Origin of the sequence: Paenibacillus xylanilyticus (genome assembly GCF_013359935.1) — a bacterium.
Taxonomy (GTDB): Bacteria; Bacillota; Bacilli; order Paenibacillales; family Paenibacillaceae; genus Paenibacillus; species Paenibacillus xylanilyticus.
On sequence record NZ_JABMCB010000170.1, the window covers coordinates 57,672 to 115,342 of the forward strand.

The 57,671-nt window shown below is 47.4% G+C and carries 52 protein-coding genes and 1 pseudogene (2 of these 53 cut by a window edge); 43 read left to right on the plus strand and 10 right to left on the minus strand.

What is annotated here, in order from left to right; all coding sequences use genetic code 11:
• From HP552_RS09400 to HP552_RS09415, 4 genes are all read right to left on the minus strand, one after another.
• On the minus strand, positions 1–302 hold the 5' portion of the coding sequence (locus tag HP552_RS09400; protein WP_175395264.1) for a succinylglutamate desuccinylase/aspartoacylase family protein. 376 nt of this gene lie to the left of the window's left edge; 302 of the gene's 678 nt are visible here — the first part of the coding sequence; the start codon lies at positions 300–302; the stop codon falls past the left edge of the window.
• A gap of 94 nt (positions 303–396) precedes the next feature.
• Entirely contained in the window at positions 397–1,365 is a 969-nt protein-coding gene (locus HP552_RS09405; RefSeq protein ID WP_175395368.1) for an ABC transporter ATP-binding protein, read from the minus strand.
• 22 nt (positions 1,366–1,387) lie between these two features.
• A complete protein-coding gene (locus HP552_RS09410; RefSeq protein ID WP_175395265.1) occupies positions 1,388–2,188 on the minus strand; it encodes an ABC transporter permease in 801 nt (266 codons plus the stop codon).
• Positions 2,185–2,961, minus strand: a complete 777-nt coding sequence (locus tag HP552_RS09415; RefSeq protein ID WP_175395266.1) for an ABC transporter permease — start codon at positions 2,959–2,961, stop codon at positions 2,185–2,187. The genes HP552_RS09410 and HP552_RS09415 overlap by 4 nt, the downstream gene beginning before the upstream one ends.
• Positions 2,962–3,266: 305 nt before the next feature.
• On the opposite strand from HP552_RS09415, the gene HP552_RS09420 reads away from it, so the two are divergent.
• The 10 genes from HP552_RS09420 (at position 3,267) to HP552_RS09465 (ending at position 12,330) form a co-directional block, all read left to right on the plus strand.
• The gene (locus tag HP552_RS09420; RefSeq protein WP_175395267.1) at positions 3,267–4,109 is read left to right on the plus strand and encodes a fatty acid kinase binding subunit FakB; all 843 of its coding nucleotides are present in this window, start codon (positions 3,267–3,269) and stop codon (positions 4,107–4,109) included.
• Positions 4,110–4,281: 172 nt separating this feature from the next.
• Positions 4,282–5,001 carry a response regulator transcription factor gene (locus tag HP552_RS09425; RefSeq protein WP_312884258.1) on the plus strand — a complete coding sequence of 240 codons (720 nt, stop codon included), beginning with the start codon at positions 4,282–4,284 and terminating at the stop codon, positions 4,999–5,001.
• Between the two features lie 5 nt (positions 5,002–5,006).
• Positions 5,007–5,930 (plus strand): sensor histidine kinase, encoded by a 924-nt coding sequence (locus tag HP552_RS09430; RefSeq protein WP_175395370.1) that lies wholly within the window; start codon positions 5,007–5,009, stop codon positions 5,928–5,930.
• 127 nt (positions 5,931–6,057) lie between these two features.
• Positions 6,058–6,981 carry an ABC transporter ATP-binding protein gene (locus tag HP552_RS09435; RefSeq protein ID WP_175395268.1) on the plus strand — a complete coding sequence of 308 codons (924 nt, stop codon included), beginning with the start codon at positions 6,058–6,060 and terminating at the stop codon, positions 6,979–6,981.
• Positions 6,974–7,672: an ABC transporter permease gene (locus HP552_RS09440; RefSeq protein ID WP_175395269.1), complete on the plus strand. Its 699-nt coding sequence runs from the start codon at positions 6,974–6,976 to the stop codon at positions 7,670–7,672. The genes HP552_RS09435 and HP552_RS09440 overlap by 8 nt, the downstream gene beginning before the upstream one ends.
• A 105-nt stretch (positions 7,673–7,777) precedes the next feature.
• Entirely contained in the window at positions 7,778–8,590 is an 813-nt protein-coding gene (gene thiD, locus HP552_RS09445; RefSeq protein ID WP_175395270.1) for a bifunctional hydroxymethylpyrimidine kinase/phosphomethylpyrimidine kinase, read from the plus strand.
• A gap of 238 nt (positions 8,591–8,828) precedes the next feature.
• Positions 8,829–9,509 (plus strand): response regulator transcription factor, encoded by a 681-nt coding sequence (locus HP552_RS09450; protein ID WP_175395271.1) that lies wholly within the window; start codon positions 8,829–8,831, stop codon positions 9,507–9,509.
• Positions 9,506–11,263: a sensor histidine kinase gene (locus HP552_RS09455; RefSeq protein WP_175395272.1), complete on the plus strand. Its 1,758-nt coding sequence runs from the start codon at positions 9,506–9,508 to the stop codon at positions 11,261–11,263. The genes HP552_RS09450 and HP552_RS09455 overlap by 4 nt, the downstream gene beginning before the upstream one ends.
• Before the next feature lie 21 nt (positions 11,264–11,284).
• Positions 11,285–11,830, plus strand: a complete 546-nt coding sequence (gene pssA / locus HP552_RS09460; RefSeq protein WP_175395273.1) for a CDP-diacylglycerol--serine O-phosphatidyltransferase — start codon at positions 11,285–11,287, stop codon at positions 11,828–11,830.
• A 14-nt stretch (positions 11,831–11,844) separates the two neighbouring features.
• Positions 11,845–12,330, plus strand: a complete 486-nt coding sequence (locus HP552_RS09465) for a DedA family protein (RefSeq protein ID WP_175395274.1) — start codon at positions 11,845–11,847, stop codon at positions 12,328–12,330.
• A 252-nt stretch (positions 12,331–12,582) separates the two neighbouring features.
• Here HP552_RS09465 and HP552_RS09470 read toward each other — a convergent pair.
• Both HP552_RS09470 and HP552_RS09475 read right to left on the minus strand, forming a co-directional pair.
• Positions 12,583–13,234 (minus strand): annotated as a pseudogene (locus HP552_RS09470) (transcriptional regulator).
• Positions 13,235–13,431: 197 nt separating this feature from the next.
• On the minus strand, positions 13,432–14,622 hold the full coding sequence (locus HP552_RS09475; RefSeq protein WP_175395275.1) for a cation:proton antiporter: 1,191 nt from the start codon (positions 14,620–14,622) through the stop codon (positions 13,432–13,434).
• Positions 14,623–15,001: 379 nt separating this feature from the next.
• Here HP552_RS09475 and HP552_RS09480 point away from each other — a divergent pair, with 379 nt between their 5' ends.
• From HP552_RS09480 to HP552_RS09500, 5 genes are all read left to right on the plus strand, one after another.
• Positions 15,002–15,586, plus strand: a complete 585-nt coding sequence (locus HP552_RS09480; protein WP_175395276.1) for a DUF420 domain-containing protein — start codon at positions 15,002–15,004, stop codon at positions 15,584–15,586.
• Between the two features lie 72 nt (positions 15,587–15,658).
• Positions 15,659–16,402 (plus strand): 2,3-diphosphoglycerate-dependent phosphoglycerate mutase, encoded by a 744-nt coding sequence (gpmA, locus tag HP552_RS09485; RefSeq protein ID WP_175395277.1) that lies wholly within the window; start codon positions 15,659–15,661, stop codon positions 16,400–16,402.
• Between the two features lie 193 nt (positions 16,403–16,595).
• Positions 16,596–16,763 carry a hypothetical protein gene (locus HP552_RS09490; protein ID WP_175395278.1) on the plus strand — a complete coding sequence of 56 codons (168 nt, stop codon included), beginning with the start codon at positions 16,596–16,598 and terminating at the stop codon, positions 16,761–16,763.
• A gap of 150 nt (positions 16,764–16,913) precedes the next feature.
• Complete coding sequence (locus tag HP552_RS09495) at positions 16,914–17,822, plus strand: aldo/keto reductase (RefSeq protein WP_175395279.1); 909 nt, start codon at positions 16,914–16,916, stop codon at positions 17,820–17,822.
• Positions 17,823–17,906: 84 nt separating this feature from the next.
• Complete coding sequence (locus HP552_RS09500; RefSeq protein ID WP_175395280.1) at positions 17,907–18,233, plus strand: thioredoxin family protein; 327 nt, start codon at positions 17,907–17,909, stop codon at positions 18,231–18,233.
• 70 nt (positions 18,234–18,303) lie between these two features.
• Here the strand turns inward: HP552_RS09500 and bacA are convergent, their stop codons facing one another.
• Positions 18,304–19,092, minus strand: a complete 789-nt coding sequence (bacA, locus tag HP552_RS09505) for an undecaprenyl-diphosphate phosphatase (RefSeq protein ID WP_246310831.1) — start codon at positions 19,090–19,092, stop codon at positions 18,304–18,306.
• 242 nt (positions 19,093–19,334) lie between these two features.
• Here bacA and HP552_RS09510 point away from each other — a divergent pair, with 242 nt between their 5' ends.
• The 26 genes from HP552_RS09510 to HP552_RS09635 all read left to right on the plus strand — a co-directional run bounded on the left by HP552_RS09510 (position 19,335) and on the right by HP552_RS09635 (position 53,952).
• Positions 19,335–19,967: a TetR/AcrR family transcriptional regulator gene (locus tag HP552_RS09510; RefSeq protein WP_175395282.1), complete on the plus strand. Its 633-nt coding sequence runs from the start codon at positions 19,335–19,337 to the stop codon at positions 19,965–19,967.
• Positions 19,968–20,099: 132 nt separating this feature from the next.
• On the plus strand, positions 20,100–20,927 hold the full coding sequence (locus HP552_RS09515) for a substrate-binding periplasmic protein (protein ID WP_376768952.1): 828 nt from the start codon (positions 20,100–20,102) through the stop codon (positions 20,925–20,927).
• A gap of 31 nt (positions 20,928–20,958) precedes the next feature.
• Entirely contained in the window at positions 20,959–21,603 is a 645-nt protein-coding gene (locus HP552_RS09520) for an amino acid ABC transporter permease (RefSeq protein ID WP_175395284.1), read from the plus strand.
• Positions 21,604–21,619: 16 nt separating this feature from the next.
• Positions 21,620–22,366, plus strand: a complete 747-nt coding sequence (locus HP552_RS09525) for an amino acid ABC transporter ATP-binding protein (protein ID WP_175395285.1) — start codon at positions 21,620–21,622, stop codon at positions 22,364–22,366.
• A gap of 17 nt (positions 22,367–22,383) precedes the next feature.
• A complete protein-coding gene (locus HP552_RS09530; RefSeq protein WP_076311998.1) occupies positions 22,384–22,806 on the plus strand; it encodes an OsmC family protein in 423 nt (140 codons plus the stop codon).
• Positions 22,807–23,127: 321 nt separating this feature from the next.
• Complete coding sequence (locus HP552_RS09535) at positions 23,128–24,918, plus strand: cache domain-containing sensor histidine kinase (protein WP_175395286.1); 1,791 nt, start codon at positions 23,128–23,130, stop codon at positions 24,916–24,918.
• Positions 24,911–26,500: a response regulator transcription factor gene (locus tag HP552_RS09540; RefSeq protein WP_175395287.1), complete on the plus strand. Its 1,590-nt coding sequence runs from the start codon at positions 24,911–24,913 to the stop codon at positions 26,498–26,500. Before HP552_RS09535 ends, HP552_RS09540 begins: the two co-directional genes overlap by 8 nt.
• 190 nt (positions 26,501–26,690) lie before the next feature.
• On the plus strand, positions 26,691–29,573 hold the full coding sequence (locus HP552_RS09545; RefSeq protein WP_175395288.1) for a glycoside hydrolase family 2 protein: 2,883 nt from the start codon (positions 26,691–26,693) through the stop codon (positions 29,571–29,573).
• Between the two features lie 279 nt (positions 29,574–29,852).
• On the plus strand, positions 29,853–30,836 hold the full coding sequence (locus HP552_RS09550) for an ABC transporter permease (RefSeq protein WP_175395289.1): 984 nt from the start codon (positions 29,853–29,855) through the stop codon (positions 30,834–30,836).
• A 15-nt stretch (positions 30,837–30,851) separates the two neighbouring features.
• Positions 30,852–31,754, plus strand: a complete 903-nt coding sequence (locus HP552_RS09555) for a carbohydrate ABC transporter permease (RefSeq protein WP_175395290.1) — start codon at positions 30,852–30,854, stop codon at positions 31,752–31,754.
• A 183-nt stretch (positions 31,755–31,937) separates the two neighbouring features.
• Positions 31,938–33,629 (plus strand): ABC transporter substrate-binding protein, encoded by a 1,692-nt coding sequence (locus tag HP552_RS09560; RefSeq protein ID WP_175395291.1) that lies wholly within the window; start codon positions 31,938–31,940, stop codon positions 33,627–33,629.
• A 371-nt stretch (positions 33,630–34,000) separates the two neighbouring features.
• Positions 34,001–35,698, plus strand: coding sequence for an ABC transporter substrate-binding protein (locus HP552_RS09565; protein WP_175395292.1), 1,698 nt, complete (start codon positions 34,001–34,003; stop codon positions 35,696–35,698).
• 338 nt (positions 35,699–36,036) lie between these two features.
• Positions 36,037–37,740 (plus strand): ABC transporter substrate-binding protein, encoded by a 1,704-nt coding sequence (locus tag HP552_RS09570; protein ID WP_376768951.1) that lies wholly within the window; start codon positions 36,037–36,039, stop codon positions 37,738–37,740.
• A gap of 279 nt (positions 37,741–38,019) precedes the next feature.
• Positions 38,020–40,398, plus strand: a complete 2,379-nt coding sequence (locus tag HP552_RS09575; protein WP_175395293.1) for a glycoside hydrolase family 95 protein — start codon at positions 38,020–38,022, stop codon at positions 40,396–40,398.
• A 19-nt stretch (positions 40,399–40,417) separates the two neighbouring features.
• Positions 40,418–41,764, plus strand: a complete 1,347-nt coding sequence (locus tag HP552_RS09580) for a GH1 family beta-glucosidase (protein ID WP_175395294.1) — start codon at positions 40,418–40,420, stop codon at positions 41,762–41,764.
• Positions 41,765–42,096: 332 nt separating this feature from the next.
• On the plus strand, positions 42,097–42,360 hold the full coding sequence (locus tag HP552_RS09585; RefSeq protein ID WP_024631414.1) for a hypothetical protein: 264 nt from the start codon (positions 42,097–42,099) through the stop codon (positions 42,358–42,360).
• A 318-nt stretch (positions 42,361–42,678) separates the two neighbouring features.
• Positions 42,679–43,638 (plus strand): ubiquinol oxidase subunit II, encoded by a 960-nt coding sequence (gene cyoA / locus HP552_RS09590; protein WP_175395295.1) that lies wholly within the window; start codon positions 42,679–42,681, stop codon positions 43,636–43,638.
• Positions 43,639–43,659: 21 nt separating this feature from the next.
• Positions 43,660–45,630: a cbb3-type cytochrome c oxidase subunit I gene (locus HP552_RS09595; protein ID WP_175395296.1), complete on the plus strand. Its 1,971-nt coding sequence runs from the start codon at positions 43,660–43,662 to the stop codon at positions 45,628–45,630.
• Positions 45,630–46,244 carry a cytochrome o ubiquinol oxidase subunit III gene (cyoC, locus tag HP552_RS09600; RefSeq protein ID WP_095292385.1) on the plus strand — a complete coding sequence of 205 codons (615 nt, stop codon included), beginning with the start codon at positions 45,630–45,632 and terminating at the stop codon, positions 46,242–46,244. The genes HP552_RS09595 and cyoC overlap by 1 nt, the downstream gene beginning before the upstream one ends.
• Positions 46,245–46,574 (plus strand): cytochrome o ubiquinol oxidase subunit IV, encoded by a 330-nt coding sequence (gene cyoD, locus HP552_RS09605; protein ID WP_175395297.1) that lies wholly within the window; start codon positions 46,245–46,247, stop codon positions 46,572–46,574.
• A gap of 217 nt (positions 46,575–46,791) precedes the next feature.
• Positions 46,792–47,631, plus strand: coding sequence for a 5-dehydro-4-deoxy-D-glucuronate isomerase (gene kduI, locus HP552_RS09610; protein WP_175395372.1), 840 nt, complete (start codon positions 46,792–46,794; stop codon positions 47,629–47,631).
• Between the two features lie 35 nt (positions 47,632–47,666).
• Complete coding sequence (locus HP552_RS09615; protein WP_175395298.1) at positions 47,667–48,425, plus strand: DeoR/GlpR family DNA-binding transcription regulator; 759 nt, start codon at positions 47,667–47,669, stop codon at positions 48,423–48,425.
• Between the two features lie 102 nt (positions 48,426–48,527).
• Positions 48,528–49,280 (plus strand): 2-dehydro-3-deoxy-D-gluconate 5-dehydrogenase KduD, encoded by a 753-nt coding sequence (gene kduD, locus HP552_RS09620; protein WP_175395299.1) that lies wholly within the window; start codon positions 48,528–48,530, stop codon positions 49,278–49,280.
• Between the two features lie 35 nt (positions 49,281–49,315).
• The gene (locus tag HP552_RS09625) at positions 49,316–50,161 is read left to right on the plus strand and encodes a sugar phosphate isomerase/epimerase family protein (protein ID WP_175395300.1); all 846 of its coding nucleotides are present in this window, start codon (positions 49,316–49,318) and stop codon (positions 50,159–50,161) included.
• A gap of 235 nt (positions 50,162–50,396) precedes the next feature.
• The gene (locus HP552_RS09630; RefSeq protein WP_175395301.1) at positions 50,397–51,704 is read left to right on the plus strand and encodes a homocysteine synthase; all 1,308 of its coding nucleotides are present in this window, start codon (positions 50,397–50,399) and stop codon (positions 51,702–51,704) included.
• 298 nt (positions 51,705–52,002) lie between these two features.
• Positions 52,003–53,952, plus strand: a complete 1,950-nt coding sequence (locus HP552_RS09635) for a heavy metal translocating P-type ATPase (protein WP_175395302.1) — start codon at positions 52,003–52,005, stop codon at positions 53,950–53,952.
• A gap of 124 nt (positions 53,953–54,076) precedes the next feature.
• On the opposite strand, the gene HP552_RS09640 is transcribed toward HP552_RS09635, so the two are convergent.
• On the minus strand, positions 54,077–54,808 hold the full coding sequence (locus HP552_RS09640; protein WP_175395303.1) for a ZIP family metal transporter: 732 nt from the start codon (positions 54,806–54,808) through the stop codon (positions 54,077–54,079).
• A 254-nt stretch (positions 54,809–55,062) separates the two neighbouring features.
• Here HP552_RS09640 and trxB point away from each other — a divergent pair, with 254 nt between their 5' ends.
• Together trxB and HP552_RS09650 are read left to right on the plus strand one after the other, a co-directional pair.
• The gene (gene trxB / locus HP552_RS09645) at positions 55,063–56,004 is read left to right on the plus strand and encodes a thioredoxin-disulfide reductase (protein WP_175395304.1); all 942 of its coding nucleotides are present in this window, start codon (positions 55,063–55,065) and stop codon (positions 56,002–56,004) included.
• Between the two features lie 65 nt (positions 56,005–56,069).
• On the plus strand, positions 56,070–56,300 hold the full coding sequence (locus HP552_RS09650; protein ID WP_095361761.1) for a glutaredoxin family protein: 231 nt from the start codon (positions 56,070–56,072) through the stop codon (positions 56,298–56,300).
• A gap of 271 nt (positions 56,301–56,571) precedes the next feature.
• On the opposite strand, the gene HP552_RS09655 is transcribed toward HP552_RS09650, so the two are convergent.
• Together HP552_RS09655 and HP552_RS09660 are read right to left on the minus strand one after the other, a co-directional pair.
• Positions 56,572–56,769: a hypothetical protein gene (locus tag HP552_RS09655; protein ID WP_053779005.1), complete on the minus strand. Its 198-nt coding sequence runs from the start codon at positions 56,767–56,769 to the stop codon at positions 56,572–56,574.
• Between the two features lie 145 nt (positions 56,770–56,914).
• Positions 56,915–57,671: the 3' portion of an ROK family transcriptional regulator gene (locus HP552_RS09660; RefSeq protein ID WP_175395305.1), read on the minus strand. 410 nt of this gene lie beyond the right edge of the window; only the last 757 of its 1,167 coding nucleotides appear in the window; the start codon falls outside the window, past its right edge; its stop codon occupies positions 56,915–56,917.

Sequence of the window (57,671 nt, forward strand, 5' to 3'; positions counted from 1 at the left end):
TGCTTGCCCTTTCCAGATACTCGTCGTGGAAATGTTCTGTTTAGATCAGGATTGCCTCTAATCCTCTTCTCATAAGCCTTCTGGTTCACGCGCGGAATGATAATCAGGAGCCCTCGCTGGATAGTTTGGCGTCCTGCCATGCAATCGTCAGCAAGTTTCTGCGCAGCAGCCATGCTCGCCGTCTCGTTGCCGTGTACCCCGGATGTAATGATCATCACCGGTCCAGGATGAGCTCCGCGTATCAGATAATAGGGAGTGGCGTGCGTGCTGGACGCTGCAAGTACATGTTTTGTGACAAGCATGTACATCACCTCCGCTATTACAGTACGTCATGTCCATCTGGCATGTAACGGCATCCGAACAGGCTCTGGCACAGATCCGGACAAAATGGGCCATTCAATATACCCGGTGGATAATATCCTCAAAATCAGGTTCTTTCATCTCCACATCTTCAATTTCGCCCCAGTGTTCGAGCTGTTTCAGAATGTCCATGGTGCTCCATTCTTTTCGGTTCACTTCAATGGTAACGATCTGGCCCTCCACACTCGTCATCTGAATTACAGGGGATACGTTGTCCGGGATGTGAAACGAACCTCGATAAGTCACCCGAATACGTGTGGGGAGACCAATCGTATCCCGCAGAGAGTCGATGCTTCCGTCATACGTAAGCTGACCGTGATTAATCACCATCACGCGACTGCACAATTGCTCGATATCGTCCATGTCATGAGTCGTGAGCAAAATGGTTTTGCCAAAGTCCTCATTTAAGGTGCGCAGAAACTGCCGAATGTTCCGTTTGGCGTTCACATCCAGCCCAATCGTTGGTTCATCGAGAAAAAGCAGTTCGGGGTCATGCAGCATGGAAGCTGCCAGATCGGCACGCATCCGCTGTCCAAGCGAGAGCTTCCGGACAGGCGTAGCCCAGAACGATTCCAGATCCAGCAGCTCCGCGAACTGGGCCAGTCGTTTCGTTTTGTCCTCGGCACGGACTCCGTACATCTCGGCCAAAATATCATACGAATCCTTCACGGGCAGATCCCACCAGAGCTGGCTGCGCTGTCCGAACACCACCCCCAGGCGTCCGACTGTTCGGCGCCTTTCCTGATGTGGATTCATCCCTGCGAGCAAGACTTCACCCGAGGTCGGATGAAGGATACCCGTCAGCATTTTAATCGTGGTGGATTTGCCAGCCCCGTTCGGCCCGATATAACCAACAAATTCCCCTTTGGCAATGTCAAAGCTAATGTCTCGAACGGCTTCCTTGGACAGATACTCACGTGAAAACAAGGTGCGAAGCCCGGAGAACCGGCCCTCACGTACCACAGGGGTTTTGAATTCCTTTTGCAGATGCCGCGCTGTAATCATAGTCATGACGATATTCTCCTCCTCAGCTACCTGTACTTTGATATTTGGTGATGCCGAATTTCCAGAAACGTAGGCTCATGATGAGACTCAGGGCGGCTACAACAACAATCGCAACAAGAACCCACGCACCTAATTGACCGCGAAGCAGGTAGAGGGATGGAACATAGTTGACGAAACCAACCGGGATCACGGTTAACAGAATGCCAGACATCCACTTGGGATATAACGTCAGTGGATATTGGGCAGCCGTACGCGCTGCATCCTCGGTGATGGTCTGCAGCTCCTCGATGCGTGTAGTCCAGAAGCCCAGTGTTGCGGTAGCAAGTCCGATGGAAAATAGGATAACTGCCCCGGTCAGAATGATAAGTAACGAGAACGGAATGGCTGTCCAGCCGATTTGTCCGCTATGCATCATGCCCGCCAGAGACCAGCAGAGAATAAACCCGCCTTGTAACACTTCACCAGCCATGATGCGGAAGTTTTGTGGGAGCAGTGCCAGTAATACGGGCATGGGACGGGTTAATAGTTGATCAAGTTCGCCGTCGACCAAATATTTTTCCAGATGATGCACCTCATTGCCGAACGTCCGATACAGTGTCTTGGATAAGGTCATGATGGCGAAGAGATAACCAATCTCATGAAGAGACCAGCCTTTAATCGCTCCGAATTTGTGCAGCACGAGCGCAACCATCAGAAACTCGGAGATTTGAATCAATGCGGCCAGAACGGAGGCCATGATGAAATTGAACTTGTATTGCATCCGGCTGCGGATGCTTGTTCGAATGAGCATTTTATATAAGGTGAACCAGGAAGTGGCTTTCATCCGCCCTGCACCTCCACTTTACGGCGCAGTACCTGTGTGATTGCCAGACAGATTAAAGTCATGAGGACACACCAAAGCAAGGTTCCCCATAACAAGTAGCCATTTTCGTAACCCAGATAGATGCGGGTTGGGACATAGAGCAGGAAAGGATAGGGCGATAGCCAGGCAATTCGTTCAAGCCAGTTTGGCAGCCATTCCAGCGGGATGAAGAAACCGGCGAGCAGATTCATCAAGGCGTGATTGCCCCAATGCAGCCAGGAGGACTCTGTAGTCCACATCGCGGTGGCACCAATAATGTAATTCATACAGATGGATAAATAGGATGCGCCGGCAAGACCAAGTGCGGCAAATAGCAGGGTTGAAGCTTCCGTGGGCCATTGCAGTGAGAATACGATGGAGAATAGCAGGTAAATCGGAATGCTTTTGTACACGAACTGGTAGGCAATCTGCCCCCATTCACGTGCCATCAGGTGGGTAAACAGATGCACTGGCCTCATGAGATCCAGCGCGATCTGCCCTGTCCTGACAGTAAGTGGAATGCCCAGTCCATTGGTGAGAAATCCAGAGATCCAGAGAGAGGATTGCGTAAACGCAATGTAACTGACCATCCCCTGTGTCCCGTATTCTCCGAGAGAGTGGTCGGCCCCGATGCCAATCCAGAGACAGGCATACATGTAACCGAACATGGCGCTTGCCAGGTTATGTACCATGTGGGCCCCGCGGTATTGCAGGTTCCGGGAGTAGGCTTTGGAAGCCAGAGTGAAATAAAGCATGTGACACCTCCGATAAGTTGGTTGAACGGCGGTCCCGTTCACTTCAGTCAAGGCGAAAAAGAGAGAAGGACAACAGCATACCAATTTATTCCTTCACAGGCAAGACATTTTTTTGGGATATCCCGGAAGAAACAGGGCTGTTCAACAATGCGCCACAAGACAGCGGTCTGTTCAGTCCTTTATAATGGAGGAGCAAGGACGTAAACGTTTACAATATGAACTATTCAAATTTTAAATAATCCGCCGGGCATGTGCCTGACGATGGGGGATACAGCTTCAACAATCCGGCAAGAGAGAAGGTTGGAATGAAAAAAATTGCATGGGTTACCGATAGTACCAGCACGCTTGATCCGCTGTTTGCAGAGCAGAATCACGTATACATTGTACCGCTGCGCGTCGTATTAGGAGAAGAATGTTATCGGGAGACGGAGGATATCTCATCAGAACAGTTCTATGAGAGGCTTGCTGAGGTTTCAAGAGCAAGCAGTTCTCAGCCGCCTATAGGTGAATTTATCGAACTGTATGAATCGCTAAAAGGACAGTATGACGAGATCATCACCATTCACTGCTCAACCGCGCTTAGCGGAACGCTGCATACTTCGATGCAGGCTGCAGAGATTGCTGGAGTGTCGGTGACTGCAATTGATTCCAGAGCAGGAGCCTACCCGCTGCGGGAGATGATTTTGCAAGGCTTGGAAAAGCAGAAACAGGGATGTACGGTAACTGAAATTAAGCTGCACATTGAGCAGATGATGGATAACATGTCCTTTTACCTCATTCCGGCCAGTCTTCAGCATCTCCACCGCAGTGGCCGCGTGTCTGGCACACAGCTGGTGCTCAGCCAATTGTTGAAGATTCACCTGCTCCTGCGGTTTGATGAGGGCAAAGTTGTTGTAGGCGAGAAGATTCGAACTTTTAAACGTGCCAAACAGCGCATGCTGGAGGTACTCAAGGTGGACATGGAGAAAGTTAAACATGTATGTATCATGCATGCCAACAACCAGGAAGAAGCCCTCACGATCAAACAGCAAATTGCCGATCTGCTTCCCCGGCTTAAGACTGAAATTATGCCTTTTATCCCTGTGGTGGGCATCCATGCAGGTGCGGGTACGATTGGACTATGCTGGATACGAAGTGAGACGATATAAAGAGATTGACCATAGACCCGGCGGGTGCCACCCTTGAAGATAGGTGGCTCTCCTGCCGGTTTTTTTGTGATTCATTTTTGAAGTGACGTTTGAAGAAGTGTCATTCCACGCATTGCCAATTCAACTGAACTGTGAGGTAATAAAAGAAATAGAGAGGCTGGAGGGAATTGACGTGTCAAGTTACCGTTTGCTGTTCGTAGAAGATGATCGTTCAATTAGTGAGATGGTTGGGCCATATCTGGAAAAGGAGGGCTACAACGTCACTTATGCATATGACGGATTAGAGGCAGAGCGCAAGTTTCAGGAAGCACAGCCTGCGTATGATCTTGTAATTCTGGACCTTATGTTGCCTCACCGAAGCGGCATGGAAGTGCTGCAGACTATACGGGCTGCCAGTCTTGTACCCGTATTAATACTATCCGCGAAGGATGGGGAAGTGGACAAGGCACTTGGACTTGGTTTCGGCGCAGACGACTATCTGAGTAAGCCATTTTCGTTAATTGAGCTGACTGCCCGAATCAAGGCCGCCATTCGTCGTGCCAACTATGCTGCACCACCTGTTAATGAAGTCCCAGCCAAGAATCAACGTATTGAAATCGGGGGGTTGGTGGTCGATATGGAAACCTATGAGGTTGAGCGAGAGGGGGCACCCGTAAGGCTGACATCCAAGGAATTCGGCATTCTGAAACTGTTTGTTACCCATCCTGGCAAAGTGTTTACGAAGGCCCAGATCTACGCGTCCGTCTGGAATGATCATTACTATGGGGACGAGAATATTATTAACGTACATATGCGCCGTTTGCGCGAAAAGATTGAGACAGACCCATCGGCACCCCAATACATCAAGACGTTGTGGGGTATCGGCTACAAGCTGGAGGTGGAACAGAAGTGACCTTGATTTTGGGCATGTTGGTTGGCGTTCTCATCATTGTTATCATTCTACTGGCGATAAGGCTGACCAAACGCAGCCGGCAATTGGCATATATTCATCAGAAACTCGCAGGCATTCTGGATGAAGAGACTTATGAACGGCTGCTGGTGTTCAGCAGCGATGCCCAGATCCGTCAGCTTCTGGCCGACATTAACGAGTTACTGGATTATGCACACCGGACCGGAGCCCGGTATGCTAATCAGGAGAAGGAGATACGCAACATGCTGTCCAACATCTCGCATGACTTGAAGACACCACTTACGGTAGTGCTGGGCTACAGTGAGACATTGCTGCACAGCTCTTCATTAACCGATCAGGAGCGGGAAGTGATGATCAGCAAGATCCAGGATAAGGCGCAGGAGGTGCTGCGTCTGATACATTCCTTTTTTGATCTGGCAAAACTGGAGTCTGGGGATACCGAACTTGCATTAACTCGGATAAATCTTAGTGAACTATGCAGGGTGAAGATGCTTTCCTTTTATGAAATGTTAACGAATCAGGGCCTGCAGGTAGAGCTGTCCATTCCTGAGGGCGATTTCTTCGTGACCGGTAATGAGGATGCACTCGACCGGGTGCTGGATAATCTGATTACCAATGCGATGCGATATGGTGCGGATGGTAAGGTATTGGGCCTTTTGCTTGAACAAACGAATAACGGAGAGGTCATGCTTCAAATCTGGGACAGGGGCAAAGGCATTCCGGAAAGGGAACATGACCGTGTCTTTGAACGCATGTATACTCTGGAGGATTCCCGTAACCGTCTCTATCATGGAAGCGGGCTTGGCCTCACCATCACGAAGCGACTTGTCGAACGGATGGGGGGACGCATTGATCTGCGCAGTGTACCTTATGAGCGGACTTCATTTAAAGTCACTCTAAAATCTCGTTAGTTACCTTTTTTGTGTATTTTGACGAACTTAAGCTTTTTGTAAGATTTGATTAATAAAAAAGCAGACTTTTCTCTTTACAATACAGATATAAGAACCCATCAGGGATCGTAAAGGAGAACAAGAAGAGATGAACTATATTGCACGCACCATCGGTGTGACCAAAACCTATGCAGGCACGGAGGTCGTATCCAACGTCAATATGAATATCAAGCAAGGTGAAATTTACGGATTTTTAGGGCCGAACGGTGCAGGGAAAACGACAATTATGAAAATGTTGACCAATCTGGTTAAGCCCACCGTAGGGGAGATTGAAATGTTCGGTGAGAAGCTTACCCCCAACTCTTATGAAGTACTTAAGCGAATAGGCAGCATCATTGAATATCCTTTTTTCTACGATAAATTGTCCGCCAGGGATAACTTGGAGCTCCACTGTGAGTATATGGGGTTTCATAATAAAAAGGTTATTGATCAGATGATGGAGAGTGTAGGACTGAAAAATACAGACAATAAACCAGTACGTGATTTCTCTCTCGGTATGAGACAGAGGCTGGGTATTGCTCGTGCACTGATTACCACGCCTGAATTTCTCATCCTCGATGAACCCATTAACGGACTCGATCCTGTTGGAATCAAAGAAATGCGAGACCTGTTCAAACGCCTTAGTGCGGAATATAGAATTACTTTGCTCATCTCCAGTCACATTCTGGGCGAGATTGAGCAAATTGCCGATACGGTAGGGGTGATTCGTGGTGGTCGCCTAATAGAAGAGGTGTCCATGGAGAGCATTCGCGGCACTCAGAGCGAATACATTGAGCTGCAGGTGATCAATGCCCGTAAAGCGATCTATGTCATTGAGCACCAGCTCACTCTGAATAATTATAAGTTGGTCGATGAACATACAGTTCGCATATATGACCCCGGTGTGGCACCATCAGAATTGACGGGCCAGCTTGTTCAGCATGGGATCGAAATTGAATCCATTTTCAAGCGGTCCCATTCACTGGAGGAATATTTTTTGAACATTGTGAAGGGGGATGGGGACGTTGCTTAAACTTGCTTTATTGGAAATGCGTAAGCATCAATTTGCCCGGTTTTTCGGATACGCAGCAATTGCCAATGTGGGTATCCTCTTGTTCCTGCTCATGATCGGTTTGGTGGACTGGGGAGCTGAGGATTATGCCTTTAAGACCTTTCCCCTCTCGTTTATGTTGATTGACACATTTTCACGGGCAACCTTTATCATCTTTGCAGGTGCCTTATTATCGAAACTGGTCATTAGTGAATATAAAAATAAAATGATGAATGTGATGTTCACCTATCCAATTAAACGTCACAAAATTATTGCAGCAAAGTTGATTATTGTTTTTCTGTTTACCTTTTTCATGATTATGTTCACCAATTTGCTGATGGGAGCAATCCTACTGGCAACAGATCATTTCTATCACTTCATTCCAAGCGAACTGACAGGTAATGAGGCGCTTCAACTACTGATCAAATACACGATTAGTTCGCTGTCTGCTGCTGCGATGGCATTAATCCCTCTGTTGTTCGGCATGAGGAAACACTCAACCACGACTACAATGGTGTCATCCATCTTCCTGGTTCTGGTCGTGTGTTCTGGTGTTAATGGACCGAGTGTTTCCATCAATTCCATTATCGTAATTCCATTAACTCTTGGCGCTATCGGCCTTTGGATCGCTTCACTGTCCATGGTTCGACTGGAGACAAAAGATGTAAACTAAAATGCTCGCAAAACCATGCTCCGTATGGCTTCAGATGCCATTGACATCCGCTCGTACAAGGGATAGGATAATGTCAACTGAAACACGAAGGAGAATGCGACTACCATGACGATTCCAAAAACATTGACAATAGCCGGCTCGGATACGAGCGGTGGTGCAGGAATTCAAGCTGATTTGAAAACTTTCCAGGAGCTTGGTGTATACGGTATGACCGTACTGACTACAGTTGTGGCCATGGAGCCTGAGACGTGGGATCACCAGGTCTTCCCTGTGGCTCTGGATGTAGTGGAAGCACAGCTCCGTACCGTTCTGGACGGAATCGGTTTTGATGCCATGAAGACGGGGATGCTGGGTTCCGTAGATATTATTGAACTGGTTTCAAAGCATATCCGCCGCAGTGGCCTGCCGCAGATCGTCATTGATCCGGTGATGGTCTGCAAAGGTACCGATGAGGTGCTGCAGCCTGAGAACACGGAAGCGATGATTGAATTTTTGCTGCCGGGTGCGGACCTTGTAACTCCGAATCTGTTTGAAGCTTCCCAACTGGCCAAGAGCGGACCGATCCGTTCCAAGGAACAGATGGAAGCCGCTGCTGCTGTAATTCACAACCATGGGGCGAAGCATGTCCTGATCAAGGACAGAGGCGTCATTACCCCAGGCAAAGCGATGGATCTTCTCTATGATGGCAAAAACTACGAATGGTATGAAGCCGATGTTGTTGGTTCCGGTTATACGCACGGTGCGGGTTGCACAACCTCTGCAGCGATCACCGCAGGTTTGGCGCGCGGTCTGTCTGTAAAAGAGGCTGTACGTGAAGGGAAAGCCTTCATTACTCAAGCGATTGCTGGCGGATTCCCGCTTAATCGTTTTGTTGGCCCGACGTTGCACGCGGCACACCGCATGGAGCACCAACGCTAATAGCGGATGCTGTAAGTGGTACCGGAAAGAGAACATGGGATTCAGCTAAAGGGTGGTTGTCAATGGGCGAAGGTGGCTCGTTGGTAACCGCCTTTTTGTGTGGATTGTTGAAAATTCAGTAACTTATGATGGTTATTAATCGTATATAAGATGGAGTTCATTCCAGAACATGGATGGACACACGAACGACACATGAAATCGTTATGTTAACAAAAGAAAGATAAAAGGAGAGTCGGCCATGGTTAGAACAGTGCTTCTCGTGGAAGACGAAAGCCGCATTCGTGAAATTGTGGCCGATTATTTTATAAAGGAACAATGGAATGTGATTGAGGCGGAACATGGTGTTGAAGCGCTCCAATTGCTGGATCTGCATGAAGTGGATCTGGTCATTCTGGATGTGCTGATGCCTGAAATGGATGGATGGACGCTATGCGGGCATATTCGGTCCCAATCCACCGTACCTATTATAATGCTGACCGCAAGGTCTGAAGATGATGACAAGATCCACGGATTTAACCTTGGTGTGGATGACTATGTAACGAAACCGTTCAGCCCTCGTGTACTGGTCGCGCGTGCCGAGACATTAATGAAGCGAGTCGAAGGTGCGATCAGCAGGGAACAGGGTGTGATCCGGTTTGGTCACGCGGTGCTTGATCCTTGGGCAAGACGACTGGAGAAGGACGGAGTGGAGGTAGAGCTTGCTCCGAAAGAGTATGAACTGCTGCTCTACCTGACACGCAATCAGGGAATCGTTTTATCCCGGGATGCCATCCTCAACCGGGTATGGGGATATGATTTTGACGGTGACTCTCGCGTTGTAGATACACATATCAAGAAGCTGCGCAGCAAACTCGGAGATGAGGCCAAGTGTATCCGTACGGTCATCGGCACGGGATATCGATTCGAGGCTGAGGCATGAGACGTAATGGTGTAACGATGAAGCTGTTTCTGGTGATGGCGGGTTTCCTGCTCCTGCTATACGGAACAACGGTGACTGCCCAGTTGGTCTGGTTCCCGGACTTTTATCAGCATCAGAAGATTAGCAGCATGAAGAAAAAACTGGCGAAATTTGAACAGCAGTATTCTAGCGGGCATTGGGATAGTGTACAGCTGGCCAAGGAAACCGGGAAATTTATGCGTCAAAATCAGTCACATCTGGTGATTCTGACGAGCACGGGGAAACTGGTCAATGACCCGTTCCACATTACACTGCTCCGTGAGGACGGCAGTCAGGTGAACGTGTCGCTGTCCCTGTTTATTAATAGTGAGAATGCGGGCTGGATTGCCACACATCTGAAGTACGGTCAGGAACTGACCGTCACAGGTCCAGCCAGTGGGTTGAACAAACCGATGGTCTATCCGGTGAAAATTCAGGACGCAAACTCTGCTGTGCGAGGTACGGAGGATTTTATGGAGCTCTCTGAGCCGGTTCAGGAATGGTCTGGTGTGTTAACCGAAGTGGTGCTTCCCAATCTGGGTACATGGAGTCAGAGACAGGGCTTGCTTGTGCAGGCACTGAACAGCCGCTTCCCGCTCACTACGGAAGACCAGCTAAGTTTGGCCAATGGTAAAATGCTTGCTGAAGAATGGACCGATAGCTGGAGTGGAGTCCGGAATGTGATTACCATAGCTCCGGTCCATAAGAACGGGCCACAGCAGCAGCTTATCTTCTCTCTGACTTCCCTGCAGGAAATGAGGGAGGCGAATGAAGCAACTCGTTTGTTTTATGCATACTTTGGTATGGGTGCATTTGTATTGATTCTGTTCCTGTCCCTGCTATTGTCCAGAATTGTCACAAAACCTCTGCTGGCCCTGAACCATGTTGCCAAAAAGATGTCGACCCTTGATTTCACCGTGAAATCACCGATCAAACGCAATGATGAAATCGGCAGTTTGTCCGATAGCTTGAACGCTCTTTCAACCACGTTAGGGCAGACCTTGGAAGAACTCAGGCAGGCAAATCGTCAAATGCGGACGGATATGGAAATGAAGCAGCGGATTGAACAGCGGCAGCGTGAATTCTTTGCCGATGCATCGCATGAACTCAAAACACCCATCAGCATCATCAAAGGGTATTCGGAAGGTCTGAAAGATGGAGTTAGCGAGAACAAGCGCGAGCGTTACATTGAGATCATTGCCGATGAAGCAGTCAAAATGGAAACCATGGTCGAAGAAATGCTGGATCTGGTTAGGTTGGAGTCCCAGGCCATCAAGCTGAACACCGGTGCTGTTGTCCTTGGAGACATGATCGAGGAAATTGCCGGTCGTCTCGGCCCTCAGCTGAAGGAAAAAGGGCTGGATATCGTGCTTGTCTCCACCACGGAGCAGACTGTTGAGGGAGATCGCAGCAAGCTGGAGCAAGTATTTTATAACATGATGATGAATGCTATACGTCATGCGCTGCCGCAGACCGATATAATGATTGAGATCAGCAGACTGGAAGGGCAGGTAAGAATCTCCATCGAGAATAAAGGCGAGGGCATTTCGGAAGCTGAACGCCAATATATCTGGGAAAGGTTTTATCGGGTAGAGCGATCACGCAATCGCAAAATGGGAGGAACCGGGCTGGGCCTGGCTATAGCGAAGCAGATTCTGGATCTGCACGGGTGCAGTTATGGAGTAGAGAACACGCCGGACGGAGTCCGCTTCTATATCATTTTTCCAAATGCTTAGTAAGAAAGGGAGTCAAGTCTTATGAAATCTTTACCGTCCATCTTAACTTTGGGCAACTTAACATCAGGCATGCTCGCAGTCATTATGGCTATTCATGGCGAGTTCGCGCTGGCGGTGACCATGATCTGGGTTGCCATGTTCTTTGATTTGTTTGACGGCTTTGCCGCACGAAAATTGCATTGCGAGGGGGAGTTTGGCAAGGCGCTGGATTCGCTGGCGGATGTCATTTCCTTCGGAACGGCCCCCGTGCTAATTTTGTATCTGAATTCCATGAACGAAGTGAATGTGCTCGGCATGGCACTGACGGCGTTATTTCCGGTGTGCGGCGCGCTGCGTCTGGCCCGTTACAACTGTCAGAAGACAGCAAGCACGGGTTTTGTCGGAATGCCAATTACATTCGCAGGCGGACTGATGTCCTTTTTCGCGCTCTGGAGTCCTTATTTCACTCATGGTGTAGCCTATCTTGTTATCGTTGTATTATCCGGTCTAATGGTTAGCCAAATTCGATTCCCATCTCTGAAACAGGTGTTGGCGCCTCATGAGAAGGACGTCGTGGAACCGAAATAAGGAGCGAGTCAGTCATGGAAATTGCTAAAGAATTTATTGGTCAATATGGATATTTTGCAATCTATGGATTGCTCGCTCTTGGTGTCATTGGCATGCCCATTCCGGATGAGGTGATGATGACCTTTGTCGGTTATCTCGCCTCCATCTCGGTCCTTAATTATTCAGTCTCAATTATTGTCAGTTTCGGCGGTGCATTTACGGGAGGGCTGCTCAGCTATGCGATCGGCAAGAAGGCGGGTAGACCCCTCGTAGTCAAGTATGGCAAGTGGGTAGGCGTAAACCCCAAACGGCTGGGGAGGGTGGAGGGCTGGTTCCTGAAATACGGGTATTGGTCCATTATTCTGGGATATTTTATTCCGGGCATTCGTCATCTGATGTGTTGTTTCTCCGGCATCAGCCGCATGGCAATAGGGAGATATGTACTGATCTCAGGTATCGGGGCATTCATCTGGTGTGTTGTGTTTATCTCGATTGGATTCTACGTTGGTGTATTAACTTAAAATGGACAACCTGTGTAAGATCCAGGTTGAGGATAAAGACCACTTGTAAATGGAGCGGTCTTTTTTTGTTGCCCTGCGGACTTTTAACGAACTTGACCGTGCTTAATTAGGCGATATGCGCAAAAATAGATCTTTAACGAACTTGAGAACTCTTATTTCAGGAAGAAATGATGTAGATCGTCGTGGTAACTCGTAATAACGTGTCTATGATTCGTAAGATAATGAACATTATTGTATGTGAAATAGGGTTCCTCAAGTTCGTAAGCTGTAGGTCCGATAGCGTTGTTTGCCACTAGCGACATAATACTCGTTGTTCGATCAAACCATGAAGTACTCGTCGGGCATGCTGATCCGTGATCCGAAGGTGCGTTGCTAGTTCGGAAGGTGTAAAGGGACGAAGAACACGTCTGGCATACCGTAGCGTCTCAGCTTCGAGCCAGTTTAATGATGCGGGTGTGTCCGTAGCAACGAATTTTCCTATAAAAGCAAGTACAAGCTGTTGGCAACGTTTCGGTTCATCCTTGATAGAAAGATATGCTAGAGGTAAAAAAATCCAATCATCGAGTGCCAGTAAACAATGCCTCCAGCATAGATCTTTAAAACGGCGGACATCGAGGTCACGGGCATGAGGGCCGTATCCCTGTATCTCAATACCTCCCTTAATGCCGTTATCAGGCAGATAAGCCAAATCCAAATAACGGTAGCCATTATGAAAGTCTCGAACCTCCCACTCTGGGTACAGACGGTTGAAGTTTCTTACTACGGGGAACCAGACTGAGCGCAAAAATTCTAAAGTTCCATGTTCGAGGCCGTTTTCTATTCTCGCACGAATTCTCTGATTATCCTCTTTTATCAAAAGGGAGTGCAACCATTCCTCATAAGCTTGCTCAAATCCAGCTGTCATCGTACTCATCACTCCTTAATAAATTGTGCAAAACAATACAAAAAGCCGCCTTGAACATGTTCCTTCCTTCGGCTTCGAAGGTGAACATTGGTTCAAAGCGGCGTGTGCTTCACGACCTAAATGGTTAATCTGATGAAATCATAGCTTTAAACTTCACTGAATTCAACAGTGGTTTCATTCCCGGTGATATTGATTAACTATCCATTTAGATGAGCTTCTTCAATCCCTTTTTCAACACGGGCTTCCCCTTTTTTGCGGGCAAAGGTTATTTTGAGCAGAGGTGGAGTAACCAGTGTAGTGACGATTACCATGATGACAACGCTGGTGAAATATTCAGAGTCGAGCAAGCCGGAAGCAAGTCCGGTTGAGGCAATAATCAATGCCACCTCACCCCGTGAGATCATGCCAGACCCGATGGCCAGGGACGAAGTCCGATCAAACCCGGTAAGCCGTGCACCGACTCCACCGCCAAGCAGCTTCGTCACGATAGCGATTAAACTGATCACGATGATGAACCAGATCTGAGAACCGACACCGTCAAACGTAACATTCAGACCGATACTTACAAAAAATACAGGCACAAAAATACTGTAGGCAATGGGTTCCACTTTGCTTTCGACTTCATGTTTGAAAGTGGTTTGGGAAATTGCAATACCGGCAGCAAATGCTCCAATGATACCCGCTACACCCATCCATTCGGCAAAATAGGAAAATCCGAAACAGATAATCAGCCCAGTCGTAATAACTGTTTCAGTAACCTTCAGTGGTGCCATCCATTTCATGATTCGAGGAACAAGGAACCAGCTGGCTGCAATAATAATAATAAAGAACAGCAGCTTCTTACCAATAAGCAGACCAATTGAAGTGTCACCTGCTCCTGTACCCAGCAAGCTCATCATGACAGCGAGTAATACAACGACCAGGACGTCATCAACAACAGCTGCACCAAGTATAGTTGTACCTTCGCGTGAACTGAGCTGATCCATGTCCTTCAATGTCTGGACAGAAATACTTACAGATGTAGCGCAGAATAGAAGTCCGAAGAAAAGAGCATGAGCTTGTGACATGCCAAAGGCGATGGCAGAACCGTACCCTCCGATAAATGGAAGAATGATTCCACCGACTGCAACGGCAAAAGCGGCCTTCCAGTTCTTCTTCAGCTGCTCCAGATCCGTCTCAAGTCCGGCGATAAACATCAACAACAGAACACCGATCTCCGCCATATAGTGGACAAAGTCGGTTTGTTGAACCCAACCCAGAATAGCAGGGCCGAGAACAACACCGATAATGAGCTTCCCGAGTACCGAGGGCTGACCAAGTCTTACGGAGAGATCTCCAGCAAGCTTAGTGAAAATCAGAATTAATGCAAGAGACAAAATAAATTCCATAGGTGTGCTCCTCTCCAGCAGTAGGCGTTTATAAGGTTGCCTCACCAAGGGCGCTTCATTCCGTGCCTGCAAAACAAAAAAATGGCATAGAAGGGCGTAAACAACCGTGCCCTAATATGCCATAAAAAAGACAAAGAGGGGCCCTTGGTGACAGGCTCCTCCGATTTCAACGCGTATGTGATTAATTGCATTAATTATACCATAATGACTCTTTTGGGTAAACCATTAGCAGCAGACAATCGGATGAAAACGAGCTGTTAAGGGTATTTTATAAGGATATGAAGCGCTTTTTGTTCAGAGTGTTGTCACTTAACAGGGGGCAGATGGCGAGATATAATGACATAGAACATAGAAGTTAGCATATAAGGAGGATTTTGCATTGGGCAAACATAACAAAGGGGATTCGAATATTCAATCGAATTCGGCTGCCCCTACCAGTAATAAAAATTTTGCAGGTCTCATTATTACCATTTCCATTCTCGCCAATGTCATTATTTTATTGTTGTTCTTCGCACCTTCGATCGGATACAAAGGGGATGTGGCCTTTGATATTACGGTACTGCCGCGATTTAATGCCGTGTTTAACAGCTTCACATTTATCTTCTTGCTTGCTGCACTGATTGCCATTATCAAAAAGAATGTAAAGCTGCATAAAAGATTTATTCTTGCCGCGTTCTCAACAACCCTACTGTTTCTCGTTACGTATCTGTCGTTTCACTATCTTTCTCCCGAAACGTCCAAATACGGCGGGGAAGGTATCGTTCGCTCCATCTATTTCTTCATTTTGATTACTCACAGTATCCTTGCCGCCATTATTGTGCCGCTGGCTTTGTTCACCCTCGTCTGGGGCTGGACAAATCAATTGAAGAAACACCGCAAAATTGCACGCTGGACGATGCCGATCTGGCTGTACGTCAGTTCCACAGGTGTAGTCGTTTACCTGATGATGGCACCTTACTATTAATGCAGCTTGTAGTTTATCAGGTTATATCTCGAAGGACTTGCGGGTAATGGTTTCAAGGAAGGAGGTACGGCTATGTACAGAGTGGTATTGATTCGCCATGGACAGAGTATGTGGAATGTAGAGAACCGTTTTACCGGTTGGACCGATGTCGATCTGACAAAGGACGGATATGGTGAAGCCCGTAAAGCTGGCAAAATTTTAAAGGAACAGGGTTTTGATTTTGACTACGCTTATGCTTCGGTGCTCAAACGTTCCATACGAACACTTGACATTGCGCTTGATGAGATGGACCGGATGTGGATTCCGATTACGAAGACGTGGAAGCTGAATGAACGCCATTACGGTGCTCTGCAAGGATTGAACAAACAGCAGACTGCGGTCAAGTACGGCGAAGACCAGGTCATGGAGTGGAGGCGCTCCGTCAGCGTATCTCCACCGCCGCTGGATGAGAAGGATGAGCGTTATGTGCAGGATCTGGACAAGTACAAGCGGCTTGGCTGCACGATTCCACGTACCGAAAACCTGATGGACACATCCAAGCGGGTGCTGGAGTACTGGAACAGCGAGATCAAACCCATGGTTTCGGCTGGCAAAAGGGTGCTGATCTCTGCGCACGGTAATACCCTCCGTTCACTGGTCATGCATCTGGATGAGATGTCGGAAGCCGATGTCATGGCACTCAACATTCCGACGGGCATTCCGCTGGTCTACGAACTGGATGAAAATCTTCATCCCATCGGACACTTTTACCTGACTGCCGACGGTTCTACGTTTAAACATGAAGAAATGACCCATGTAGCACCTCCGTCGGATTGATCTAGTGGCGAAGTGCAATGCAGGTGACCTCTGAATTTTAGAGGTCATCTTTTTTCGCTTCATGGTCACAATTCATGATCTTCTTCTAACTCATATGATATGGATGGTCTTACATACTGCGTTTCGTTTTCCCCACAAAGGGTAAATTCCAAGAAAGACACGATGTACATTAATCCCTAAAGGAGGAAAACACATGTCTAAAAAAAGCGGAATTATTATGACGGCGATAGGGGCAGGCGTTACCTATCTTATGAGAAACAAGCAGGCGCGGGATAAGCTGTTCTCAACGGTTTCCGGAATGATGAAAAGCTCAAGTTCGTCTAATGGAAGTAAAAAGGTCCAACGTGTAGATGTAAATTAGACTCTGTACACCATGTAATTACACAAATGAAGCCCGGAGCTGTAAAGGTTCCGGGTTTTTCTGTGATTCTGTTCAATTATCGAGGTGCGATTTTTGCGGGGAAGAATGATACAATGGATACTTGCAGAACGTATGAAAGGGGATATACACATGAAGAAAAACCGTCTAGGCTCATCTGAACTATTGGTCGGGGAAATTGGGCTGGGCTGTATGTCGCTCGGAACTGAAGTGAAGCCCGCTGTAAACCTGATTCATGAGGCATTGGACCACGGTGTCAACCTGCTGGATACAGCCGACTTGTACGATGCAGGACGCAATGAGGAAATCGTGGGAGAGGCTATCAAGGGACGCCGAGAGCAGGTCATTGTGGCTACCAAGGTAGGCAATCGCCGATTGCCTGGGAAAGAGGGCTGGTCATGGGATCCGTCCAAAGCGTATATCAAGCAAGCTGTCCATGACAGCCTGAAACGCCTGCAAACGGATTATATCGATCTGTATCAACTGCATGGAGGTACATTGGAAGATCCCATCGAGGAAACGATTGAAGCGTTCGAGGAGCTGAAGCAGGAAGGGCTGATTCGGTATTATGGAATATCCTCGATACGCCCCAATGTAATTCGGGAATATGTACAAAGAGCTTCTATTGTCAGTGTTATGAACCAGTACAGTGTTGCGGATCGCCGGGCGGAAGAGGAAGTGCTGCCCTTGTTGGAGCAAAAGGGAATCAGTGTGATTGCCCGTGGACCCGTCGCAAGCGGGGTGCTCGCAGATTCCGGTGCTGCGAAGGTGGACAAGGGATACCTGGATTATACTCCGGGGCAACTGCTTGCCATTCGTGAAGGCTTGAGCCGTCTTGTTACAGACGATCGGAGCATGGCACAAACCGCCATCCGATATGCCCTGTCGCATCCTGCAGTAGCCGCCGTAGTCCCTGGAGCAAGTTCACGAGCACAGCTCCTGCACAATATTGAGGCATCGAAATCTGCCCCACTTACGGATGCAGAGATTCAAGCGATACGGGAGCAGTACCCGGCCAATCGGTACAAGCAGCACCGCTGATTTGCCGAGCTACCTATTGCAATTGTAACTATTAGAGGTACAATAGAGATCAGCACTAAAGAATCGTACAAGGAGAGAAGACATATGGAAAGAATACAAAGTGAACAACAATACCGTAATACCATTAATTCAGACGGGCTGACCGTCATCAAATTCGATACAACCTGGTGCCCGGACTGCAAAAATCTCGATCGTTTTATTGGCGAAGTCGTAGATCAGCACGCGGATAAAACCTTCTATGCAATGGATGCCGAGAAGTTCCAGCCGCTGGCTGAAGAGAACGCAGTACGCGGCATTCCAAGTCTGCTCGTATTCCAGAATGGCAAAAAGATCGCACATCTGCACAGTAAATGGGCAAAAACACCTACACAAATCTCCGAGTATCTGGAGACGCTGGAATCCAAAGTATAAAGGTATGAAGAAGGCGACACAGGTTCCGGTTGGAACGCGTGTCGCCTTTTTGGGTTTGCTTTTGCTGTAATTACATCATCAAAATGAAAAAGAACACGGCTGCCAACACAAAGCGATAGATTGCAAAGACAGTCAGACTGAGTTTTTTCAAAATGGACAGGAATGTCTTGATTGCGAGCATGGCTACGATAAATGCAGCGATAAAGCCAATCGCAAAGATAGGGAAGTCGCTACCGTTCAGGTGATCGATACTTTTGTAGAGGTCGTATCCTGTTGCTCCGATCATGATGGGTACGGACACAAGGAAGGTAAACTCAGCAGCAGCAACGCGGCTCACACCTGCGAACAATCCACCGGAGATCGTTGATCCGGAACGGGAGAAGCCTGGCCATAACGCCAAAATCTGAAAAAGACCCACAACAAATGCCTGTTTATACGTAATATCGTCCACATCATGTGTGGTGATTCGATCACTGCGGTTGCTCCAGCGCTCAGCTACAATCATCAAAATCCCACCGATGACCAAACTGTACAGTACGGTCTCTGGCCCGAAAAGATGTGCCTTGATCCAGTCACGGAAAACAAGTCCAATGACTACAGCCGGTACCATCGCCAAAAAGATATGTACGAGGTTCAGACGTTGGGAATAGCTCCTCTTCCCTCCGGTGAAGCGGAACATGTCAATGAATTTGTTCCAGTAGAGCACAACGACAGCAAGTACAGCACCGAGTTGAACAACCACCTCAAACGTTTTGACTGACTCGTTGTCCTCCGATAATCCCAGCAGGTGGGCAGTCAGAATCATGTGTCCGGTTGAGGACACGGGCAAAAACTCAGTCAAACCTTCGATGATGCCCATAATAATGGATGATAAAATGTCCAATTCTCTTCCTCCTTGAAATGCAGATGACAGAATGCAGTCTGCTCTGCTTGACTGACAACACTTGTTCAGCAGAACAAGGCTATCATCTATTATGATCAGAAACGTGTCCAACTTCAACTTATGCATTGAATTGATTGTTTAAAACCATATTGACAAAAACCTAGTTATCCAATAGGATATACTTAACTGACTGACTGATCAATCGGGAGGGTACTGAAATGTCCAAAGTAAAACATAAGGAACCCGGTGAAGAACGACGGGATCAGATTATACGTATTGCGTTGCAGCGATTTGCGACCCACGGATACCATCAGACCAAAATTTCGGATATTGTTCGTGAAGCTGGCGTAGCCCAAGGGACGTTTTATTGGCATTTCAAGAGCAAAGAAGCCATCGCTGCAGAGATTGTGTTAACGGGCAGAGAGAAGCTGCTTGAAGCCATCGGTCAAGGTTATCGCAAGGACGCAGGATCGGTTGAGGATATGGTCAAGGCTTCAGAGCGACTGTTCATCAATTTGTTCTCATTTGCTGCCGACAATCGTTATTTTATGGAGCTGCTGCTGAAGGGTATCGTGACAGAAGAGTCAGTACGTCGTTTGGTTGAAGAGACTCGTAATGCTGTGGAGTCAGCGTTCCGCCATAACATGGAGCGCGCGATTGAACTTGGCATGCTGCCACAATCGATGGATGTGCCGGTACGAGCTGCATTACTGGTGAGCATGATTGAAGGCATGATCTCCCGCTGGCTGTTTGGCTCCGCGGAGCTGCATGAAGGAATATCAACCAAAACGGCACAATCACTTGCTGTCGAAGCATCAAGCTTTGAATTTTACGGTTTGCTGGGCACGTAATGGACGTGCTGGTACCGAGGGCCTTTTTACATGATTGATGCAGGATCAGGGAATAATGGGTACAACTATTAACCACATGAATGAGAGGAAGTTAACGTGATGAATAATGGAACACAACGTTATGGTAAAAAAATGCGCAAAAGCTGGATGCTTACAGCAATTCTGCTTATGACCGTGCTGGTTGTAAGTGCTTGTGGCAGCAAAACAACCGATACGGACAGTACTAATGGAGCACAAGCGAGCAATGAACTGGAACAGATTAAGTCGGCTGGCACCATTAAAGTGGGTATGATGGGCACCTACCGTCCATATAACTTCCTGAATGAAAACAAAGAAATGGACGGCTTTGATGCGGATATCGCACGTGAAGTTGCCAAGCGTCTCGGGGTTGAAGTTGAATTTGTATCCCAGGAATTCTCCGGTCTGACACCAAGTCTGCAATCCAAGAAAATCGATGCGGTGATCAGCCAGATGACGATTACCGATGAACGTAAACAGGCACTGGACTTCAGTGATCCTTATATTACAAACCAAGTTAAAATTATTGTAAAAACGGATAATAACGATATCACCAAGCTTGAAGATTTTAAAGGAAAAACGATTGGTGTAGGTCTTGGCACGAATGATGAGACTTACCTGCGCAATGAAGTGCTGCCGAAAGTGGGCGACTTTACCATTAAGACTTATGATGATGTCATTACATCACTGAAGGATCTGGATGCAGGACGAATTGATGCAACAATCAACAACCTGTACGCGCTTAAACCCATTGTGGATTCCAACGGATTCAAGATTAAAGCAGTAGGTGAACCGATTAAGAGTGACCAAGCCGGTATTGCCGTTCGTAAAAACAATCCGGAACTTGTTGCAGCACTGAATGAAGCACTCCAAGGCATGAAGGATGATGGTACGTACAATACCATTTTCAAAAAATGGTTCGGTGAAGAGCCTGCGCAATAATGAACCTGCAAGGCGAAGGGAAGTTTGATCCATGGAACTGGTATTTGAGAATATCCCCTTCTTTTTGAAGGGGGCTTATTACACGCTTTATGTGACCATAATTTCAATGTTTTTTGCATTTTTGATCGGTGTGATTGTAGCCGTTGTCCGACTGAAAGGTCCACTCTGGCTTCGGATGATCGCAAGGTTTTACGTATCCATCATGCGGGGGACCCCGCTGTTGGTGCAATTATTCGTTATCTATTACGGATTGGTTGATTACGGCGTAACCTTGGGATCGCTCACAGCAGCTTGTTTTGGACTGAGCTTGAATGCAGGAGCATTCCTGTCCGAGACATTCCGGGGGGCCATTCAAGCTGTACCGAAAGGGCAGACAGAAGCAGCTTATGCAACGGGAATGACCCCTTTTCAGACGATGAGACGGATTGTGTTTCCGCAGGCTGTACGCATTGCCATTCCACCAATGGGCAATACGTTTATAGGCATGTTGAAGGAAACATCACTCGTGGCAACCATTGGCGTTACGGAGTTACTGCGGTCAGCGCAGCTGCTGGTATCACAATACGCTTTGAATATGCCATTTTATCTGGCGATCGGTGTGATCTACTGGATTATGAGTATCGGCTTCTCGGCCATTCTGGAACAAGTGGAGCGCCGGTTGGCCCGGGCTTACTGATGGGAGGAGAGAACCGATGATTACAACGACAGGACTGACGAAACGTTTTCAAAATAATGAAGTACTCACGAATATTGACCTGCACGTGGATGCAAAAGACATTGTGGTGCTGCTGGGACCCAGCGGCTCCGGCAAAAGCACATTGCTCCGCTGTCTGAATGGACTTGAGGAACTGTCCGGCGGGAAGATTGAAGTGAACGGCATTGTCGTAGACAGCGCCGATCCAATCCGAGTCCAGCGCGCGCGGGTGCTTGAGATTCGCCGTCAAACCGGCATGGTGTTCCAGCAATTTAACCTGTATCCGCACAAGACAGTCCTGGGAAATGTGATGGAAGGGCTCGTGACGGTGAAAAAAATCAAGCGGGACGAAGCGGCCGAACGCGGCCGGATTCTGCTGGATCGGGTAGGACTGTCGGACAAGCAGGATGCATATCCATCCCGGTTGTCCGGTGGTCAACAGCAGCGGGTTGCGATTGCCCGTGCACTCGCCATGGAGCCGGAAGTGATGCTGTTCGATGAGCCAACTTCCGCCCTTGACCCCGAACTTGTGGGCGAGGTTCTCTCCGTCATGAAGGAACTGGCACAAGAAGGCATGACCATGCTGGTGGTGACGCATGAACTGAAATTTGCCCGTAACGTGGCTAACAAGATCGTATTTATGGCAGATGGATCGATTGTGGAGGAAGCAAGTCCGCAGGCATTTTTTGAACATCCGGAACAGGAACGAACACGCAGATTTCTGCAGCAAATTACTGAATTCTAAGAAAGAAGGATAACAACATGAATGTAACAACCGTATGGAAAGGCAAACGTGCGTTTACTTCCGAAGGACCCTCTGGCTATGCTGTAGGCATGGATGCCACGGCTGCTTATGGTGGTGACAGTAAGGGTGCTACACCGATGGAACTGTTACTTGCAGGCCTTGGGGGCTGCATGGGGATCGATATTACGATGATTCTGGATGCCTTTCTGGACAAAATTACAGGAATCGAAATTGAAGCTCAGGGGACTCGCAGCGAAGGTATGCCGAAAGGTTTTACTTCCATTGATCTGATCTTCAAAGTCGACGGAGATATCCCGGATTACCGCATCTGGAAAGCCATTCAAATGGCTGAAGAGAAGTATTGTGCCGTATCCGCTTCCCTGAGCGCTGATATTCATCCTAAATTGATATTGAATGGGGTAGAGACACCCCGTCCTTAAGAGATCAGGATAGCTCCCCCCCCGGTTCCAGGCTGAAGGGCAGCTGTCTGCAAACGGGTGCATGTTCATATCATCGCACGGTTGCAAGAAATATAAATTGCAAGCCTGGTCGCCATGCGAATGGCGGCCTTTTTGGCATGTTCGCATCACAAGTACATCCTTTGTTCACTGCAAATGAGCAGGAATGTGTGCTAATCTAAGGAAATAGTTGGCGGAAGAACAGACCTGTGAGGTTGTATGGTATGATAAACGGAAGGACAGGGACAGTATAATCCTGCTCCTTATATGTAAGCGCTTATATAGATAACGGAAGGTGCAGACATGTTAAAGAGGCTCATACGAATATCCAACAATCTCAAATTGAAGCATAAATTGCTCATTTCCTATGTCCTTGTTGTCATGATTCCGGTTCTCATTATCGGACTTGCCGTGACAGGATACTTCCGGCAGCAGGCACTGGATAACGCAATTGGACAGACCATTAATAACGTGGATAAAATCAAAAGCCAAACCGCCACGCTGCTGCGTGTGCCGACGGATATTTCTGATATCCTGATGTTCAATAACGAACTGAAGGAGATTGTGAACAAACGCTACACCAGCGTGATGGAACTGACCTCTGCTTATTTGTCCTACAAGGATTTTCAGGAATATAAGCGACAATACCGTGAGGTGGCAGGAATTCGTTTTTATTCCGCCAACCCTACTCTGATCAACAATCTGGAGTTTATCCCGTTGGACGAGAAGACCAAGGAAAGTTACTGGTACCAGAAAGCGCTGTTATCCACGAGTACAGGATGGTTCTACATTCCGGACAAGGAAGATAATCCGGTGCACAAGCTCAGTCTGGTCCGTAAAGTACCCTTTCCCGAATATCGTACCGAGGGAGTACTGATGATTGAGATTAACCAGGACGAGTTGAACGAACTGCTGCGTCAGGAACCGTTTGAGACCCTGATTGCAGATGAGCAGGGCTACGTTGTGGCTGCCAAAAACACCGACCTGGTTGGCAAAACGCTGGATGAACTGGATTTTGGCGTGGATTTGCAGAATCAGGCCAAAGGAACATTGGAAGCCGATTTTCAGGGAGAACCATCCAACATCGTTATTGATGAGCTGCGTCCCGTGTCGAGTATGAACAGCTTAAAGGTGATCTCGGTGTTTGCCACCAAAAATATCGTCAAGGATGCCAATACGATCAGTCTGATCGGGATGGTTTTTATCTCCCTTGTTCTGGTCATTGCACTTTTGCTCGTATATATTATCTCATTTCTTACATCCAACAGGCTGCTGCGTCTTAGCAAACATCTGAACAAGCTTGCCTTGGGGGACTTGAATGTTTCCTCCAGAATCGACGGAAATGATGAGATTGGACAGTTGTCCAGACAATTCAATTACATGGTCAAAAGCATAAACGAATTGATGACCCAGGTCGTTGAAGCGACCGAGCAGAACAACCAATTGGAAATTGCGCAGAAAGAGATTAAACTGAAAATGATGGCAAGTCAGATTAATCCCCACTTTCTGTTTAATGCCCTGGAGTCCATTCGGATGAAAGCTCATATCAAAGGGGAGGCTGAGATAGCCAATATCGTCAGGCTGCTGGGCAAACTGATGCGCAAAAGCCTGGAAATCGGCAGTGGCAAAACCACCTTTCAGGCAGAACTCGAAATGGTGAGTTCCTACCTGGAAATTCAGAAATTCCGTTATGGCGACCGGCTCGCCTTTCAGATTCATATTGATCCTGATGCAGAAAAGATATATATTCCGCCTTTGATCATTCAACCTTTGGTGGAGAATGCCATTGTGCACGGATTGGAAAATAAAGAAGGAACAGTCCATGTAAATATAATGATTCATCTGGTAAACGACATTGTACAGGTTCACGTCAAGGACGACGGTGCAGGCATTACGCCGGAGCGTTTGGCTGAGGTGATGCAATTTATCCGCGGACCGGAGGAGCCGGAGAGGAGCCGGATTGGTCTGCGTAATGTGCATCAACGGTTGACGCTGACCTATGGTGAACCGTACGGATTACAGATTACAAGTGTGTATGGGGAAGGAACAGAGATTTCTTTTGACTTACCTTCAGGAGGGGAACAGCATGTATAAAGTATTTTTGGTAGATGACGAACCGAGCATACGCGAGGGACTGACAACAATCATCGATTGGGAAGAGCATGGTTTTGAGGTCATCGCTACAGCTGCGAATGGTCGTGAGGCCATAGCACGATTCGATGAGCTTAAGCCTGATCTGACCATTATAGATATCCGAATGCCCGGGATGACCGGACTGGATGTCATCGAAGAGGTGCGGAAACAACATCCCGGCTCACATTTTTTAATCCTGAGTGGTTATGCAGATTTTGATTATGCCAAGAAAGCGATCAGTTTCGGTGTGGACGGATATTTGCTCAAGCCTGTGGATGAAGAAGAAATGATTGGGGAACTTCAGCGTATTGCCACAGTGCTTACACGTGAACAGGAGACGCTGGCACGTCATGCAGGTGAAGATACGGCTTATCGGGAGCATCAGATTGAGGCACTTCTGTTTGATAATCTGGAGGGTGTTGGGCCCATTGACGAGGATGCATTAGGATTGAAATGGCCGCAGTATCAGGTTGTACTGCTTGAGATGCATGCTGCACCGGATATACAGCGCGGAAATGTAGTCAAACGCAAATTGGCGGAAGCTTTCGATCAGAAGGATCGGGGGATCGTCTTCTCTTATCATTCCGGACTTGCCTTGTTGTGCAGAGAGCCGATTATATCGGCCCAGTCTGCCCAGCATCTCTATGATGAGCTGAAGCGTTTGTTGGGAGAATGGAACAACGTCATGTACGGGGCAGCAGGTGAACCGGTGAATACCACTTCCGACATTATCAGGTCCTATAAACAGGCCAACGGACTGCTTGCAGAACGTTTTTTGTTTACGGAGCAACGTATCATGTTATGGAGTGAAGAACTCGCCGCGGAAGAAAACGCTACATCAATAATAGATGAGGATGAAAGTGCTGAGGCAGTGGAGTCAGAACTGGCGGACAAGCTGTATTATGCACTCGACATACGCAGCACTGAATCCGTCATCCGGGTGCTGAGCGAGATTGAAGAACGAATTGTTCCTTACCATCGGACAGAGCAGGCGATCAAAACAGCGTTCTCACAGGTATTTTCCATGGCGATCAATAAGCTGGCTGCATCGAATCAGCACATGCAATCGATCACGCAGGAACATTCCGTCCTGATCAACGAAGTGTATCACCAATTAACGGTATCTGATCTGAAAGTCATGGCTGAAGGCCATTTGACGCGGCTAATTCAGCGCATGGGCGGTGGCAGCAAGGATACGGTACTGAAACAGATGATCGATTTTATCCGGCGTAATCCGGGGGAGAATCTCAAGCTGGAGGTCCTTGCCGAGGTGTTTAACTACAACAGCAGTTATTTGGGTAAGCTGTTCAAAAACCATACGGGAGAATACTTCAATGCATTTTTGGACAAGGTCCGGATGGAAAAAGCGAAGGAACTGCTTGACGAAGGATTGAAGGTACATCAGGTTGCCGCAAGAGTAGGATACGCCAACGTGGATTATTTCCACGGCAAGTTCAAGAAATACGTAGGAGAGTCTCCTTCAGCGTATAAACATGCCCGATCCCAGTCTAAGGATCTGTCCGAAGAGCCTGATGGAGTGTAATTAGCAGCAGGCACATATGGTTTATGCAGTTCTATTTTACACATCATTTTTTATAAAACGTTTTCGTATTTTTTTGGTTTTGCTTGTCATCCATATATAGTCCATCGTCTTCCTTAAATAAGCGATGGAGTCTTCCGACTATACATCATAAACTGGGTGTATCTTATTCGAGACAAGGAGAGACAAGCAGATGAAATCATCGGGCATACACGCTGTTCGACATACGTTTGACTTGAAAGGAACCTGGCAGTTCTGTCTGGAGCCGGACCTCGCCAATGACCAGAGGCCTCCCCATCCTGATGACTCCGCATGGGGGAACATTCAGGTTCCAGGCTCCTGGGAAGAGCAGGGATACGGGAACGAGCCGGACTATCACAGGATGGATACATGGACCAAGGTACGTGAATATGAAGGTGCTGCGTGGTATGCAACTAACGTGGATCTCACAGCGTCAGAGACGGACTGCCAGTATGTGTTTAGACTTGAGGGAGTAAGGTGGACATCAGACCTCTGGGTAAATGGGCATCATGCCGGGCAGCGGGACAGTCTGCTATTTGCACAAGAATGGAATATTACATCGCTAATCCATTCGGGAAAGGTGAATCGGCTGGAGCTGCGCGTGGATAACACCATGAAACTGCCTCTGGCTGGAAGTCATATTCATTCTATTCATACGGCTACAGCGTGGGGTGGTATAACAGGTGGGGCTTATCTGCACCAGCTGCCGCCCTGTCGAATTCAGCAATTGCATATCCAGCCGGATGCTGGGAAAGGGATCGTAACGATACAGTATGATGTAAGCGTTAAAGAGTCAGCGAAATCTCGTGCATATCATCTTCATGTGGATATCAGGCACCCTGACGGAAGTTGGTTTACCCGACAGAGCCGTAATATTGATTTGGTATCTCCCCCGGTTGAGGAGACGTTATTAGATGGTCATTGTGGGAGGTTGCAGTGGGAGCTGGAGCTTGGGCAGGAAAAAGACATTGCACTGTGGTCGGATGAATCCCCGATGTTGTATCAGCTCGCTCTTTCCTTGCATGATGAGGAGCAGGAACTGGATCGGGTGGGTCGAACATTTGGCATGCGTTCCTTCAGAGCGAATGGAAAAAAGCTTGAGTTAAACAATGTGCCTGTTTTCTTGCGCGGCTACGTGGATTGCTGCATTTTCCCGCTAACGGGTTATCCGGTCTGGGACAAGCAGCATTATGTACAGCAGTTTCGTACGGCTAAGTCATACGGTTTCAATCATGTGCGTCTGCATGGCTGGAGTGCACCCCGGCCGTTCTGGGAGGCAGCGGACGAGGAAGGCATGTTAGTCCAGGCTGAACTTCCCCATTGGTCGCGTTGGTTTGAGAATCGTGATGTGACCGCACCTGCAGAGATCATGACATTTCTGACCCGTGAATTGAAGGGGTTATTACACTCCTTGCACACACATCCGTCCTTTGTCATGTTCTCGATGGGGAATGAACTGATTGGGGCTAATGGCCACCCTGAACTGAATGAACTGGTGGAACTGGCTCGTTCTCTTGATCCAACCCGGCTGTATACGGATAATACAGGGTTTGGTCAGCTGCCGGCTCAAGGACGAAGTGCAGATTATTACATCCAGTCGCTGAACTGGCATCCTCCACTTGAGTCAGAGCTGTCTGCGGTACCCGATACCACACTGGATTACCATGATGTCACCCGACTTACGGATTATCCGGTCATTGGACATGAGCATGCACAGTTCACCATGTATGTACGTCCCCAGGAGAAGGATAAATACACAGGTGTCCTGCGTCCGAGCTGGCTGGAATCAATCGAGGAATCATTAGCGCGCAAAGGTTTGGCAGCTGATGTGGAATCTTTTCAACACGCCAGTGGAATACATCTGATTCGGTCGTTAAAGGAAGCGATGGAGCGTGTCCGGCGGACAACTGATGCAGCGGGCATACAATTGCTTGATATCCGTGACTTCCCTGGACAGGGGCATGCCACAACGGGTTTTCTGGATGTTTTCTGGGAGAGCAAGGGGATAACGGAGCCAGCAGCATTCAGGCAGTTTAATGCGAGCGTTGTACTGCTACTGGGATGCAGTCAGCGGACTTTCTATGCAGGAGAGACCATTCACATTGAAGCGGGTATATCCCATTATGGACAGCAGCCGATTATGGATGCATCCATGCATTGGAGACTGATCTGCAATAATATAATCGAGGACGAAGGCGAGTGGGCATGTGGAGACATCAGCTGTGGCTCTGTTGTTTCGATTGGGCGTCTGACCATACATGCACCCCATCAGGGTGCGGCTGCCTTTCACATTGAAGCTGAGATAAGATCGGGTCATTCGGAACACATGGCTGCCAACGTGTGGCATGGTTGGTCGTTTCCTCTCTATCATTCTCACGATCAATCTCACCGGATCTGGAACAGTGTGAAGGAGCTGCAGCCATTTCTACTAGATTCCTGTCATAATCAGGTGCATGTTCTGGATGGGAAGGAACTGCTCAGCCAAGGTGAGATGGATTTGGTGATTACTTCCTCACTTACACCCAATGTCCTCGATTATTTGATGAATGGTGGACATGTCTGGCTTCAGGTTAAACCGGATGAACTATATGATGCGGTAGACACCAAGTATCTGCCTGTATTCTGGAATTATCTCATGTTTGCAACACAGCCAGGAGCAACGATGGGGATGAACTTGCAGAAGCAAATGCCTTTGCTGGGCAATTTCCCCCATGATCAGGCTTCGGATTGGCATTGGTACCATCTGGTGAATGGCACTCCTGCGATATGCCTTGATTCGCTGAACGAGGTTCGTCCGTTAATCGAAGTGATTGATCATTTTCACAGGGCCAAACGTCTGGCATATGCCTTTGAGGCTAAGGTGGGGCAGGGTAGTCTGCTTGTATCATCATTCCCGTTTGCCGATGTCTCCATGATGAAACGCCCCGAGGCCGCTTACCTGTTTCAGGAGATGGTCGCTTACCTGCTGGGAGACCAATTCAAACCTGAAGCTGCCGTGTCAGCTGGTGAATTATTAGGCATGATCAGGCTGCAGACCATTCAGTTCACATTGTAATTGCCGGGACCTGTTTCAGGTCCTTTTTTCATTCACTAAAATAGGAGGTAAACGATTTCCATAAAACGTTTTCGGAAATTAACATTATCAAATGTTTCTACCTTTTTATGGCGTTTATTGTAGATGAAAGGGCTTAAAAGATCCGATTTTTATCGGATGATGTCGAATTAGATGGGGAGATATCTAATTTTTATATGATTTTCTCTAAAATCCAGATGGTATTTTGAAAACGCTCTATCAGGTATGATTGATCTATAAAACAGAGGAGGGGGAACGGAGATGGAAACGCTAACAAAAAAATCCGCTTCCGCGAAAAGAAGCAGTAACCCCAAGCCGCCAGCGAAGAGACGGCGGAACGGAATTTGGGATAGCATCAAGCAGCAGAAATATCTCTATCTCATGTCACTGCCATTCGTAGTTTGGGTTTTTGTATTTAACTATCTGCCACTATGGGGATGGACGATGGCTTTCCAAAATTATAAACCGGCCAGATCATTCGGCGATCAAGAGTGGGTTGGTTTTAAACACTTTGTAGAGCTGTTTAGTGATGAACGGTTTTATCTAGTACTTCGAAACACACTTGCAATGAGCTTAATGGGGCTGATTGTCGGTTTTGTCGTGCCGATTTTCTTTGCAATTCTATTGAATGAAATGAAGGGCATGTTCTTCAAGAGGACGGTCCAAACCGTATCCTACTTGCCTCACTTTGTATCCTGGGTCGTTGTAGCCGGGATCATTACCAAGATGCTCTCCACCGATGGAGGGATTGTCAACGACATCTTGATGGGCCTGAATATTATCGATCAGCCGATTCAATTCATGGCGAAGGGGAACCTGTTTTGGTACATTGTAACCGCTTCAGATATGTGGAAAGAAACGGGCTGGAATGCCATCATCTATCTGGCTGCGATTACAGGTATTGACCAGGAGCTTTACGAGGCCTCCCGTGTCGACGGAGCAAACCGCTGGAGACAAATGTGGCACATCACGCTGCCGGGCATCCGGACCACGATTTCCGTACTATTCATCATGTCCATCGGACACTTGATCAGTATCGGTTTCGAGAAGCAGATGCTGCTGCAAAACAGTCTGGTATTAGACTACTCGGAAGTCCTTGATCTCTACGCGCTCAATTATGGTTTGAATATGGGACGATTCTCATATGGTACAGCCATAGGTATATTCAACTCCGTTGTCAGTATCATCCTTCTGTTTACAGCGAACGGGTTGTTCAAAAAATTCACCAAAGAAAGCATTATGTAGGGAGGGGGAAACATTATGGCGAACAAATCATTCAATGCTACACGGGGCGATAAACTGTTCGATATATTCAATTATATCGCGATGGCGCTGGTGTTGGTCGTAACGCTGTATCCATTCCTGAACGTGCTTGCGATCTCGCTGAATAACTCAACCGATACCGTGCGTGGCGGAATATACTTGTGGCCGCGGGACTTTACGCTGGAGAACTACAAAACGATTTTCCAATATGACGGGCTGCTGCAAGGTCTGCAGATTTCCATCCTGCGTACGATTGTAGGTACACTGCTCGGACTGATCAGTTCATCCATGATCGCCTTTACACTGAGCCGTCCTGACTTCAAATTGAGAAAGTTTGTATCGACTACACTGGCACTCACGATGTATTTCTCCGGTGGTCTGATTCCGGTTTACATCCTGATGCGTGACCTGAACCTGATCGGTACATTCTGGGTATATGTATTGCCAGGCATGATCAGTGCATTTAACGTATTCATCATCCGTTCATTCATTGATGGATTGCCGTATGCGCTGCAGGAATCCGCAAAACTGGACGGTGCAAATGACTTTAAGATCTTCTACAAAATCATTTTGCCGCTCTGTAAACCGGTACTTGCGACGATTGCATTGTTCCTGGCTGTAGGTCAATGGAACGCATGGTTTGATACGTATCTGTACAACGGTTCCAAGGCACATCTAACAACACTCCAATACGAGCTGATGAAAGTGCTGCAGAGTACGCAGCAAGGGTCTGGCGCTGGACGGAATGCCAATGATATGGCACAGCAAATGACACAGATTTCACCAGAATCGATCAAGATGGCCATTACGATTGTCGTTACCGTTCCAATCCTGGTTGTATATCCATTCTTGCAAAAGTACTTTGTAGGTGGTATGACATTGGGTGCAGTAAAAGCATAAGCAACACTATAGAGCTGCCAAAAAGAGCAGCCGTACACTAAAAAAAAGCATCAGGTGCCCGAGGCGTGACCAGCAGGTTTGCGCCTCACCGTATAGGGCTGCGGAGCGGCATTCATGAAGCTATAGACAGGGACAAAAAAGTCCCGGACAAGACTGACATATGAAACAGGGAGGATTACCATTATGGCAAGTTTTAAAATGAAAGGGGCACTGGCTCCTGTACTTGCGATGTCTTTGCTCGCAGGTTGTGGTGGTGGAGGAACTGGCGGCGAAACGTCGTTTAAAGACACAAGTGGCGACACGTCTCCGCTCACATTCAGCTTCTTTAGTGTCGACCCCAGTCCAAACTGGAATGGCATGAAGGATGAGGTAGGCCAGGTTATCACGGAAAAAACAGGAGTAACACTTAACGGTGAATTTGCCGTCAGCGGTGGTCAGGACAAAATATCCTTAATGGCAGCGAGCGGCGATTATCCCGATATCGTGTCACCCAAAGGAGAGCTTAGCAAACTGGTGGATGCAGGAGCGATGTTGGATCTGACAGATCTGATTGACCAGTATGCTCCCAATCTGAAGAAGCTGTATGGTAATTACATGGATCGGTTGAAATACAGTAATGAGGATCAGGCCATTTATGTGCTGCCGACGTACTATGCGGTAGACCAGAAGTACTTTGATGCAGGCGGCGGGTTCGGTATTCAGCACCGTGTGCTGAAAGAGCTGGGCTACCCTCAGGTGCGTACGCTGGAGGACTTTGAAAATGTGCTGAAGGCATATAAAGAGAAACACCCGACGATTGATGGTCAGCCAACGATCCCATTATCACTGGACGCAGATGACTGGAGAATCATGATCACTGTAACGAACCCAGCTTTCTTGGCAACGGGTGCACCGGATGACGGTGAATACTACATCAATCCGGAAACATATGAAGCGATGCTTCACTACAAACGTCCAGAGGAAAAAGAGTATTTCCGTTGGTTGAACAAAATGTACAACGAGGGATTGCTCGATCAGGACAGTTTCGTACAAAAAACAGACCAGTATAAATCCAAAATCGCAAGTGGACGTGTGCTTGGTGTCATTGACCAGGATTGGGGTTATTCCGATGCGGAGAACGCATTGAAATCAGCTGGCAAGCCTGAAGCAACATATTCACACTTCCCTGTGACGCTGTCTGAGGATATCAAGGATCATTCCTATCAGGACACCGGCTTCGTATCCGGCTGGGGTGTAGGTATTACAACCACGAATCCGGACCCGGTTCGTACCATCAAGTTCTTCGATTATCTGGCTTCTGAAGAAGGCCAAGTGTTGATGAACTGGGGAATTGAAGGCAAACACTACGAAGTGAAGGATGGCAAACGTGTTATTCCTGCCGATGTTCTGGACCAAAAGACAAACAATGCTTCCGTATTCCAAAAAGAGACAGGTATTGGTCTATACACCAATATGTCGGGTCACTATGGAGACGGTGTTAAGGATTCAACGGATAACTACTATACGACGAATTTCCCTGAACAAATCGTAGCAGCATATTCCGAGCCAGAGAAAGAAACACTGAAAGCGTATGGTGTTACAACTTGGAAAGACTTGTACCCAAGTGAAGATGAGTTCCCGGTTAAGCCATGGGGAGCGGCATACAATTTGCCGACACCAGGTGATTCCGATTACAACGTCATCTTCCAGAAAACTCAAGATATTATCCGTAAACGAATTCCGGAAGCTATTCTCAGTTCACCGGATCAGTTTGACGGCATTTACGACGCAATGATTGCGGAGGTAAACAAAGCCGGAGCTGAAAAAATGGAACAACAATACACCGAGCTTGTCCAAAACCGGGTTAAATTGTGGAACGGTGAAGCGAGCCAATAATCAGTCATGTGTATCGTTAATTTTCGAAAGAGGAGAACCCAGTTACCTGGGTTCTTTTTTTATGTCTAAAACGTTTTCTAAAAAACGTTTTCAATTTTACAATTTCACTATTGACAAGGACTTGTAGAGGGATTATGATGCAAATATGAAAGCACTTACATCTGTGGTGTGACAGTTCAAAATAGCTTTTCATTCAAGTTTGAAAAAGAGAGTGCCAGCAGGTTTAAGAGTGATCAGGAAAACTTCAAAACAATAAGTAAGCGCTTTTAATGTATTAAAAACAAAAGATTTACATTCAATTCTTTCCGGTATGCGCAGGCCAGCCTGTTATACAATAGATAGCTTCATTTTATCCATAAGGGGGATTATACATGAAGGGCAAAACACCAAAAACATTCGCAATGCTTCTGCTCGCAAGCGCACTTGCCATCACGGCAGGTTGTGGAGGAGGAGGTACAACTGCTTCAGAGACACCAGAGGATACAGGGGATACAACCAGTCCCATCACGTTTACATTCTTTGGTGCAGACGCAAGTCCAAACTGGAACAATATGAAGGATGCAGTGGGCCAAGAGATTACCAAACGAACAGGTGTTACAATTGAGGCAGAGTACGATGTGAATAATGGCGGAGATCAGAAAATACCTTTGATGGCTGCCAGCGGTGATTACCCTGATATTATCTTTCCTAAAGGAAATTTATCGAAGCTTGTTGATGCAGGCGCAATGCTTGATCTTACCGATCTGATTGAGGAACATGCACCAAACCTGAAAAAAATCTATGGTGATCAGATGAATCGTTTGAAATACAGTCTGGAAGACCAGGCCATTTATGCGATTCCGACCAACATGGGTGTAGATAATATTGCTTTTGATGCAACGGGCGGATTTGAAATTCAACAAAAGGTATTGAAAGAGCTCGGATATCCGGAAGTGAAGACACTCGAGGATTACGAAAACGTATTGAGAACCTATTATGAGAAGCATCCAACCATTGATGGTCAGCCAACCATTCCGTTGACACTAAATGCAGACGATTGGAAGATCATGATCACAGTAACGAACCCCGCGTTCCAGGCAACGGGTGGACCGGATGATGGTGAGTACTATATCAACCCGGAGACGTATGAAGCCATGCTGCACTACAAACGTCCGGAGGAAAAGGAATACTTCCGTTGGTTGAACAAAATGTACAATGAGGGACTGCTCGACAAAGATACTTTTGTACAAAAAGATGACCAATATAAATCTAAGATTGCCAGCGGCCGTGTACTTGGTCTGATTGACCAGGAATGGAACTATGGCGAAGCGGAGAATGCACTGAAAGGTGCGGGCAAGGATGACAGCACTTACGCCCACTTCTCCGTATCTCTGAACGAAGATATTGTAGATCATACGTTCCAGCCTACCGGCTTTGACGGTTATGGAATCGGAATTTCTACGACGGCCAAAGATCCGGTGCGTATCATCAAATTCATGGATTGGCTCGCATCAGATGAAGGTCAAGTACTCCGAAACTGGGGGATTGAAGGTCAACATTACAATGTAGAAAATGGCAAGCGTATCATTCCTGACGAAATCCAGGATCGCAAAGTCAACGACAACTCGGCGTTTACCAAAGAAACCGGGATCGGTCTGTACAACATCTTTAGTGCAAGATACGGCGATGGTGTGAAAGATTCTACGGATAACTACTACACAACCAACTTCCCTGAACAGATTCAGGCAGGTTACACAGCAGCTGAGAAAGAAACGTTAAAGGCATATGGCATTACGACCTGGAAGGATTTCTATCCTTCTGAAGATGAACTGAAGCTGAAAGACTGGGGCGCTGCATACAATATGCCAGTTCCATCAGATACCGACTACAACGTAGCATACCAGAAAACACAGGATATCATCCGCAAACGCATTCCTGAAGCCATTCTTGCGAAGCCGGAAAACTTTGACCAAGTCTACGACAGCCTCCTGGCTGAACTGGACAAAGCAGGTGCAGTGGAGATGGAGAAACAGTACACCGTATGGGTGAAGGAACGTGTTGCCTTGTGGACTGGTAAAGATGTGAAGTAACGAAAGAACGCTGGAAATAACTTGTGAAAATAAAGCATTACATTTACAAAAAGAGGCCTATCAAAAAGGCCTTTTTTTGTTGTTGACGGAACGGGTAGGATAGCATATAATCATTGATGTAAGCACTTTCAGTAAGCGTTTTAAATGAGTTTACGAAAACGTTTTACCGTTGTTACATGATATTTTAAGGTTTGTAAGGTACAAGGTTTGATATGTTTACGAAAAGTGTGAAATGTTATTTTGGTAAGCGCATACAGAAATGCGCTTCAAAAGTGGTATTCGCAGGCATCTGCCTGTTATACAGATAAAACCTTCATAATAATAGGGGGAACTAGACAATGAGAGGCAAAATGAAAGGCAATACACCTAAGACTTTTGCAATGTTGATGCTCGCAAGTGCGTTGTTGGTTACTGCTGGTTGCGGAAATTCGGGAAGCAAAGATGCTTCTTCCGGAGAGTCCAGTGGAACTGATCCGATTACAGTCACGTTTTTTGGTGCTGATGCAAGTCCAACTTGGAACAAGATGCAAGATGCAGTCGGCAAGGAAATTACGAAGCAAACAGGCGTTACGATTGAAGCGGAATATGATGTAAACAATGGCGGCGAACAAAAGATCTCTCTCATGGCTGCCAGTGGTGATTATCCAGATATCATTTTCCCAAAAGGTAACTTGTCTAAGCTCGTAGATGCGGGTGCGATGCTTGACCTCACGGATCTAATCGAGGAGCATGCGCCGAACTTGAAAAAAATCTATGGCGATCAGATGAATCGTTTGAAATACAGCACGGAAGATCCAGCGATCTACACGATCCCAACCAATATGGGTGTAGATAATATGACGTTTGACGCAACAGGTGGGTTCGAAATTCAACAAAAGGTTTTGAAAGAGCTCGGCTATCCTGAGGTAAAAACACTTGAGGATTACGAAAATGTACTGAAAGCTTATTATGAGAAACATCCAACGATTGATGGCCAGCCAACCATTCCACTGACATTGAATGCGGATGATTGGAAGATCATGATTACGGTAACCAACCCGGCATTCCAAGCTACAGGGGCTCCGGATGATGGTGAATACTATGTTAATCCAGAAACTTATGAAGCGATGCTGCACTACAAACGTCCAGAAGAAAAAGAATATTTCCGTTGGTTGAACAAAATGTATAATGAAGGACTGCTTGATAAAGATACATTTGTTCAAAAAGACGACCAATACAAATCCAAAATTGCCAGCGGCCGTGTACTCGGTCTGATTGACCAAGAGTGGAACTATCAAGAAGCTGAAAATGCGCTGAAAGGTGCTGGCAAGGATGACAGCACGTACGCTCACTTCTCCGTATCGCTGAACGAAGATATCGTGGACCATACGTTCCAGCCAACCGGATTTGATGGCTACGGAATTGGAATCACCACGGCTGCGGAAGACCCAGTACGTATTATCAAATTCATGGACTGGCTCGCTTCGGACGAAGGTCAAGTGCTCCGAAACTGGGGAATCGAGGGTCAGCACTACAATGTAGTGGATGGCAAACGTGTTATTCCGGATGAAATCCAGGATCGTAAAACTAACGACAATTCCAATTTCAGTAAAGAAACAGGTATTGGTCTATACAATGTGTTCAGTGCAAGATATGGTGATGGTGTGAAGGATGCAACTGACAACTACTACACAACCAATTTCCCAGAGCAGATTATAGCTGGTTATACAGCGGCTGAGAAAGAAACGCTCAAAGCCTATGGCATTACAACTTGGAAAGAGTTTTACCCGTCTGAAGAAGAACTTCCTCTCAAAGACTGGGGAGCATTATATAATATGTCCGTGCCTACAGGTACAGATTATGACGTAACATTCCAAAAAACTCAGGATATCGTACGCAAACGGATTCCTGAAGCTGTTCTGACCTCGTCAGCGAACTTCGATAAAGTGTATGATGACTTCCTCGCAGAGCTGGACAAAGCTGGTGCAGTGGAAATGGAGAAACAATATACAGTATGGGTTAAAGACCGTATATCTCTGTGGACAGGCAAAGAAGTGAAGTAATATAAGCGTGGTGGATGGAAAATCATCCATTGCAAGAAAGAGGCCCTGATTCAGGGTCTCTTTCTTGCTTTTTCTTGTGATGTTTTACATTGACGCAGATATATAAATCCAATATACTTTTCTTACTGAAGGCACTTTCAGTTGAAGGCTATTAGAGCAGCGGATTTGTCCAAGCAAAGAGCCTGTGGATACAAAATAATTCTTACATAATGTAGTATCCGAAAACGTTTTAGTATTCCTTATAAAAATAATAGATGATTCATGAAGAGGAGTAATTTTATGTCCCCATTCAATGAGAAAACAAAAATAAATCGTCTATGGTATCGACAGCCTGCCACCCGCTGGGAAGAGGCCCTTCCTATTGGGAACGGACGACTCGGAGGCATGGTGTACGGAGGAGCTGCCGAAGAGCGTATCCAGTTAAACGAGGATACCCTATGGTCTGGTTTTCCGCGTGACACCATTCAGTACAGCAGCCAGCGGTACTTGAAGCAAACCCGCGAACTCATTATGTCCGGACAATATAGTGAAGCTGAAGGGCTTCTGAACCGTGAAATGCTGGGTCGCGATGTAGAAGCCTACCAACCGATGGGTCATTTCATGATACAGCAGGAGGGACTTCGGGATCAGGATTATGAAGAGTTTGAACGTGAACTTGACCTGGAATCCGGAATTGTTAAGACGAGTTATTCCTATGAAGGTGTTCGTTTTGTTCGTGAGGTGTATACCAGTGCCCCGGATGATCTAATGGTATGTACGCTTACGGCTGATCGGGACGGAGCTGTGAATGCCATTGCTCATTTGGACAGCCCGCATCCGTACACAACCCAGGAATCAGAAAACGCAGTGACGATGTTCAGTCGTTGTCCAAGTCATGTGGAATCGAACTATTTCCGGGACCATCCCGAATCGGTTATCTATGAAGAGGATCGGGGGACTGCATACGCGGTTCGTTTGGCTGTTACAGTAATCGGTAAAGAGGCAAAGGTTTCTACTATGGATGGCAAGCTTCATGTTCAGGGAGCTAAACAGGTCGTATTTTACTTGGCGGCAGCTACTGCTTTCGAGAATTACGATGTTATTCCAACCAAGGATGAGCAGTTGCTGGAACAAGGTTGTAAAGATGTCATAGCAAAAGCGATGAGCTTAGGTCATGAAAGTCTGCGTATTCGGCATGAAGCTGATCACCAGTCTTTATTTTCACGTGTCAGTCTTGATCTGGGATCCACGCCTAATGGGGAGCTGCCTACTGATGAGCGGCTTATAGCTTACCAGTCTGGAGTTCAAGACCCCGGGCTAGAAGCACTTTATTTTCAATATGGCAGATATCTGTTAATGGGCAGTTCGCGCCCGGGCACCCAGCCGGCCAATCTGCAGGGCATATGGAATCATCAGGTTGAGCCGCCTTGGCACAGTGATTATACAATTAATATCAATACCGAGATGAATTACTGGCCAGCCGAAGTATGCAATCTGAGCGAATGTCATGAACCGCTATTCAGTTTGTTGGAAGACCTGAGTCAAACTGGGCGTAGAACAGCTCGCATTTTGTACGGCGCACGTGGATGGACCGCCCATCACAACGTGGATATCTGGAGAACGACAACACCTACAGGCGGTGATGCCAGCTGGGCATTCTGGCCGATGGGTGGTGTCTGGCTGACATCCCATCTGTGGGAGCATTACCTATTTACCGGGGATCAAGATTTTCTTCAAGAACGTGCTTATCCGGTCATGAAGGAGGCAGCACTATTCTGTCTGGATTGGTTGATTGAAGGACCGGATGGCTATCTGGTTACTGCTCCTTCAACCTCTCCAGAGAACAAGTTCCTGACAGAAGAAGGAGAAGCCCGCAGCATTTCGATGGCGTCGACAATGGATATGACATTGATTCGTGAATTGTTCACCAGATGTATTGAGGCAGCAGGGACACTTGAGGTCGACCGGGCATTGGTCAACGAGCTGGAGAACAGTCTGAGCAGGTTATATCCGTTCCTGATTGGCAGTGAAGGGCAGCTGCAGGAATGGTTTAAGGACTTCGCTGAATCGGAACCAGGACATCGTCACGTGTCCCATCTGTATGGCCTGTATCCGGGAGAACAGATCAATCGAATCCATACGCCGGAGCTTGTTGAGGCTTCACGCATATCGCTTGAACGTCGCATATCGCAGGGGGGCGGGCATACCGGATGGAGCTGTGCATGGTTGATCAATCTGTATGCACGTCTGCTTGATGGCGGGCAGGCGCATGAGTTTGTGCGTACACTGCTGGCCCGGTCAACTCATCCCAATCTGTTCGATGACCATCCACCATTCCAGATTGACGGCAATTTCGGTGGTACGGCCGGCATTGCCGAGATGCTGCTGCAGAGCCATCTGAATGAACTGCACTTGCTGCCGGCCCTGCCAGAGCAATGGACACAAGGCAGCGTAACAGGTTTGCGTGCACGAGGCGGTTATACCCTATCCATGGAGTGGGCGGACAGCCAATTGGTTTCTGCCGAAATCAAGGCAGAACGTGATGGTTCGATCACCATTCGAAGCGCACATGTGCTGCGGGTGGATAATGAGGAGCAGCAACAGGCTGAGCTAACACCTCAAGGAGATTATGTAATTACTTTAACCATGACCGCAGGACAGACCGTCCGCGTATCATGAGGAGACGAGGGAGAAACCAATGACTATTTTTCAATTTCCGCAAGATTTTCGCTGGGGAACAGCTACAGCTTCCTATCAAATAGAAGGAGCAGCACAGGAAGGCGGACGCGGAGTATCCATCTGGGATACATTTGCACGTACACCTGGTAAAGTATTTAATGGAGACAATGGGGATGTCGCTTGCGACAGTTACCACCGTTATGAAGAAGATATCGAGCTGATGAAGAAACTTGGTATCAACACGTATCGATTCTCCATTGCCTGGCCGCGTATTATACCGGACGGAGATGGTGAGATCAATCGCGAAGGCCTGGACTTTTACCACCGCTTCGTGGACAAGCTCCTAGAGGCAGGCATTGAGCCTTTCTGCACACTGTATCACTGGGATCTTCCGCAAGTGCTGGAGGATGACGGGGGCTGGGGAAACCGCAGAACCGTCGATGCGTTTGTTAAATATGCAGAAGTTATCTTCAAGGAGTTCACTGGCAAAATCAAATTTTGGCTGACGTTTAATGAACCATGGTGTATCGCATTCCTGTCCAATCTATTGGGGGTTCATGCACCAGGGAACAAGGATCTGCAGACATCCCTTAATGTGGCCCATGGACTGCTTGTTGCTCATGGTAAAGCGGTGCAATCCTTCCGCAGGCTGGGCATAACGGGGCAGATCGGTATTGCACCAAATGTGTGCTGGGCTGAGCCTTACAGCAAGTCACCTGAGGATCAGGCGGCATGCGACCGCTCCATCGCGCTCAACACAGACTGGTTCCTTGATCCGATCTACAAAGGTACCTACCCGCAATTCATGGTCGATTGGTTTGCTCAAGCAGGTGCCACAGTGCCGATCCAGGAAGGCGATATGGAGATCATCTCGCAGCCGATTGACTTGCTGGGCATTAACTATTACACCATGGGAATCAATCGCTTCAATCCGGAGGCAGGAGCTTTGCAGTCTGAGGAAGTGGATATGGGACTGACCAAGACGGATATTGGTTGGCCGATCGAATCCCGTGGACTGTATGAGTTCATGCATTATTTGCAAAAGTATGGAAACGTCGATGTCTACATCACCGAGAACGGTGCTTGCATCAATGATGATCTGGACAATGGCAAGATCAATGATGATCGCCGGATCTCCTATTATGAACAGCATTTAGCCCAAATTCACCGGATTATTAACGATGGCATTAACCTGAAGGGATATATGGCGTGGTCTCTGATGGACAATTTTGAATGGGCAGAAGGATACCGGATGCGCTTTGGTCTTGTTCATGTGGACTATCGCTCGTTGGTTAGAACACCGAAGGAGAGTTTTTACTGGTACCAAAATGTGATCAAGAACAACTGGCTGGAAACGCGTAACTAGTTGGATGATCTATCGCTTCATTACACTATAGGATAAAGATAAAAGACGGTGTATTCGGTTTATCCGGATCGCCGTTTTTTTGTTCTGGTTTTTCTCGGAATGAGACATGTTCATAAAGCTTTCATAAGGTTACACCTTATTCCTGTTATGAAGAGGTTGTTTTTGGGTTATACATAACAAGAAGATAAAATAAGCGTTTGTCAACAGTTTAATTTTAAATAAAGTGTCCAAATTGCGAAATAAATTTGAACATTTGTTGACTAAAAATCATACTGATGTGGTATATTGGTATTAGGAAAGCACTTACAAAAAGGGAAAAGGAAGTGTTTACTATGGCATCGAAGACAGCAATGGTAAGCCAATTGGAGCGCAAAGATAAGAATATGCGGCGCGCAGTCTTGACGATGACAGTTCTGGCCTGGATCGCTCTCATTACGGGAGTGGTTATGTGCCTGATTAACCTGAACGATTTTAATGACCGTAATCTTGGCTTGATGGTCGGTATTGGTTTTCTGGTAGGTAGTGTGTTTATTTATGTAATCGCCAAATCGATTGGTCTTGTTCATACACGCCGGGAAGACGAAGGAGCCGATTAATTATAATCTGGCGATCTTTCGTTCATAATAAGACTGGATGAGTACCCGGAATCCAGTCAATAAAGCCCTTTGCGGATTCGTTGATACTGTTCAACGGGACTGCAAAGGGTTTTATTTTGTGACTCGAAGTGTAATGATTACAATGAAGAAATATCAAGTGTGCAAGCGATTTGTGAGAAAAAATTCACACATTTAAGGTGTAAAATCGACAAATTTGTTAACAAGAACAAAAAAGTTGCTCATTTCTGATATCTTTAGAAGGAAGAGAGTAGTATACTGATTTTTCAGTATGAGCGAATTTAAGGAGAGGGGATCAAGATGAACAAGAAACCTAGGTCGCTAGCCCGGATTATTATTCCGGTTGTCCTGACGTTGGTTACAATTGCATTGATTGTCTGGCCAATGCTGGCAGGCGGGCAGTACGTTGTTCTGGATCCGAAGGGACCAATTGGCGCTTCGCAGAGAGATTTGATTGTCATTTCGACGATTCTTTGTGCGATCGTTATCGTACCTGTGTTGATTTTGTCTGCTGTAATCGTTTGGCGTTACCGCGACAAGCCGGACAATAAAGCTGCTTATGAGCCGAACTGGTCTCATAGTACCAAAGCCGAGGCTATCTGGTGGACGGTTCCAATTGTTATCATTGGTTTGCTTGCGATCGTAACTGTACGCTATACCTATGATTTGGAACCTTCGAAGCCGCTGGCTTCTGAGAAAGAACCCATTACCATTCAAGTATCTTCACTGGACTGGAAATGGTTGTTTATGTATCCTGAGCAAGGCATTGCAACGGTCAATACGTTGAATATTCCGGCAGACCGGCCCGTGAAATTTGAGCTTACTGCGGATTCACCGATGAACTCGTTCTGGATTCCGCAGCTTGGTGGACAAATTTATACGATGTCGGGTATGGCGATGACCTTGTATTTGCAAGCTGATCACGAAGGGACTTACTTCGGTTCGGGTGCCAACTTTACTGGTGAACATTTTGCCCAAATGCGTTTCGACGTCAATGCAACATCAGATGAAGAATTCGATCAATGGGTGACTGAAGTAAAACAACAATCCCAGCCGCTGACGCAAGAGACGTATAACACATTGGCGGAACCGGGAACAAGCAATGTCGCTTATTATTCTTCCTTTCCTGAAGGATTGTTCCAAGACATTGTGACCAAGTATGTTGTCGAAGGTTCAGGCGCTCATAATCATGGAACTTCGGAAGAAGCTTCAGGCGCCGCGAAAAATGTGTCCACTGAAGTGGACAAGAGTGCTAACTAAAGATTCGAAAGGAGGCCCCCAATGTTAGAGAGACTTAAGGAGTTTGCATCGGAGTTTTTCGTTACCGGTGACCCGCTGATTTATGGTGCGGACGTGGCCATCGGGATTACGATGATTACCATCGTAGCGGTGCTGACTTATTTCAAAAAATGGGGCTGGCTCTGGCGTAACTGGTTAACAACCGTCGATCATAAAAAGATCGGTATTATGTATATCATTGCTTCCATCATCATGTTGTTCCGTGGTGGTGTCGATGCGCTGATGATGCGTCTTCAGCTAGCTATGCCTAACATGGATTTCTTGCATCCTGAACATTATAACCAAGTCTTTACGACTCACGGTACCATCATGATCCTGTTCATGGCGATGCCGTTTATGTTCGGTTTGTTTAACGTAATTGTGCCTCTTCAAATAGGGGCAAGGGACGTCGCATTTCCGTTCCTGAATGCACTAAGCTTCTGGTTATTCTTCCTGGGAGCGATGCTGTTTAACCTGTCCTTCGTTATCGGTGGTTCACCTGATGCAGGATGGCTGAGTTATCCGCCTCTATCGGAGCTGTCACACAGTCCGGGGGTAGGGCAGAACTTCTATATATGGGGTATACAGATATCGGGTATCGGTTCCCTGGCTACCGGTATCAACTTCCTGGTTACCATCATTAAAATGCGTGCGCCAGGCATGAGATGGATGAAAATGCCGATGTTTACATGGTCGGTATTCTCCACTTGTATTATCATCTTGTTTGCATTCCCAATCTTGACTGTGACACTTGCATTGCTCTTCCTGGATCGATTCGGCGGGGCGCATTTCTTCACGCTTGATTTGGGCGGTAACCCGATGATGTATATCAACTTGATCTGGATGTGGGGTCACCCTGAGGTATACATCGTGGTCTTGCCGGCATTCGGTGTGTTCTCCGAGATTGTAAGTACCTTCTCGAAGAAAAAATTGTTTGGTTACAAATCGATGGTATTCGCGATGCTAATCATTAGCTTCCTGTCCTTCTTCACATGGGCGCATCACTTCTTCACGATGGGTTCGGGAGCGGACGTTAATGCCTTCTTCGCTGTAACAACGATGTTGATCGCGATTCCGACAGGGGTTAAAATCTTCAACTGGCTGTTTACGATGTATCGTGGACGGATTCGGATGGCCACCCCGATGTTATGGACAATCGCATTTATTCCATGCTTTATCGTCGGTGGTATGACGGGGGTTCTGCTGTCCGTTGCACCTGCTGACTTCCAGTTCCACAACAGTTACTTCCTGATTGCCCACTTCCACCAAGTATTGATCGGTGGTGTAGTATTCGGATACTTCGCGGGTCTGTACTACTGGTGGCCAAAAATGTTCGGTTTCCAACTTGAAGAGAAACTGGGCAAATGGGCTTTCTGGACTTGGAATATTGGTTTCTATGTCTGCTTCATGCCGCAGTACGCTGTAGGTTTGATGGGTATGACACGTCGTCTGAGCACCTACGGCTGGGATACCGGTTGGTGGGAACTGAACTTTGTATCCACTATCGGGGCATTCCTGATGGGTGTCGGATTCCTGTTCCAGGTTGCACAAATTGCAGACGGTATTCGCAAATACAAAACGCTCAAAGTATCCGGCGATCCATGGGATGCTCGTACACTTGAGTGGTCGATTCCTTCACCAGCTCCTGAGTACAATTTCGCCATTACACCTCGCGGTGATGATATTGATGAGTGGTGGGAAGAGAAAGAACGTCGTGCCAAAGGCATCTATCCACCAGAACAGCCGCTTGAGCCGATTCATATGCCTAAGAACTCCGCAATTCCGTTTATCATGTCCGTCTTCTGGTTCATCGCCGGCTTCGGCTTTGTATTCGGATGGCTGTGGATGGCGATTCTCGGACTCGCTGGCGTAGGGATCTGCATGATCGCTCGTTCATTCTCATACGACACGGACTATTACATTCCGGTCGACGAAATTAAGCGTACCGAAGCGTCGTTAAGGGGGTCGGTATAATGGCTCAAGCAGCCGCTAAGCATGGTCACGATCACGGTCACGACCACGGTCACCATGATCCACAAGAATTGAAATTGCTCGGTTTCTGGTTTTTCCTGATTTCCGACGTTATCCTGTTCTCCGTATTGTTCGCAACCTTTATTGTGTTGCGTGATAATACGGCGGGCGGACCTATATTGTCTGAATTGATCAAAATGCCTGGCGTTATTGCCGAGACATTTATCTTGCTCACAAGTTCTTTTACAAGTGGACTTGCAGTGCTTGCGATGAACCAAGGTAAAGTGAAGCAACTGATTAGCTGGCTGGCAGTTACAGCCGTTCTCGGTGCAGCGTTTATCGCACTCGAAGTAACGGAGTTTGTTGAGATGATTCACGAAGGGTTCAGCTACACTACAAGTGCTGCTTCCGGCGCATTCTTCACCCTCGTGGGAACTCACGGACTTCACGTATCGCTGGGTCTGATCTGGATGATCGGACTGATGTTCCAACTGAAAAAACGTGGTATTACCGATGTTACTCGCGGTAAAATCAACGTAATCAGCTTGTACTGGCACTTCTTGGACGTCGTCTGGATCTTCCTCCTGTCGATCGTTTATCTGATGGGGGTGATGTAGATGGCAGAGCATAACTCACATGATTCCCATGCTCACGAACAGCATGGTTCAATGAAGTCCTATGTCATCGGCTTCATTCTGTCCATCGTCCTCACAATCATCCCGTTGGTGGTTGTACTGAACGACATGATGGGCAGAACAGGAACAATGGTTGTTATTCTCGTAACGGCTGCACTTCAGTTTGTGGTTCAACTCTTCTTCTTCATGCATATTCGTGAAACAGGAAAACCACGCTGGAATGTCATGGCTTTGATTTTCGGTCTATTGATCATGATGACCATCGTTATTGGTTCGATCTGGATCATGCTGAACAATACCGTTGCACATTAAGGTTTGAATAAAGAGGATCTCCCGGTCTGCATTGCAGACTGTGGAGATCCTCTTTTGTTTTATCCAGAATAAGCAGCGTCAAAATAAACTGGAATAAAACGATCTTTTATTTAAAAAGAGGTACACAAAAGATACAAAATGAACTAAAATGAACTTATATGAACTTTACCTAAAAATCAATCAACATCATTCAAATGACGAAGGGAATGGATTAATGATGCAAAATCGTTATGCTGCACACCCGAATGAAGTGAAAAATTATGATACGTCCCGTCTGCGTGAAGAGTTTTTGATGGAGCAGTTGTTCGCGACAGATGAACTGGTGACTGTGTATTCCCATGTGGATCGTTATATCGTAGGAACGGCCGTACCTCAGAACAAAGATATTGCGCTTGAAGTGAACCTGAAGGATATCGGAACGAACTTTTTCTTGGAGCGTCGTGAAATCGGTATCATTAACGTTGGAGGCCACGGAACCGTAACTGCGGATGGTCAGGGTTATGAGATTGGGGCCAAAGAATGCCTTTATATCGGAAAAGGTGTGAAAGAGGTCGTGTTCAAAAGTAATGGAAACGATCAACCTGCTCAGTTCTACTTTGTATCTACACCAGCACATCATGCTTATCCTACGCAGAAGGCAACCCAGGAACAGGCTCAGCCGAACCATCTGGGCAGCATTGAAAGTTCGAATGAACGGACCATTTATCGCTACATTCATCAAGGTGAGGGCGGAATTCAGAGCTGTCAGCTGGTGATGGGTATTACGGAGCTCGATAAGGGTAACATGTGGAACACGATGCCTGCACATACCCACAATCGTCGTTCCGAAGTATACTTGTATTTCAACCTGCCGGAAGACGGTGTGGTATTCCATATGATGGGTGAACCGAACGAGACCCGGCATCTGGTTGTGCGTGACCGTCAGGCGATCATCTCTCCAAGCTGGTCCATCCACAGTGGCGTTGGCACAAGCAGCTATACATTCTGTTGGGCCATGGCTGGTGAAAACCAAACGTTCGAGGATATGGACGGCGTGGCGATGAAAGACCTGAAATAAACGCGTAAATTCCAAAGAAACAGGAAGTTGATTGCATGAATCCATTGAAAAGACATGAAAAGATTATGGAGGCTCTGCTGGAGCGCCAAGAAGTGACCGTCAGCGATCTGAGCGAACTGCTGCAGGTAACGGGCAAGACGGTTCGGGAGGATCTCGACAAACTGGAAGCGATGGGATTGCTGGTACGTGTTCATGGTGGTGCCATGCTGGCTCAGAATGACCAGTACGGCATTCTCACGAGTCGTGGAGCCACAGAGAAGCACCATTCGGAGAAAACCGAAATCGCCGAGCGTGCGCTCGCTTATATACGTCCTAATGAAATCATTGCACTGGACGGAGGAAGCACAACGCTGGAAATGGCAAAGCGGCTCGACAATCAGCCGCTCACTGTTGTAACCAATGACCTCTTCATTATCGCGGAGCTGACCAAAAAGGAGCAGGTCCGACTGGTCGTGCCCGGAGGAGCAAGAGTCCGTAATATGCTGGTGGGTGAGGACACGGCATCTTTCATTTCCACTCTTAACATTCATAAAGCATTTATCTCGACCACTGCATTACATCCGGAATTCGGCCTATCCATATACACAGGTGATCTGGTTCCACTGAAAAAATCAATGATCTCTGCTTCTCAGCAGGTCTTCGGCGTTGTCGACCATTATAAATTCGGGCAATTTGCGCTGCGGACCTTTGCACACTGCTCGGAGCTGGATTGTATTATCAGTGACAGTCATCTGGATGAGGAGACGGCAGAACTGTATAACCAAATCGGAGTCAAAGTCGATTATCAAAGCTAAATGCACAGAAGCACTTGATGCCTGAATAGTTAAGCATAAGCAAAAGAAGTTGATTTGCACCACTCATAGGTTTGCATCTCATAACATGCGGAGGAATCATTCATGAATCCATTTGATCTAAGCGGACAAGTTGCTCTTGTCACCGGTACGTCCGGCGGTTTGGGACAGGGAATGGCTATTGGCCTGGCCGAAGCCGGGGCCGATGTGGTACTCGTTTCCTATTCAAAGCCTTCGGAAACAGCAAGTGCCATCGAAGCTCTCGGGCGCAAAGCATATATCATTGAAGCCGATTTAAGTCGTGAAGATGAATTGCCAGCGGTATTTGAAAAGGCGTTAGCTTTTCAGGGGAGAATTGATATTCTCGTTAACAATGCCGGGATCATTCGCCGCACGCCTGCCGCTGACCACGGACAACAGGACTGGCACGATGTCATTGGTCTTAACCTGAACACGGTATTTTTCCTAAGCCAGCTGGCGGGCAGACATATGATTGAACGCGGCAGCGGCAAAATTATCAATATCGCATCCATGCTGTCCTATCAGGGCGGCATAAATGTACCAGGTTATACGGCCAGTAAACATGGCGTTGCAGGGTTAACCAAAGCACTTGCCAATGAGTGGGCAGGCAAGGGTGTACAAATTAACGGTATTGCACCAGGTTACATGGAGACGGATAATACGACTCAGATTCGTGCGGATGAAAACCGTTATCGGGATATTACAGCACGCATTCCGGCAGGACGATGGGGAACCCCTGAAGATCTGAAAGGTCCAGTAGTTTTTCTTGCATCAGCGGCTTCGGACTATTTGAATGGTCATGTACTGAATGTGGATGGCGGCTGGATGGCTCGTTAATCTGTTCTGCTATCAAATGCTAAGGAGGCAGTGACATGAAACTTGGTATTCTGGCACATACGTTTGGCCAGCAGCCTACAGCGCAGCTGGCGCAAACGGTTGCAGATCACGGATTCAATTCAGTCCAGCTGGCGCTTGCCAAAGCCTTATCGGACGTGGACTCGGCCAATGGCAAACTGAGCCCCGGACTGGCGAATGAAATCGGGGATCAATTTGCAAGGCGCGGGGTCAAGATTGCTGTACTGGGCTGCTATATTAACCCGATCGATCCGGATGCTGCACGAAGACGTGCAGATATTGAGCGCTTCAAGGAACATCTGCGTTATGCCAGGGATTTCGGTTGCAGCATGGTAGCGACGGAAACGGGAGGATTGGACACATACCAAGCCACTCATCCTGATGGGTATGAAGAAAAAGCATGGACAGTGCTGCGGGAAACGTTGGAGGAAATCACGGAAGAAGCTGAAAAATGGGGCGTGCATGCGGCCATTGAGCCTGTATCTACACATACACTTCATACACGTGAACATATGACCCGTTTGTTTGAGGAGATTCCGTCCTCCAATCTGGGCATGCTGTTTGATCCATGCAATTTGATCAAGCAGCCCCATATCGCTGAGCAAGGAGCTTTCCTGCGTGATGTGATGGAGAGCCTATACCAGCGAATCATTGTCATTCATGCGAAGGATGTGGCCTTCAATGCACAGGGCGAGAAGATAAATCCCGTGCCAGGGGCAGGCATATTGGATTACCCGTTATTTTTTGAGTTGTTAAAAACCTATAAGCCGCATATCGATATTTCACTTGAGGGCGTAACGGCGGAAGAAGCTGTGCCTGCGGCCAAACATTTGCGTGAACTATGGAATGGTGTGCGGGTATAGGGATAGGCTCAGGATAAGCTGATATTGCAGTATTTATATAGCCAGGAAACCTTTGCCCTCGCAAAGGTTTTTTGGTATGAGCTTGTGAATCAATCATATAAAATATTTCATATCGGATAAATCGGAAATAACTCTTTTCAAACACGACATCTTGTGAGAGAATATGGAAAACATACGCCACCATGTGAGGACATCAGGATCTTGAAACGTATAAGCCAAGGGAGGATTCAGATTTATGTCAAACGAACGTGAGCTTTCATTTGAAACATTGGCAATTCATGCTGGCCAGGAGATTGATCCGACAACCCATGCACGTGCTGTACCTTTGTACCAGACCACATCCTATGGTTTTAAGGACACGGAACATGCTGCCAATCTGTTTGGTTTGAAAGAGTTTGGCAACATCTATACCCGTCTGATGAATCCGACAACCGATGTATTTGAACAACGTATTGCGGCGTTGGAAGGAGGAGCAGGGGCACTGGCTACAGCTTCCGGTCAGGCAGCCATCACGTTTTCTCTCCTCAATATTGCAGGTGCAGGGGATGAGATTGTATCCTCAGCGAGCTTGTATGGTGGTACGTATAACTTGTTCTCGACAACACTGCCGAAACTGGGCCTTGATGTAAAATTCGTTGATTCCAGTGATCCGGAAAATTTCCGGGCGGCCATTACAGAGAAAACGAAAGCACTATATGCGGAAACAATCGGGAATCCACAGGGCAATGTCCTGGACATTGAAGCCGTGGCAGCAATCGCTCATGAGCATGGCATTCCTCTGATCGTGGATAATACCTTCCCGAGCCCGTACTTGCTTCGTCCCATTGAACATGGAGCGGATATTGTGGTTCACTCGGCGACGAAATTTATTGGCGGTCACGGTACATCCATTGGAGGCGTGATTGTCGATAGTGGAAAATTCGATTGGAAAGCAAGTGGCAAGTTCCCGGGTCTGACCGAACCGGATGCCTCTTACCATGGTGTGGTATACACCGAAGCCGTTGGCCCAATTGCGTATATTATCAAAGCCCGGGTACAACTGCTGCGCGATTTGGGCGCAACCATCTCACCATTTAATTCATGGCTGCTGCTGCAAGGATTGGAGACGCTTCATTTGCGAGTGGAACGTCATAGCAGCAATGCACTGGCTGTTGCGGAATATCTGGAGAAACACGAGGACGTTCTGTGGGTTAGCTACGCGGGTCTACCGAGCCATGCCTCATATGAACTCGCACAGAAGTATCTGCCTAGAGGGCAGGGTGCAATCCTGACCTTTGGGATTAAAGGCGGCGTAGATGCAGGGCGCAAACTCATCGAAAGTGTAAAACTGTTCTCTCACCTGGCGAATGTGGGTGACTCCAAGTCACTGATTATTCACCCGGCAAGTACAACGCACCAGCAGCTGACAGAAGAAGAGCAGACAGCCGCAGGGGTTAATCCTGAACTGATTCGTTTGTCTGTGGGTACGGAGAATATTCAGGATATTTTGTATGATCTGGAACAAGCCATCAAGGCAAGTCAGGGAGCAAGTGTTAGCGTGTAATCAAATAAATATTGCAACAGCCGCCGTCCTCCGGGACAGGCGGTTTTTTTATCGTTCTATCGACCGATTGGAAAATGCCCATTTACAAACGTCAGGCCGAGGCATATAATAAAGCCAAAGTTGTATTGAGTAAACATAATTGCATAAGTACAAAAATGATTATCATTCTCATTCAAAAACCATGCTGCTGCGGGATTCCCGCAGCAGCATGTGTCATTTTTAGGGCATTAACAATGGCTCTCATTCTCAATACGACACCAATGTTATTTCCATGAAACGAGAAAGGATTGTGATTCACATGCAAGCGATACATCAACCTTTACAAACCCAGGCAAAAGCGGAACAGCGCTCCGTACATTCCCCTAATCCAAACCGTGGACGCAGACCGAACTTCCGGGCCATGCTCCGGAATAAGGAGATGCAGGCAGCCCTCGGCAGTGGATTATTAATGCTTATTGCATGGGGAACGTCACCGTATTTCAACACATTATCTGTCATGCTGTACATCGTGTCTTATGCACTGGGGGGATGGACCAAGGCGAAAGAGGGCATCGAGACACTGGTCAAGGACCGTGACCTGGATGTGAATCTGCTAATGATCGCCGCATCACTGGGTGCAGCAGCCATCGGATATTGGAATGAAGGTGCGATGCTGATCTTTATTTTTGCATTAAGTGGTGCACTGGAAAGTTATGCTACCGAACGGAGTCATAAGGATATATCATCGCTGCTGGCACTCAAGCCGGAGACGGCACTGCGCATTGAGGATGGAAAGATGAATCTTGTCGCCATCGATGAACTGGTACCTGGCGATCTGCTTCTGGTTAAACCGGGCGAGTTAATTCCGGCTGACGGCATCGTGTACCGCGGGAGTTCATTCATCAATCAGGCCTCCATTACAGGAGAATCCCTGCCTGTGGATAAAGCTGAAGGTGATGAAGTGTATGCAGGCACAGTAAACGGGGAGGGCGCTTTGTACGTAGAGGTAACCAAATCGGCTGAAGGTTCACTGTTTGGCAAAATCATAAAATTAGTGGAAGAGGCACAGGCCGAAGTACCGGACTCCCAGCGCTTTATTGAGCGATTCGAAGGGATCTACGCACGGATAGTTGTGGGTGGGACTGTGCTCGTTATCGCAGGAACTCCCCTATTGTTTGGATGGACTTGGAGTGAAGCCTTTTATAAGGCGATGGTCTTTCTTGTTGTGGCTTCGCCTTGTGCGCTGGTTTCTTCGATCATGCCGGTCATGCTGTCCGCAATGTCCAGCAGTGCTCGTCGTGGCATACTGTTCAAGGGTGGTGCCCATGTGGAGAACATGGCTCAGACCCGGGTGGTGGCTTTTGATAAAACAGGAACATTGACCATGGGCACACCCCAAGTCACAGATATTTTAACGGCGGCAGGCATAGATCGGGCAAAACTACTGTCTGCAGTTGCAGCGATTGAAAATCTCTCCATGCATCCGCTGGCTCGTGCCATTGTCGATCAGGCAGCTCGTGAAGGCCTTGCAATTCAAGATGCCGAGCAGGTACAAACACTAACGGGCTGGGGAATTGAAGGGAACGTGCACGGTGTTCTCTGGAGTATTGGTAAAACAAACGACATGCATTCAGGTACCAATTCAACTTGGGATGCGGAACATGCCCGTCTTGAAAGTGAAGGCAAAACGGTATCTGTTGTCATGGCTGATGGTGAATTCGCTGGCCTAATTGCCATGCGGGATACGGTTCGGCCGCAGGCCGCAGCGGCGGTGAAGAAGCTGGAAGATCTGGGCGTGAAAGTGGCCATGCTGACAGGTGACCGAGCGAAGCCGGCAGCCGTGATTGCACAAGAAACAGGAGTAAGCCTCGTCTACGCCGGTTTGCTGCCTGAAGACAAAGTGAAGCAGGTACAGGCATTGCGTAAACAATATGGGCAGGTGCTCATGGTTGGTGATGGCGTCAATGATGCACCTGCACTTGCTGCGGCTACCGTGGGCATGGGAATGGGCATGTCGGGCAGCGGTACAGCGCTGGAAGTGGCAGATGTGGTACTGATGAATGATAATATCGAAGAAATTGCTTGGGCCATTGGGCAGGCACGCAGGGCTCAACGGACCGTGAAGCAGAATATGTTTTTTGCCATTACGGTTATAACGGCTCTGGTTGCAGGAAACTTTTTGCAAGGTGTGGCATTGCCACTAGGGGTTGTTGGCCATGAAGGCAGTACAATTCTGGTTATTCTGAATGGTCTAAGATTGTTGCGTTAATGAGTCTATCCCAGTAATTTCATGGAATCTTCATTTGTGACCAAAAAAAGAACAGGAAGGGCAGAGTTGATCTGTCCTCAGGTTCTTTTCGGTGTACATTCATTTTCTAAAAAAGAGGGCTTGCTTAGAATAGTTCAGTCAAACCGATCATGGTGATCAGTCCAAGCAAAAATGAAACGGTAGCCACACGTGCGTTGCCGTCCCCGTGACTTTCGGGTATGAGCTCTTTATAAACAATGAACATCATTGCACCCGCCGCAAACGCGAGCCCATAGGGTACGAGGCCAGCCACTAGACTGCTGAGCGTATAACCAATCATGGCTGTGATAATTTCAACCGCGCCTGTCAGGGTAGCAATACCAAGTGCCTTGAAGCGGCCGATGTTCTGATTCACGAGAAAGAGAGCGACCAGGAATCCCTCGGGTGCGTTCTGCAGCCCAATGGAAAAGGCAATAAGATTGCCTAAGCTGGCATCGGTACTGGCATAACTGACGCCTACGGATAACCCTTCAGGCAGGTTATGCATGGTGATGGCTGCAATAATCATAAAGGCTTTGGCTTCAATTTTGAAAGGCATCTTCTCCGGATTTTCAAGATCCACATGGGGAATTTTCATCTCGAGTACCAGCAAGACCATGCTGCCGAGCATAATACCAAAGGCAAGTACGAACAGGTTTGACTGTCCCAGCGCTTCGGGAATGAGATTGTACACCGAAGCTGAGGTCATGATGCCTGCTGCATAAGCAAGTAAGATATCGCGCAGACGGTGGGTCACTTTGCGCATAAATAGAATAGGTACGGCCCCAAGGCCAGTAGACATGGCTGAGATAAAGCTGCCAATGATTGCATCGTTCATGCTTCCATTTTCCCTCCTGATGAAGACTTCTTCATAATCGCTGCCGAGCATTGACACCGTACATAAAAGAGATCATAATGAACAACAGATTAGAATGATTATAAATTAGAATTCCAATTCTGCATAGGGCTATTGTCATATCGGGCAGGTCTTGTGGACATGATTTAGGCTTATCGATTTAGTGTATGCAAAGGCGTTTGCTTTTGATGCCGATAGGCCGGACCTTTTTGCAGAACTCGGGGGAGGAACTATACATGTATAAATCCATTATTATCGGAACTGGCCCTGCAGGGCTGACAGCAGCAATCTATCTGGCTCGTGCCAACCTTAACCCACTCGTTATTGAAGGACCACAACCTGGTGGTCAACTGACAACAACAACTGAAGTGGAGAACTTCCCAGGTTTTCCTGATGGTATCATGGGTCCTGAACTCATGGACAACATGCGTAAACAAGCGGAACGCTTTGGCGCAGAATTCCGCACAGGCTGGGTAAACAACATCGATATGAGTGAGCGTCCGTTCAAAATCCAGGTTGAAGGCATGGGTGAACTGGTATCGGAAACATTGATCCTGTCTACTGGTGCATCTGCCAAGTACCTTGGTATTCCTGGAGAAGAAACTAACGTGGGCCGCGGTGTCAGCACTTGTGCAACATGTGACGGATTCTTCTTCCGCAACAAAGAGATCATCGTCATCGGCGGTGGCGACTCTGCATTGGAAGAAGCAAGTTTCCTGTCCCGTTTCGGTTCCAAAGTAACCCTGGTACACCGTCGTGAAGAACTGCGCGGTTCCAAAATCATGCAAGATCGTGCACGCAGCAACGAAAAAGTGGAAATGGCACTGAACCGTACACCGATCGAAGTCATTGCTGGCGACAATGGGGTAACCGGACTGAAAGTGTTGAACAACGCAACAGGTGAAGAAGAAATCATTCCGGCTAGCGGTGTATTCGTAGCGATCGGTCACACACCAAACACAGGTTTCCTCGGTGGACAGATTACAACGGATGAACATGGGTATATTATGACCACACCAGGTACTTCCGAAACGAATATTCCAGGTGTATTCGCTTGTGGAGACGTTCAGGATACTCGATACAAACAAGCGATTACAGCAGCAGGCAGCGGATGTATGGCTGCAATGGATGCAGAGAAATTCATCGAGAGCCTGGAGCATAGCGCAGTAGCACTGTAAGGTAACTCGTTTAAATGGTTAAATAATCGTTATACTATATATAAACTATATGAGGTGAATGAATAATGGAAAATGTAATTGTATACACATCGACCAACTGCCCGAACTGCAAATCAGTTAAGACTTTCCTGGCGGAAAAAGGAATCTCTTACGAAGAGCGCAACATCGAGACAAGTGACGAGTTCGCACAACAAGTATGGGATATGGGCGTACGTGCAGTACCTCTGACCGTTATTGGTGAACACCGCATCCTCGGTATGAACAAAACGCAATTCGCAAAAGCGCTGGACGCTTAATTATCCAATTACAGGGATTCAATCAAGCTGCATTCAGCTATTCCGGTTCGCGCGAGCCGTTTGAATATATAATATAAAGGAAGCCTTAGTCCAGAACAGGACTGAGGCTTCTTTGCTTGGAATTAACCCGTTTCATCAACACCAGTTAAGCATGATAATTGAAAATAGATGACATGAAAAATCCCCTTACGTAGTAACCCAGAGCACATGGTAACAAGAGCTCTAAGATTCACTGCGGAAGGGGATTCATCTTTTAATCCAGTTATTCCATCTAAAAAAAGATGCTCATAAACGTCTGAAAAACAACATACACCAATACGCCTGACAGCATATACATGAAGCCAGCCTTCTTTTTGCTCTGAAACAAACGAAGTATGCCGAGGCTGAACAGCGGCGCAAGCACGATCAAGAACAGGAGTACGGTGACAAACATTTGCGCCGAGATATCTGAAGTATCCACGTAGGTCACGGGTTTTCACTCCGTTTCGTTATAGGAATTAACACAGCGGCAGTCAGTCCGCCATGACAAAAATCACATATCCCCATTATAACTCTGGATTTCTTTAACAAAAAGGGAGGAAATGGGGCGAAATGATGTCAATTTTCATCGGTTATTAGACGGAAACTCGTATTTTACCTAAAAACTGGGAAATGGCCGAGTAAGCGGCACCAATGCGTGTAGAACGGCTGCCCAGCGCGGCCCATTCAATCTGTAAACTGCGACGGTGATAGGGCAGGGTTCGTTCTTCGACCACTTGTTGGAGAGTCGTCTCAATCCATGGACCTGCTTCCGAGAGTGGCCCGCCAATAATGATGCGCTCAGGATTGAAGCTGTTGACGATATTCGTGATGCCCACGCCAAGTTTGCGGCCAATGTTCTCGTACAGTTCCAGTACGGCTTCATGTCCTTGTTGTGCATATTCTACCAGCTCCCGGGTCGTGTGGGCAGGCAAACGAAGCTGGTGGTCAGGGTACTCATAGGCTTTCTCGGAAGCATACAGCTCCCAACAGCCGTGATTGCCGCAGGAACAAGGTCTGCCTTCCGCTTCAATCGACATATGTCCTGTCTCGCCCGCGTAGCCCCAGGCGCCTTTGTACAATTCACCATCCACCATAATTCCTGATCCAATCCCCATACCTGCACTGATGTAGATCAGGTGACGTACACCGATTCCGCTGCCAAAGTTCAATTCCCCATGAGCCCCTGCATTGGCCTCGTTGTCAATCGTAACAGGAAGCTCGAACGCCTCCTCCAGCATGGAGCGCAGAGCGACCTTTTCCCAACCCAGGTTGGGTGCAAACAGGACCGTACCTGCCTCATCCACCATTCCAGGCACTCCGACGCCAATGCCAATCACACCATGCGGGGAA

What these genes read in the sequence shown, in the direction of transcription:
- HP552_RS09405 (WP_175395368.1), bottom strand. Translation starts at nt 1,365, where the DNA reads ATGATTACAGCGCGGCATCTGCAAAAGGAATTCAAAACCCCTGTGGTA.
- HP552_RS09410 (WP_175395265.1), bottom strand. Translation starts at nt 2,188, where the DNA reads ATGAAAGCCACTTCCTGGTTCACCTTATATAAAATGCTCATTCGAACA.
- HP552_RS09415 (WP_175395266.1), bottom strand. Translation starts at nt 2,961, where the DNA reads ATGCTTTATTTCACTCTGGCTTCCAAAGCCTACTCCCGGAACCTGCAA.
- HP552_RS09420 (WP_175395267.1), top strand. Translation starts at nt 3,267, where the DNA reads ATGAAAAAAATTGCATGGGTTACCGATAGTACCAGCACGCTTGATCCG.
- HP552_RS09435 (WP_175395268.1), top strand. Translation starts at nt 6,058, where the DNA reads ATGAACTATATTGCACGCACCATCGGTGTGACCAAAACCTATGCAGGC.
- thiD (WP_175395270.1), top strand. Translation starts at nt 7,778, where the DNA reads ATGACGATTCCAAAAACATTGACAATAGCCGGCTCGGATACGAGCGGT.
- HP552_RS09450 (WP_175395271.1), top strand. Translation starts at nt 8,829, where the DNA reads ATGGTTAGAACAGTGCTTCTCGTGGAAGACGAAAGCCGCATTCGTGAA.
- HP552_RS09455 (WP_175395272.1), top strand. Translation starts at nt 9,506, where the DNA reads ATGAGACGTAATGGTGTAACGATGAAGCTGTTTCTGGTGATGGCGGGT.
- pssA (WP_175395273.1), top strand. Translation starts at nt 11,285, where the DNA reads ATGAAATCTTTACCGTCCATCTTAACTTTGGGCAACTTAACATCAGGC.
- HP552_RS09465 (WP_175395274.1), top strand. Translation starts at nt 11,845, where the DNA reads ATGGAAATTGCTAAAGAATTTATTGGTCAATATGGATATTTTGCAATC.
- HP552_RS09475 (WP_175395275.1), bottom strand. Translation starts at nt 14,622, where the DNA reads ATGGAATTTATTTTGTCTCTTGCATTAATTCTGATTTTCACTAAGCTT.
- gpmA (WP_175395277.1), top strand. Translation starts at nt 15,659, where the DNA reads ATGTACAGAGTGGTATTGATTCGCCATGGACAGAGTATGTGGAATGTA.
- HP552_RS09490 (WP_175395278.1), top strand. Translation starts at nt 16,596, where the DNA reads ATGTCTAAAAAAAGCGGAATTATTATGACGGCGATAGGGGCAGGCGTT.
- HP552_RS09495 (WP_175395279.1), top strand. Translation starts at nt 16,914, where the DNA reads ATGAAGAAAAACCGTCTAGGCTCATCTGAACTATTGGTCGGGGAAATT.
- HP552_RS09500 (WP_175395280.1), top strand. Translation starts at nt 17,907, where the DNA reads ATGGAAAGAATACAAAGTGAACAACAATACCGTAATACCATTAATTCA.
- bacA (WP_246310831.1), bottom strand. Translation starts at nt 19,092, where the DNA reads ATGGGCATCATCGAAGGTTTGACTGAGTTTTTGCCCGTGTCCTCAACC.
- HP552_RS09510 (WP_175395282.1), top strand. Translation starts at nt 19,335, where the DNA reads ATGTCCAAAGTAAAACATAAGGAACCCGGTGAAGAACGACGGGATCAG.
- HP552_RS09515 (WP_376768952.1), top strand. Translation starts at nt 20,100, where the DNA reads ATGCGCAAAAGCTGGATGCTTACAGCAATTCTGCTTATGACCGTGCTG.
- HP552_RS09520 (WP_175395284.1), top strand. Translation starts at nt 20,959, where the DNA reads ATGGAACTGGTATTTGAGAATATCCCCTTCTTTTTGAAGGGGGCTTAT.
- HP552_RS09525 (WP_175395285.1), top strand. Translation starts at nt 21,620, where the DNA reads ATGATTACAACGACAGGACTGACGAAACGTTTTCAAAATAATGAAGTA.
- HP552_RS09530 (WP_076311998.1), top strand. Translation starts at nt 22,384, where the DNA reads ATGAATGTAACAACCGTATGGAAAGGCAAACGTGCGTTTACTTCCGAA.
- HP552_RS09535 (WP_175395286.1), top strand. Translation starts at nt 23,128, where the DNA reads ATGTTAAAGAGGCTCATACGAATATCCAACAATCTCAAATTGAAGCAT.
- HP552_RS09540 (WP_175395287.1), top strand. Translation starts at nt 24,911, where the DNA reads ATGTATAAAGTATTTTTGGTAGATGACGAACCGAGCATACGCGAGGGA.
- HP552_RS09545 (WP_175395288.1), top strand. Translation starts at nt 26,691, where the DNA reads ATGAAATCATCGGGCATACACGCTGTTCGACATACGTTTGACTTGAAA.
- HP552_RS09550 (WP_175395289.1), top strand. Translation starts at nt 29,853, where the DNA reads ATGGAAACGCTAACAAAAAAATCCGCTTCCGCGAAAAGAAGCAGTAAC.
- HP552_RS09555 (WP_175395290.1), top strand. Translation starts at nt 30,852, where the DNA reads ATGGCGAACAAATCATTCAATGCTACACGGGGCGATAAACTGTTCGAT.
- HP552_RS09560 (WP_175395291.1), top strand. Translation starts at nt 31,938, where the DNA reads ATGGCAAGTTTTAAAATGAAAGGGGCACTGGCTCCTGTACTTGCGATG.
- HP552_RS09565 (WP_175395292.1), top strand. Translation starts at nt 34,001, where the DNA reads ATGAAGGGCAAAACACCAAAAACATTCGCAATGCTTCTGCTCGCAAGC.
- HP552_RS09570 (WP_376768951.1), top strand. Translation starts at nt 36,037, where the DNA reads ATGAGAGGCAAAATGAAAGGCAATACACCTAAGACTTTTGCAATGTTG.
- HP552_RS09575 (WP_175395293.1), top strand. Translation starts at nt 38,020, where the DNA reads ATGTCCCCATTCAATGAGAAAACAAAAATAAATCGTCTATGGTATCGA.
- HP552_RS09580 (WP_175395294.1), top strand. Translation starts at nt 40,418, where the DNA reads ATGACTATTTTTCAATTTCCGCAAGATTTTCGCTGGGGAACAGCTACA.
- HP552_RS09585 (WP_024631414.1), top strand. Translation starts at nt 42,097, where the DNA reads ATGGCATCGAAGACAGCAATGGTAAGCCAATTGGAGCGCAAAGATAAG.
- cyoA (WP_175395295.1), top strand. Translation starts at nt 42,679, where the DNA reads ATGAACAAGAAACCTAGGTCGCTAGCCCGGATTATTATTCCGGTTGTC.
- HP552_RS09595 (WP_175395296.1), top strand. Translation starts at nt 43,660, where the DNA reads ATGTTAGAGAGACTTAAGGAGTTTGCATCGGAGTTTTTCGTTACCGGT.
- cyoC (WP_095292385.1), top strand. Translation starts at nt 45,630, where the DNA reads ATGGCTCAAGCAGCCGCTAAGCATGGTCACGATCACGGTCACGACCAC.
- cyoD (WP_175395297.1), top strand. Translation starts at nt 46,245, where the DNA reads ATGGCAGAGCATAACTCACATGATTCCCATGCTCACGAACAGCATGGT.
- kduI (WP_175395372.1), top strand. Translation starts at nt 46,792, where the DNA reads ATGCAAAATCGTTATGCTGCACACCCGAATGAAGTGAAAAATTATGAT.
- HP552_RS09615 (WP_175395298.1), top strand. Translation starts at nt 47,667, where the DNA reads ATGAATCCATTGAAAAGACATGAAAAGATTATGGAGGCTCTGCTGGAG.
- kduD (WP_175395299.1), top strand. Translation starts at nt 48,528, where the DNA reads ATGAATCCATTTGATCTAAGCGGACAAGTTGCTCTTGTCACCGGTACG.
- HP552_RS09625 (WP_175395300.1), top strand. Translation starts at nt 49,316, where the DNA reads ATGAAACTTGGTATTCTGGCACATACGTTTGGCCAGCAGCCTACAGCG.
- HP552_RS09630 (WP_175395301.1), top strand. Translation starts at nt 50,397, where the DNA reads ATGTCAAACGAACGTGAGCTTTCATTTGAAACATTGGCAATTCATGCT.
- HP552_RS09635 (WP_175395302.1), top strand. Translation starts at nt 52,003, where the DNA reads ATGCAAGCGATACATCAACCTTTACAAACCCAGGCAAAAGCGGAACAG.
- HP552_RS09640 (WP_175395303.1), bottom strand. Translation starts at nt 54,808, where the DNA reads ATGAACGATGCAATCATTGGCAGCTTTATCTCAGCCATGTCTACTGGC.
- trxB (WP_175395304.1), top strand. Translation starts at nt 55,063, where the DNA reads ATGTATAAATCCATTATTATCGGAACTGGCCCTGCAGGGCTGACAGCA.
- HP552_RS09650 (WP_095361761.1), top strand. Translation starts at nt 56,070, where the DNA reads ATGGAAAATGTAATTGTATACACATCGACCAACTGCCCGAACTGCAAA.